This window comes from Streptomyces sp. NBC_00012 (assembly GCF_045040875.1).
Classification (GTDB): domain Bacteria; phylum Actinomycetota; class Actinomycetes; order Streptomycetales; family Streptomycetaceae; genus Streptomyces.
This window is the reverse complement of record NZ_CP108309.1, coordinates 1,603,013-1,658,861: the sequence shown is the minus strand read 5'-3', so window position 1 is coordinate 1,658,861 and position 55,849 is coordinate 1,603,013. Positions and strand designations below refer to the sequence as shown.

Annotated in this window: 52 protein-coding genes and 2 pseudogenes (1 of these 54 only partly in view); 19 read left to right on the top strand and 35 right to left on the bottom strand. The window is 71.0% G+C overall.

All coding sequences use genetic code 11. The features are described from left to right. The first annotated feature begins 103 nt into the window (after positions 1-103). The gene (locus OHA19_RS07710) at positions 104-2,629 is read left to right on the top strand and encodes a SpoIIE family protein phosphatase (RefSeq protein ID WP_405718312.1); all 2,526 of its coding nucleotides are present in this window, start codon (positions 104-106) and stop codon (positions 2,627-2,629) included. Between the two features lie 14 nt (positions 2,630-2,643). Here the strand turns inward: OHA19_RS07710 and OHA19_RS07705 are convergent, their stop codons facing one another. The 3 genes and pseudogenes from OHA19_RS07705 to OHA19_RS07695 all read right to left on the bottom strand — a co-directional run bounded on the left by OHA19_RS07705 (position 2,644) and on the right by OHA19_RS07695 (position 5,749). Next, entirely contained in the window at positions 2,644-3,699 is a 1,056-nt protein-coding gene (locus OHA19_RS07705) for a biotin/lipoate A/B protein ligase family protein (RefSeq protein WP_405718314.1), read from the bottom strand. Between the two features lie 192 nt (positions 3,700-3,891). Further along, positions 3,892-5,022 carry a sensor histidine kinase gene (locus OHA19_RS07700; RefSeq protein ID WP_405749745.1) on the bottom strand — a complete coding sequence of 377 codons (1,131 nt, stop codon included), beginning with the start codon at positions 5,020-5,022 and terminating at the stop codon, positions 3,892-3,894. Positions 5,023-5,066: 44 nt separating this feature from the next. Then, positions 5,067-5,749 (bottom strand): annotated as a pseudogene (locus tag OHA19_RS07695) (response regulator transcription factor). 214 nt (positions 5,750-5,963) lie between these two features. On the opposite strand from OHA19_RS07695, the gene OHA19_RS07690 reads away from it, so the two are divergent. The 3 genes from OHA19_RS07690 to OHA19_RS07680 all read left to right on the top strand — a co-directional run bounded on the left by OHA19_RS07690 (position 5,964) and on the right by OHA19_RS07680 (position 8,124). Then, a complete protein-coding gene (locus OHA19_RS07690; protein WP_405718320.1) occupies positions 5,964-6,602 on the top strand; it encodes a M15 family metallopeptidase in 639 nt (212 codons plus the stop codon). Positions 6,603-6,655: 53 nt separating this feature from the next. Further along, positions 6,656-7,717: an endonuclease/exonuclease/phosphatase family protein gene (locus tag OHA19_RS07685; protein WP_405749743.1), complete on the top strand. Its 1,062-nt coding sequence runs from the start codon at positions 6,656-6,658 to the stop codon at positions 7,715-7,717. A 251-nt stretch (positions 7,718-7,968) separates the two neighbouring features. Continuing rightward, complete coding sequence (locus OHA19_RS07680; RefSeq protein ID WP_405718326.1) at positions 7,969-8,124, top strand: hypothetical protein; 156 nt, start codon at positions 7,969-7,971, stop codon at positions 8,122-8,124. Positions 8,125-8,233: 109 nt separating this feature from the next. On the opposite strand, the gene OHA19_RS07675 is transcribed toward OHA19_RS07680, so the two are convergent. The 4 genes from OHA19_RS07675 to OHA19_RS07660 form a co-directional block, all read right to left on the bottom strand. Next, on the bottom strand, positions 8,234-8,491 hold the full coding sequence (locus OHA19_RS07675) for a twin-arginine translocase TatA/TatE family subunit (RefSeq protein WP_405718328.1): 258 nt from the start codon (positions 8,489-8,491) through the stop codon (positions 8,234-8,236). Then, positions 8,491-9,528, bottom strand: a complete 1,038-nt coding sequence (locus OHA19_RS07670) for a sporulation protein (protein ID WP_405718331.1) — start codon at positions 9,526-9,528, stop codon at positions 8,491-8,493. Before OHA19_RS07670 ends, OHA19_RS07675 begins: the two co-directional genes overlap by 1 nt. A gap of 320 nt (positions 9,529-9,848) precedes the next feature. Further along, positions 9,849-10,811, bottom strand: a complete 963-nt coding sequence (locus OHA19_RS07665; protein WP_405709350.1) for an electron transfer flavoprotein subunit alpha/FixB family protein — start codon at positions 10,809-10,811, stop codon at positions 9,849-9,851. A 105-nt stretch (positions 10,812-10,916) separates the two neighbouring features. Beyond that, complete coding sequence (locus tag OHA19_RS07660) at positions 10,917-11,702, bottom strand: electron transfer flavoprotein subunit beta/FixA family protein (protein ID WP_405709352.1); 786 nt, start codon at positions 11,700-11,702, stop codon at positions 10,917-10,919. Positions 11,703-11,811: 109 nt separating this feature from the next. On the opposite strand from OHA19_RS07660, the gene OHA19_RS07655 reads away from it, so the two are divergent. Further along, a complete protein-coding gene (locus tag OHA19_RS07655) occupies positions 11,812-12,519 on the top strand; it encodes a TetR family transcriptional regulator (protein WP_405718334.1) in 708 nt (235 codons plus the stop codon). A 148-nt stretch (positions 12,520-12,667) separates the two neighbouring features. Then, positions 12,668-13,027, top strand: coding sequence for a Zn-ribbon domain-containing OB-fold protein (locus OHA19_RS07650; protein WP_405718337.1), 360 nt, complete (start codon positions 12,668-12,670; stop codon positions 13,025-13,027). 685 nt (positions 13,028-13,712) lie between these two features. Here the strand turns inward: OHA19_RS07650 and OHA19_RS07645 are convergent. Then, a pseudogene (locus OHA19_RS07645) lies at positions 13,713-13,856 on the bottom strand (N-acetyltransferase); the annotation flags it as partial. A gap of 69 nt (positions 13,857-13,925) precedes the next feature. Continuing rightward, a complete protein-coding gene (locus OHA19_RS07640) occupies positions 13,926-15,632 on the bottom strand; it encodes a hypothetical protein (RefSeq protein WP_405749741.1) in 1,707 nt (568 codons plus the stop codon). A gap of 297 nt (positions 15,633-15,929) precedes the next feature. On the opposite strand from OHA19_RS07640, the gene OHA19_RS07635 reads away from it, so the two are divergent. Together OHA19_RS07635 and OHA19_RS07630 are read left to right on the top strand one after the other, a co-directional pair. Continuing rightward, complete coding sequence (locus tag OHA19_RS07635; RefSeq protein WP_405749739.1) at positions 15,930-17,735, top strand: gamma-glutamyltransferase family protein; 1,806 nt, start codon at positions 15,930-15,932, stop codon at positions 17,733-17,735. A 63-nt stretch (positions 17,736-17,798) separates the two neighbouring features. Then, on the top strand, positions 17,799-18,626 hold the full coding sequence (locus tag OHA19_RS07630) for an inositol monophosphatase family protein (RefSeq protein ID WP_405718343.1): 828 nt from the start codon (positions 17,799-17,801) through the stop codon (positions 18,624-18,626). A gap of 238 nt (positions 18,627-18,864) precedes the next feature. On the opposite strand, the gene OHA19_RS07625 is transcribed toward OHA19_RS07630, so the two are convergent. Beyond that, entirely contained in the window at positions 18,865-19,656 is a 792-nt protein-coding gene (locus tag OHA19_RS07625; protein ID WP_405721986.1) for a nucleotidyltransferase domain-containing protein, read from the bottom strand. A gap of 177 nt (positions 19,657-19,833) precedes the next feature. Here OHA19_RS07625 and OHA19_RS07620 point away from each other — a divergent pair, with 177 nt between their 5' ends. Further along, positions 19,834-21,249: a phytoene desaturase family protein gene (locus OHA19_RS07620; protein ID WP_405718345.1), complete on the top strand. Its 1,416-nt coding sequence runs from the start codon at positions 19,834-19,836 to the stop codon at positions 21,247-21,249. A 129-nt stretch (positions 21,250-21,378) separates the two neighbouring features. Here OHA19_RS07620 and OHA19_RS07615 read toward each other — a convergent pair whose 3' ends face one another. Then, positions 21,379-22,686: an IPT/TIG domain-containing protein gene (locus OHA19_RS07615; RefSeq protein ID WP_405749737.1), complete on the bottom strand. Its 1,308-nt coding sequence runs from the start codon at positions 22,684-22,686 to the stop codon at positions 21,379-21,381. 256 nt (positions 22,687-22,942) lie between these two features. Continuing rightward, positions 22,943-23,689 carry an IPT/TIG domain-containing protein gene (locus OHA19_RS07610; protein ID WP_405718349.1) on the bottom strand — a complete coding sequence of 249 codons (747 nt, stop codon included), beginning with the start codon at positions 23,687-23,689 and terminating at the stop codon, positions 22,943-22,945. 927 nt (positions 23,690-24,616) lie between these two features. Between OHA19_RS07610 and OHA19_RS07605 the strand changes: the two genes are divergently transcribed. After that, a complete protein-coding gene (locus OHA19_RS07605) occupies positions 24,617-25,153 on the top strand; it encodes an O-acetyl-ADP-ribose deacetylase (RefSeq protein ID WP_405718352.1) in 537 nt (178 codons plus the stop codon). A gap of 65 nt (positions 25,154-25,218) precedes the next feature. On the opposite strand, the gene OHA19_RS07600 is transcribed toward OHA19_RS07605, so the two are convergent. Continuing rightward, the gene (locus tag OHA19_RS07600; RefSeq protein ID WP_405749736.1) at positions 25,219-26,397 is read right to left on the bottom strand and encodes a CobW family GTP-binding protein; all 1,179 of its coding nucleotides are present in this window, start codon (positions 26,395-26,397) and stop codon (positions 25,219-25,221) included. A gap of 67 nt (positions 26,398-26,464) precedes the next feature. Here OHA19_RS07600 and rpmB point away from each other — a divergent pair, with 67 nt between their 5' ends. From rpmB to OHA19_RS07580, 4 genes are all read left to right on the top strand, one after another. Beyond that, entirely contained in the window at positions 26,465-26,701 is a 237-nt protein-coding gene (gene rpmB, locus OHA19_RS07595) for a 50S ribosomal protein L28 (RefSeq protein ID WP_405718357.1), read from the top strand. Further along, positions 26,701-27,006, top strand: coding sequence for a 30S ribosomal protein S14 (gene rpsN / locus OHA19_RS07590; RefSeq protein ID WP_405718360.1), 306 nt, complete (start codon positions 26,701-26,703; stop codon positions 27,004-27,006). The genes rpmB and rpsN overlap by 1 nt, the downstream gene beginning before the upstream one ends. 159 nt (positions 27,007-27,165) lie before the next feature. Next, positions 27,166-28,638 (top strand): AlkA N-terminal domain-containing protein, encoded by a 1,473-nt coding sequence (locus tag OHA19_RS07585; RefSeq protein ID WP_405749734.1) that lies wholly within the window; start codon positions 27,166-27,168, stop codon positions 28,636-28,638. An 18-nt stretch (positions 28,639-28,656) separates the two neighbouring features. After that, positions 28,657-29,181 (top strand): methylated-DNA--[protein]-cysteine S-methyltransferase, encoded by a 525-nt coding sequence (locus OHA19_RS07580; RefSeq protein ID WP_405718366.1) that lies wholly within the window; start codon positions 28,657-28,659, stop codon positions 29,179-29,181. Positions 29,182-29,259: 78 nt separating this feature from the next. Here the strand turns inward: OHA19_RS07580 and OHA19_RS07575 are convergent, their stop codons facing one another. Further along, complete coding sequence (locus OHA19_RS07575; RefSeq protein ID WP_405718368.1) at positions 29,260-29,844, bottom strand: TMEM165/GDT1 family protein; 585 nt, start codon at positions 29,842-29,844, stop codon at positions 29,260-29,262. A gap of 337 nt (positions 29,845-30,181) precedes the next feature. Here OHA19_RS07575 and OHA19_RS07570 point away from each other — a divergent pair, with 337 nt between their 5' ends. Continuing rightward, entirely contained in the window at positions 30,182-30,586 is a 405-nt protein-coding gene (locus OHA19_RS07570) for a (2Fe-2S) ferredoxin domain-containing protein (protein WP_266728469.1), read from the top strand. A 28-nt stretch (positions 30,587-30,614) separates the two neighbouring features. Here OHA19_RS07570 and OHA19_RS07565 read toward each other — a convergent pair whose 3' ends face one another. The 4 genes from OHA19_RS07565 to OHA19_RS07550 all read right to left on the bottom strand — a co-directional run bounded on the left by OHA19_RS07565 (position 30,615) and on the right by OHA19_RS07550 (position 34,120). After that, complete coding sequence (locus tag OHA19_RS07565; RefSeq protein WP_405749732.1) at positions 30,615-31,268, bottom strand: class I SAM-dependent methyltransferase; 654 nt, start codon at positions 31,266-31,268, stop codon at positions 30,615-30,617. Between the two features lie 112 nt (positions 31,269-31,380). Beyond that, on the bottom strand, positions 31,381-32,166 hold the full coding sequence (locus OHA19_RS07560) for an SIR2 family NAD-dependent protein deacylase (RefSeq protein ID WP_405718372.1): 786 nt from the start codon (positions 32,164-32,166) through the stop codon (positions 31,381-31,383). A gap of 85 nt (positions 32,167-32,251) precedes the next feature. Beyond that, positions 32,252-33,460: a hypothetical protein gene (locus tag OHA19_RS07555; protein ID WP_405749730.1), complete on the bottom strand. Its 1,209-nt coding sequence runs from the start codon at positions 33,458-33,460 to the stop codon at positions 32,252-32,254. A gap of 165 nt (positions 33,461-33,625) precedes the next feature. After that, positions 33,626-34,120 (bottom strand): NUDIX domain-containing protein, encoded by a 495-nt coding sequence (locus OHA19_RS07550; protein WP_405718378.1) that lies wholly within the window; start codon positions 34,118-34,120, stop codon positions 33,626-33,628. Positions 34,121-34,254: 134 nt separating this feature from the next. Between OHA19_RS07550 and OHA19_RS07545 the strand changes: the two genes are divergently transcribed. Continuing rightward, positions 34,255-35,370 (top strand): glycerate kinase, encoded by a 1,116-nt coding sequence (locus OHA19_RS07545; protein WP_405749728.1) that lies wholly within the window; start codon positions 34,255-34,257, stop codon positions 35,368-35,370. Between the two features lie 64 nt (positions 35,371-35,434). On the opposite strand, the gene OHA19_RS07540 is transcribed toward OHA19_RS07545, so the two are convergent. The 14 genes from OHA19_RS07540 to OHA19_RS07475 form a co-directional block, all read right to left on the bottom strand. Next, positions 35,435-35,971: an SRPBCC family protein gene (locus OHA19_RS07540; protein ID WP_405718383.1), complete on the bottom strand. Its 537-nt coding sequence runs from the start codon at positions 35,969-35,971 to the stop codon at positions 35,435-35,437. Between the two features lie 128 nt (positions 35,972-36,099). Next, positions 36,100-37,035: an MASE1 domain-containing protein gene (locus tag OHA19_RS07535; RefSeq protein WP_405718386.1), complete on the bottom strand. Its 936-nt coding sequence runs from the start codon at positions 37,033-37,035 to the stop codon at positions 36,100-36,102. Between the two features lie 147 nt (positions 37,036-37,182). Then, the gene (locus OHA19_RS07530; protein WP_405718389.1) at positions 37,183-38,025 is read right to left on the bottom strand and encodes a PP2C family protein-serine/threonine phosphatase; all 843 of its coding nucleotides are present in this window, start codon (positions 38,023-38,025) and stop codon (positions 37,183-37,185) included. Between the two features lie 81 nt (positions 38,026-38,106). After that, positions 38,107-38,505: a DUF6221 family protein gene (locus OHA19_RS07525; protein ID WP_405718391.1), complete on the bottom strand. Its 399-nt coding sequence runs from the start codon at positions 38,503-38,505 to the stop codon at positions 38,107-38,109. A gap of 176 nt (positions 38,506-38,681) precedes the next feature. Beyond that, positions 38,682-39,503, bottom strand: a complete 822-nt coding sequence (pssA, locus tag OHA19_RS07520; RefSeq protein WP_405718393.1) for a CDP-diacylglycerol--serine O-phosphatidyltransferase — start codon at positions 39,501-39,503, stop codon at positions 38,682-38,684. A 22-nt stretch (positions 39,504-39,525) separates the two neighbouring features. Then, positions 39,526-40,173 carry a phosphatidylserine decarboxylase gene (locus tag OHA19_RS07515; protein WP_405718395.1) on the bottom strand — a complete coding sequence of 216 codons (648 nt, stop codon included), beginning with the start codon at positions 40,171-40,173 and terminating at the stop codon, positions 39,526-39,528. A 181-nt stretch (positions 40,174-40,354) separates the two neighbouring features. Continuing rightward, entirely contained in the window at positions 40,355-41,560 is a 1,206-nt protein-coding gene (locus OHA19_RS07510; protein ID WP_405718397.1) for an acyl-CoA dehydrogenase family protein, read from the bottom strand. Between the two features lie 2 nt (positions 41,561-41,562). Then, positions 41,563-42,090, bottom strand: a complete 528-nt coding sequence (locus tag OHA19_RS07505) for a MaoC family dehydratase (protein ID WP_405718399.1) — start codon at positions 42,088-42,090, stop codon at positions 41,563-41,565. Positions 42,091-42,092: 2 nt separating this feature from the next. Next, positions 42,093-43,055 carry an HpcH/HpaI aldolase/citrate lyase family protein gene (locus tag OHA19_RS07500; RefSeq protein ID WP_405718402.1) on the bottom strand — a complete coding sequence of 321 codons (963 nt, stop codon included), beginning with the start codon at positions 43,053-43,055 and terminating at the stop codon, positions 42,093-42,095. Continuing rightward, positions 43,052-45,064, bottom strand: a complete 2,013-nt coding sequence (locus OHA19_RS07495; protein WP_405718405.1) for a protein meaA — start codon at positions 45,062-45,064, stop codon at positions 43,052-43,054. Before OHA19_RS07495 ends, OHA19_RS07500 begins: the two co-directional genes overlap by 4 nt. 1 nt (position 45,065) lies before the next feature. Next, positions 45,066-46,439 carry a crotonyl-CoA carboxylase/reductase gene (ccrA, locus tag OHA19_RS07490; protein ID WP_405718407.1) on the bottom strand — a complete coding sequence of 458 codons (1,374 nt, stop codon included), beginning with the start codon at positions 46,437-46,439 and terminating at the stop codon, positions 45,066-45,068. Between the two features lie 365 nt (positions 46,440-46,804). Then, on the bottom strand, positions 46,805-47,599 hold the full coding sequence (locus OHA19_RS07485; protein ID WP_405718410.1) for a GNAT family N-acetyltransferase: 795 nt from the start codon (positions 47,597-47,599) through the stop codon (positions 46,805-46,807). Between the two features lie 89 nt (positions 47,600-47,688). Next, complete coding sequence (locus OHA19_RS07480) at positions 47,689-48,504, bottom strand: TetR family transcriptional regulator (protein WP_405749726.1); 816 nt, start codon at positions 48,502-48,504, stop codon at positions 47,689-47,691. 91 nt (positions 48,505-48,595) lie between these two features. Next, positions 48,596-50,377 (bottom strand): 3-hydroxyacyl-CoA dehydrogenase family protein, encoded by a 1,782-nt coding sequence (locus OHA19_RS07475; RefSeq protein ID WP_405718415.1) that lies wholly within the window; start codon positions 50,375-50,377, stop codon positions 48,596-48,598. Between the two features lie 364 nt (positions 50,378-50,741). On the opposite strand from OHA19_RS07475, the gene OHA19_RS07470 reads away from it, so the two are divergent. Beyond that, positions 50,742-51,323, top strand: coding sequence for an adenylosuccinate lyase (locus OHA19_RS07470; RefSeq protein ID WP_405718417.1), 582 nt, complete (start codon positions 50,742-50,744; stop codon positions 51,321-51,323). 13 nt (positions 51,324-51,336) lie between these two features. On the opposite strand, the gene OHA19_RS07465 is transcribed toward OHA19_RS07470, so the two are convergent. The 3 genes from OHA19_RS07465 to OHA19_RS07455 all read right to left on the bottom strand — a co-directional run bounded on the left by OHA19_RS07465 (position 51,337) and on the right by OHA19_RS07455 (position 54,779). Further along, a complete protein-coding gene (locus OHA19_RS07465) occupies positions 51,337-51,906 on the bottom strand; it encodes a GNAT family N-acetyltransferase (RefSeq protein ID WP_405718420.1) in 570 nt (189 codons plus the stop codon). Positions 51,907-51,954: 48 nt separating this feature from the next. After that, positions 51,955-53,559 carry an alpha/beta hydrolase gene (locus OHA19_RS07460; protein WP_405718422.1) on the bottom strand — a complete coding sequence of 535 codons (1,605 nt, stop codon included), beginning with the start codon at positions 53,557-53,559 and terminating at the stop codon, positions 51,955-51,957. Between the two features lie 167 nt (positions 53,560-53,726). Next, the gene (locus OHA19_RS07455; protein WP_405749724.1) at positions 53,727-54,779 is read right to left on the bottom strand and encodes an Rv2578c family radical SAM protein; all 1,053 of its coding nucleotides are present in this window, start codon (positions 54,777-54,779) and stop codon (positions 53,727-53,729) included. A gap of 149 nt (positions 54,780-54,928) precedes the next feature. Here OHA19_RS07455 and OHA19_RS07450 point away from each other — a divergent pair, with 149 nt between their 5' ends. Continuing rightward, the gene (locus tag OHA19_RS07450; protein ID WP_405718426.1) at positions 54,929-55,372 is read left to right on the top strand and encodes an SRPBCC family protein; all 444 of its coding nucleotides are present in this window, start codon (positions 54,929-54,931) and stop codon (positions 55,370-55,372) included. Positions 55,373-55,559: 187 nt separating this feature from the next. After that, positions 55,560-55,849, top strand: the 5' portion of a protein-coding gene (locus tag OHA19_RS07445) for an MFS transporter (protein ID WP_405718428.1). Its footprint extends 2,188 nt past the window's final position; only the first 290 of its 2,478 coding nucleotides appear in the window; its start codon is at positions 55,560-55,562; its stop codon lies beyond the right edge, outside the window.

Here is a 55,849-nt window from a genome sequence, read left to right as displayed (position 1 = left end):
CCGTGGCCGCCCCCGGGCCCGGGGGGTGTCCCTCCCCGTTGTCGCTCGCACCTGAGCGCGGGAGGCGGGATCATGGGCAGGGAGCGGATGGGTGGTGTCAGGTATGGCGTGTGCAGGCCCGCAGCAGGAGCCCGGCGAACCCTCGCCGCCCAGCACATCCCGGCACTCCCACGACACGGCGAACGACGCGACCGTGGTGGTCGCCGGCACCGGAACGGTCGTCGGCTGGACGCACAGCGCTCAGGAGCTGCTGGGTTACCCGGCCGGGGAGGTGGTCGGGCGGTCCGCCGGCTTCCTGCTCGCCATGCCCGAGGATCCGGTACGGGTGGCGGGGATCGCCGAGCGCTGCCGGGCGGGCGTGGGATGGCGGGGCGTCGCGGACGTGCGGCGGCGCGACGGCAGCCGGATCGAGGTGGACCTCCGGGTCTCGGCCTCGTTCCACCTGGACGGCCGGGAGTGCTTCCTGGTCTCCGGAAGCGAACGGCGGCCGGAGTGGACGGTCGGGCAGTCCGTGCTGGACGCCTTCCTGTACGGTTCGCCGATCGGCATGGCGGTGATGGACCCGGATCTGCGCTACGTCTGGGTGAACGACACCCTGGAACGCTTCGGCGGTGTCCCGCGCGAGCACCGGGTGGGCCACCGGCTCAGCGATGCGCTCCCGGGACTGGAGACCGAGGCCATCGAGACGCTGATGCGCGGTGTGCTGGACACCGGGATTCCCGTCATCGACTACGAGTACCTGGGCTGGACCTGGGCCGATCCGCGCCGCAAACGCGCATACTCCACCTCGTACCTCCCGCTCACCGACAGCGAGGGCACGGTCACCGGCCTCTGCTACATGGTCCTTGACGTCACCGACCGGTGGAACGCCCAGCAGCGCCTGGCCCTGGTCAACGACGCCGGAGCCAGCATCGGCTCCACCCTGGACGTGAGGCGCACGGCCCAGGAACTGGCCGACTTCGCGGTGCCGCGGTTCGCCGACTTCGTCATCGTCGACCTGCTGGAGCCGGTCGCCGCCCCCGGTGCGGCCGGCCCATGGCCACTGGGCACGGGGCTGTCCGGTGCGGAGCTGGTCCGGTCGGGAGCCTTCACCGCCTCGTCCCAGCCGAGGATGCGCCGCGCCGGGATGAGCTCGGTGCGCGAGGGCTGTCCGGAGGCGATCCGCCGGGTCGGGGACCCGGTGGACTTCGTCCCCCCGCCCCACGACATGCGGTACCTCATCGACGGCGAACCCCTCCTCATCCCGGTCCTCGACCCCGACAACAACCTGTGGGCGGCCGAACAGCCCGCCAGGTCGGCGAGCATCCGCGAGTACGGACTCCATTCCGTCATCTGCGTACCCATGCGGGCCCGCGACACCGTGCTCGGCCTGACCACCTTCGTACGGTCGGTGAACCCTGCCCCTTTCGAACCGGAGGATGTGCTTCCGGCGCGCGAGATGGTGGCGAGGGCCGCCCTGTGCGTGGACAACGCCCGCCGCTACACCCATGAGCACGCTGCTGCGCTGACCCTCCAGCGCAGCCTGCTCCCGCACACACTGCCGGGCGGAATGACCCTGGACGTGGCCTCCTCCTACCTCCCGGCGGACGCCAAGGACGGTGTCGGCGGCGACTGGTTCGACGTGATCCCGCTGTCCGGCGCCCGGGTCGCCCTCGTCGTCGGCGATGTCGTCGGCCACGGCATCGCCGCCGCGGCCACCATGGGGCGGCTCCGCACCGCGGTGCACACCCTCGCCGACATGGACCTGCCGCCCGACGAACTCCTCGCCCACCTCGACGACCTCGTGCTCCGGCTGAGCGACGAGGAATCCGAGAGCGGGGAGCAGGACACACCCGTACTCGGCGCCACCTGCCTCTACGCCGTCTACGACCCGGTCACCCAGCGCTGCACCATGGCACGCGCCGGCCACCCGCCGCCCGTCGTCGTAGCCCCGGACGGCCGCATCACCTTCCTCGAACTGCCCGCAGGACCGCCCCTGGGCCTGGGCGGGCTGCCCTTCGAGACGGCGGAGACCGAACTGCCCGAGGGGAGCCTGATCGGCCTCTACACCAACGGCCTGATCGAGGGCAGGGACCAGGACCCCGAACTCGGCATGTCCCGCCTCGGCGGCGCCCTGGCACAGCGCGGACTTCCGCTCGACGCCCTGTGCACGATGGTCGTGGAACAGCTGGTCCCGGTGCCCCAGCCCGACGACGTGGCCCTGCTGCTCGCCCGTACCCACGAGCTGAGCGCCGACCACATCGCCTCGTGGGAAGTGCCCGCCGACCCGGCCGTCGTCGCCGGTGTCCGGGCCCGGACCGCCCGCCAGCTGAGCGACTGGGGCCTGGAGGGGCTGGAGATGACGACCGAGCTGATCGTCAGCGAACTGGTCACCAACGCGGTGCGCTACGCCAGCGGGCCGATCCGGATCCGGCTGCTGCGCCAGTCCGTCCTGATCTGCGAGGTCGCCGACACCAGCAGCACCTCGCCCAGGCTCAGGCACGCCCGCACCACGGACGAGGGCGGCCGCGGGCTCTTCCTCGTCGCCCAGCTCACCCGGCGCTGGGGCACCCGCTACACAGCCGACGGCAAGATCATCTGGACCGAGCAGGAACTGCCCCGGCCGGTACCGCCGACGACGGGAGACTGAGACCGCGACCGGCCTCACGGCACCCGAGCGGTCCATTCCCCGGTGCCGAACTTCGTCCGCACCAGCTCCTGCGCCCGCACCATCTCCTCGTCCGTCACCTTGCCCCGGGTGAGGCCGTGCCGGCCACGGAAGGAGTCGATCATCCGCTCGATGACGGCCTCGCGCGCCAGCCCCGTCTGACGGCGCAGCGGGTCGACGCGCTTCTTGGCGCTCTTGGTGCCCTTGTCGGAGAGCTTCTCCTTGCCGATCCGCAGCACCTCCAGCATCTTGTCCGCGTCGATGTCGTACGACATGGTCACGTGGTGCAGCACGGCACCTTCCCCGCCGACCACACGCTTCTGGGCCGCGCCGGCGATCTTCCCGGCCTCCGTGGCGATGTCGTTGAGCGGCTGGTACCAGGCCTTGATGCCCATCTCGCCGAGCGCACCGAGCACCCAGTCGTCGAGGTAGGCGTAGCTGTCGGCGAACGAGAGCCCGGAGACCAGGGCGTCCGGGACCGACAGCGAGTACGTGATGGTGTTGCCGGGCTCCACGAACATGGCCCCGCCGCCGGACACCCGGCGCACCACCGTGACGCCGTGGCGTGCGGCGCCCTGCGCGTCGACCTCGTTGCGCAGGGACTGGAAGCTGCCGATGATCACGGCGGGGGAGTCCCACTCCCAGACCCGCAGCGTCGGCGGGCGGCGCCCGGCGGCGACTTCCGCGGTGATGACCTCGTCGAGGGCCATGTGGAGCGCGGGGGACTGCGGCGCCTCGTGGATGAGCTGCCAGTCGTAGTCGCTCCATTCGGTGGCGTGCGCGAGCGCCCGGCGTACGGCGACGGCGACGCCCTCGGAGGTGAGGCCGAGCATCACGGTCGAGGCGGGGAGTGCCGCGTCGATCCGGGCGGCGAGACCGGCGGTGTCGGTGTTGGCAGGTGCGCCCTCCAGCGCCGCGTCGATCGCGAGGATCGCCTCGTCGGGTTCGAGGAAGAAGTCCCCGGCGACCCGTACGCCGCGCAGTGCGCCGCCCTCGACCTCGAGATCCACCACGACGAGCTTGCCGCCGGGGACCTTGTACTCACCGTGCACGGCCCTGCCTCCACATTTGTCCGACTGCTCTGCCATTCGGTACCGAACACCCATAACGCCTGCACTGTGCGGTTTAGTTCCCGTGCTTGCCGTGCTTGCCGTGCTTGCCGTGCTTGCCGTGCCCGCCGTGCTTGCCGTGCCCGCCGTGCTCGCCGTGCCCGCCGTGCTCGCGGTGCCGGACGCGCCCGGACTCTACGGGGTGCCGGGCAGCGATGCCCGGACGGTGAGCCCGCCACCGGGGTTGGGGGTCAGGGCCAGCTCGGCGTGGTGGGCGCGGACGATGCTGGCGACGATCGCCAGGCCGAGGCCGTGGCCGCGGCGTGTGGAGTCCTGTTCGGCCAGGCGCCCGCTGCCGCGCAGGAACGGCTCGGTGAGGCGGTCGACCGAGTCGGCCGGCGGCGGACCGGTGTTGGTGACGGTCAGGAGGGCACGGCCGGGGCGTGCCGGGTCGGGACCGGTGGTCAGGGAGAGAGATCCGCCGGTGGGCAGGTTGTGCCGTACGGCGTTGTGGAGCAGGTTCAGGGTCAGCTGGCGCAGCAGTACGCCGTTGCCGGTGGCCGGGGCCGGGCGGATGTCGACGGAGAGCGTGATGTTCCGTGCCCCGGCCTCCTCGCGGACGGCGTCGACGGCTCCCCGGGCGGTGTCGGCGAGGTCCAGGTACTCCATGGTGGGCGGGGTGTGGTCGAGGGCGGAGAGCTGCAGCAGGGCGTCGGTGATGTCGATGCCGCGCTGATTGGTCTCGCGGAGCCGGGAGACGAGTTGGCGGTAGTTCTGGCCGTCGGGGTCGGCGACGGCGACGTCGAGCATGGTGCGGCTCACGGCGAGCGGTATGCGCAGTTCGTGCGAGGCGTTGGCGGCGAAGCGCTGCTGGGCGTCGAAGGACCGCTGGAGGCGGGCGAGCATGTCGTCGAAGGTGTCGGAGAGTTCGGTGAACTCGTCGCGCGGGCCCGTGAGTCCGATGCGGTGGTCCAGGGAGCCGTCGGCCGCCCGGCGGGCTGCCCGGGTGATGTCCTGGAGGGGGCGCAGGACACGGCCCGCGATGAGCCAGCCGGCGCCGAGCCCGACCAGTGCCAGGAGCAGCAGGGCGACCGCCGAGGCCTTGGCCAGCGCCCGGAGGATGTCCGGACGGGTGGCGATGGCCGCGGCCTGCGGGTTCACGTCGGCCAGCGGGTAGTACGGCACGAAGCGCATCGCCAGATAGACCACGATCAGGCTGAGCGCCCCGGCGACGACGACGAAGAGGGCGTAGGTGAGGGTGAGCTTCATCCGGGCGGTCAGCCGCCGCGGCCGCCCGGACGGCGCCGTGCCTTCGGACGGGCGCACGGACGGGCGCGTGCCGGCGTCCTGGTGGGATGTCGGCCGGCGGGTCACCGGTCGTGCCCGGCCGAGTCGTCGAGACGGTAGCCGAAGCCGGGCACGGTGTGGATGGCCGACGGTTCAGTTCACCGAGCCGTTTGCGGAGCGTGGACATGGTGATGCGGACCGCGTTGGTGAACGGGTCGGCGTTCTCGTCCCAGGCCCGCTCCAGCAGCGTCTCCGCGCTGACGACGCCGCCGCGCGCGGTCATCAGCACTTCCAGGACGGCGAACTGTTTCCTGGTGAGCGCCACGTATCTCCCGTCCCGGAAGACCTCCCGCCGGAACGGGTCCAGCCGGATTCCGGCGCACTCGATGACCGGAGGCGTACTGTCCTTGGGCCGGCGGGCCAGTGAGCGGAGCCGTACGACCAGTTCTTTCAGGTCGAAGGGCTTGGTCAGGTAGTCGTCGGCGCCGAGCTCGAACCCGGTGACCTTCTCGTTCAGGAGGCCCGCCGCGGTCAGCATCAGCACCCGGCAGCCGAGGCGCCGCGCCACGATCGCCCGGCACACGTCGTCGCCGCGTGTGCCGGGGATGTCGCGGTCGAGCACGACGACGTCGTACTCGTTCACATCGAGGCGTTCCAGTGCGGTGTCGCCGTCCCCGGCGATGTCGGAGGCGATGGCTTCGAGCCTCAGACCCGCCTGCACCGCCTCGGCGAGATACAGCTCGTCCTCGACAATCAGCACCCGCATAGGGCCTCTCCTGCTCTGTGGCTCACCCGGCCGGTCGCCGGCCCGTCCGGCCGTTCCTGTTCCAGCGGTCCGGGATGACCGTCCCTATTGGAGCGGTCCGGACATATCGAAAACGTATCGGGAAATCGAAACGGTCCGACAACACGGTCCACCGTTGACTCCTGGCCATCGGTCCGCTGCACCCGCCGCCCGTACGAGATGCCCGGAGGCCACCATGCACGACAGCCGCACCGACAGCCGCTCCGCCACGGCAGCGCGCCGCTTTCCCGGCCGGACGACGGCGGGAGTGGGCGCGGTCCTGGTGGTGGCACTGTCGGTGGCGTGGGGAGTGACGACGACCCGGAGCGAACCGGCCGCGCACGCCGACAGCGCGACGGCGGACCAGGAGCCGGGCGGCGGCGGAGCGACTGCGGAGGGCGCCAGGGAGGGTGACACTCCGGACGGCCGTGAGCTCACCCCTTTCGACACCCGCTACCCAGCCGTCGGACGGCTGGACGAACGGCTGCTGAAGGCCGTGCAGGAAGCGGCCCGGGACGCCCGCGACGACGGCATCGAATTCAAGGTCACCTCGGGGTGGCGCAGCAGGGAACACCAGCAACGCCTGCTGGACGAGGGCATCGAGAAGTACGGAAGCGCCGAGAAGGCGAGGCAGTTCGTGAACACCCCGCAGAAGTCGGCACATGTGTCCGGCAAGGCGGTCGACATCGGCCCGACCGATGCCGACGACTGGCTCATCCGCAACGGCTCCGACTACGGCCTGTGCCAGGTCTACAACAACGAGATGTGGCACTTCGAGCTCCTGACCGGCCCCGGCGGCACCTGCCTGGCTCCCCTGAGCAACGCGGCCGGCTGACCGGCGCCGTGCTCGGCCCCCGTGAGTCAGTGCCCGCTTCCGAAGGACATGTCATGACCGATCTGCGCGAGGACCCCTACCCGGATGTGTACGTCGGAGGCGGATTCTCCGATCCCGCCGGGACACCGTTGCCCGAGCCCGAGCCCGAGCCCGAGCCCGAGCCCGAGCCCGAGCCCGGAGCTGGCCGGCACGGACCGGGACGGGCCGGGGACCGGATCCTGAGTTCCGCCGCCGTGGTGACGGGGTTGGTGATGGTCTGCCACCCGCTCGTGCCCGACTGGCCGGGCAACGCGGGCAGCCTGCTCGAAACCGTGCTGCCCTGGACCGGACTGGCCGTACCGGTGCTGCTCCTGGCCGCCCTGATCCGCAGGTCGGTGCCGGCAGTCGTCGCGACCCTGCTTCTCGGCGCCGCGTGGTCGGCCATGTTCGCGTCCCCGTACTTCGGTGGGCGGGGCGATGCCGAGCCGAACCTCACCGTGGTCACCCACAACGTCGACGCCGCCAACCCCGACCCCGCCGGGACCGCCCGTACGCTGCTGGCCGCCAGCCCCGACCTGGTGGCCCTGGAAGAAGTCACCGACGAAGCCCTGCCCGCCTACCGCAAGGTGCTGGACCGGCGGCTCACCCACCGCGTGCGCATCGGGACCGTCGCCCTGTGGAGCCGCTATCCCATCACCGAGTCCCGGCGCGTCACCATCGACCCCGGCTGGAGTCGCTCCCTGCGTGCCCTGGTCCGGGGGCCGAACGGCCCGCTCGCCGTGTACGTGGTCCATCTGCCCTCGGACCGGGTCGGCGCGTCCGGTTTCGCCGTCGCGCGGCGCAACGAGACCATCACCGCTCTCGACCGGGCCGTCGACCAGGAGCGGGAGAAGAAGGTCCTCCTGCTGGGCGACCTCAACGGCGCCACCGCCGATCGTGGCCTCGCGCCGCTGACGTCCCGGCTGACGTCGGTCAAGGACAGGGTCGGTACCGGCTTCGGCTTCAGCTGGCCCGCGGCCTTCCCGGTCGCCCGGATCGACCACATCCTCACCCGGGGCGTCACCCCCACCGACGCCTGGACCCTCCCCGCCACTGCCAGCGACCACCGGCCGATCGCCGCCGCCTTCAAGGCGTAGAAGGCGCAGGCGCGGAGCCCACCGGGCCCCTTGCGAAATCCGCTTCGGGCACACTGGGCCGCGACCGTTCGGCCGGACGTTACGGGGTGGGGATCGTGGACGAACAGCAGCCGGGCCGCGTGAGCGGAGCAACGGCGGCCGGGCAGCGTACGCACGGCCGGACGGACCTTGCGAAGCGACTGCGGCAGCTCCGCCTGCCGCTGCCTCCGAAGAAATCGACGCTCCGTCAGCGTCCGGGCAGGTCGGGTCGCATGAAGCCGACCGACACCGCGGACGCCACCCGCGCCACCGTCCGGAAGGTCCTCGGACTCCGCCTCGCAGGGGACACCGAAGCGCTCACCGCGCTCTTCGCCGACGAGGTCGACCGGCTGCTCGCAGAAAGCCCTTCGAGGGTCCCTTCGCGCTGAGCCCCACCGCGGAGGGCGGCCGGATCACCCGGCTTCATCTGTACGAGAACAGCCTGTCGATCTCGCAGGCACGCCCTGACGGCGTGGGCGCCGCCCCGGTCCGGCAGCCTCAGGCGCGGCCCCGAGGCTGTTGCCCCGTGTCCGGCGCCGGCTCCCCGGCATCCTGACGGCCCACGGTCTCGCCGCGGATGACACGGGGCGCCCCCGCTTCACCTCCGGCGCCCCCGGTCTCCTTCATGGCCTTCGCCTCGGCCTTGAGGATGCGGGCCGACTTGCCCGCGGAGCGCGCCAGATCGGGGAGGCGCTTGGCGCCCAGAAGGACTATCACCACGATCAGAATGATCGCGATCTCGCTGATTCCGAACATCAGTCGTCACCACCCTCGTCATCGCCGTCGTCATCGTTGTCGCCCTCGAAGAAGTCCCCCACCTCGTCCACGACTTCGGCGGCGACCATGCCTCCGACGACGCCGACGGCGAGCCCGGCCGCCCCCACCGCGACGGCCGTTCCCAGGCCCGGACCGGAGCGGTGACCGCCGCCGTGGTCCTCGTGGTGGCCGTGGCCGGGCTCGTGGCCGTGGTGCCCGGCATACGGGTCGCCGTGCCCGTACGCCGAGCCGGCCGCGTACGCCGACCGGTGCTCGATCAGCTGCTGGAGCCAGCCTTCGACGAGCGCCCGCCAGTCCTGATGGTGGATTCCGGCGTGCGCGACCGTGAACCGGGTGAGAGCGTCGTGCCCGTCGGAGAACGGTCCGCCACGCCTGTCGGCCTCCAGGACCACCTCCATGCCGCCGGCGGTGGCGAGGAAGGTCACCTCGATCTCGTCGACCGCGTGCGCGTACTGCGGCGGCGGGGTCAGCTCGATCTCCTGGTAGAAGGGGAGTTGCTGGCCGGTGCCGCCGATGCGGCCGTACTCCAGATCCGCGGACCGGAAACCGAAGCCGAGCTGTCCGAACGCTTCGAGGATCACCTCCTGCACCGGCAGCGGGCTCACCATGAGCCGGTCGAGATCGCCCTTGTCCTTGGCCCCGGCGACCGCCAGCTCCGTGTGCACGCCGAGCACGATGCCCAGGCTCTGCCCGTACAGCTCGGTGATCGGCGTCTCCCACGGCAGCGTGACCGTGAACGGCACGGTGAGCAGTTCGCCTTCGGCCAGTCGGAAGCCGCCGCCGACGGTGAAGCGCTCGAAGGCCACGACGCGCTCCTCCTCGCCCTCCTCGTGCTCGGCCTCCACCTGCGCGACGAGCTCCAGCGCGATGTGGTCGATGTCGAAGTCGGCACTGCCACCCTTGAGATGGACCTGGCCGGACAGGGGGCCGCCGGGAGCGGCCGCCCCGGTGGTGAGGACGGTGTCGACGGTTGGACCGCCCACACCGAGCGAGCCGAGCAGTCGTTTGAACACCATGGCGGCGTCCACTCCCTTACGTGCGTACGAGGGGTACGGGGGAGCACGGGTACGCCGAGAGAGGGTCCCGTGCTCTACAGACGTGTAGAGCATAGGGCTGGTCACGGGGCTTCCGGAGCCGCGAGGGCCCGGCGGGCGGGAAAGTCCGAAAAGGATCGCTCAGGCAGACCGGGCAGCCGCTTGACGAGCGCGTTTTGCCATGCTTTTACTCGGCGCGCTGTCGCTCGCGACGGCAAACGTAAACGGTCCGGGGCCGTGTGGTGCGTGTGCACCGCACGGCCCCGGACCGTCGGACGGGGGTGTCCCGGCTCGGCCGGGGGTCAGCCCTTGCGGGCCTTGACCTCGTCGGTGAGCTGGGGAACGACCTGGAAGAGGTCACCGACGACGCCGTAGTCCACGAGGTCGAAGATCGGCGCCTCGGCGTCCTTGTTGATCGCGACGATCGTCTTCGAGGTCTGCATCCCGGCCCGGTGCTGGATCGCACCCGAGATCCCCGACGCGATGTACAGCTGCGGAGAGACGGACTTACCGGTCTGGCCGACCTGGTTGGAGTGCGGGTACCACCCGGCATCCACCGCCGCACGCGACGCACCCACGGCCGCACCGAGCGAGTCCGCGAGCGCCTCGATCAGCGCGAAGTTCTCCGCACCGTTGACACCACGGCCACCCGAGACCACGATCGCGGCCTCGGTCAGCTCCGGGCGGCCCGACGCCTCACGCGGCGTCCGCGCGGTCACCCTCGTCCCCGTCGCCAGCGCCGAGAACGCCACGGGCAGCACCTCGACCGCACCCGCGGCCGCGAACGCCTCGACCGGGGCCGAGTTCGGCTTCACCGTGATCACCGGCGTACCCCGCGACACCCGCGACCGCGTCGTGAACGACGCCGCGAACGCCGACTGCGTGGCCACCGGACCCTGCTCACCGGCCTCCAGATCCACCGCATCGGTGATCAGACCCGAACCGATCCGCACCGCGAGCCGCGCCGCGATCTCCTTGCCCTCCGCCGACGACGGCACCAGCACCGCCACCGGCGACACCGCCTCGTACGCCGCCTGCAACGCATCCACCTTCGGCACCACGAGATACCCGGCGAACTCCGCATCCTCCGCCGTCAGCACCCGCACCGCACCGTGCTCACCCAGCACCGCCGCCGTACCGGAAGCACCCGCACCCACCGCGAGCGCCACCGGCTCACCCAGCCGACGCGCCAGCGTCAGCAACTCCAGCGTGGGCTTGCGAACCGCACCGTCCACGTGATCGACAAAAACCAGAACTTCAGCCATGGGACTTCAATCTCCTGCGAGTAACGAAGAAACAGGGGGAACACAACCCGAACCCGAACCGACAACACGGCCACGGAACCAGGACCGCGGAGTGCGGGAAACAGGTCAGATGAACTTCTGGCCCGCCAGGAACCCGGCCAGCTGCCGGCCGCCCTCACCCTCGTCCTTCACGATCGTGCCCGCCGTACGCGCCGGACGCTCCGCCGCCGAATCCACCACACTCCAGGAACCCTCCAGACCGACCTCGTCCGCCCCGATCCCCAGATCCTCCAGATCCCACGACTGAACCGGCTTCTTCTTCGCCGCCATGATCCCCTTGAACGACGGGTAACGCGCCTCACCCGACTGGTCCGTCACCGACACCACCGCCGGCAACGACGCCTCCACCTGCTCCGAGGCACTGTCACCATCACGACGGCCCCGCACCACCCCGCCCCCGACCGACACCTCGGACAGCAACGTCACCTGCGGCACACCCAGACGCTCCGCCAGCAACGCCGGAACCACACCCATCGTCCCGTCCGTCGACGCCATCCCCGAGACCACCAGGTCATACCCGGCCTTCTCCACAGCCTTCGCCAGCACCAACGACGTACCCATCACATCACTGCCGTGCAGACCCTCGTCCTCGACGTGAACCGCCTTGTCCGCACCCATCGACAACGCCTTGCGCAACGCGTCCTTGGCATCCTCCGGACCCACCGTCAACACGGTGACCTCCGCATCGTCCGCCCCGTCCGCGATCTGCAACGCCTGCTCCACCGCATACTCATCGAGCTCCGACAGCAGACCGTCCACATCCTCACGGTCCACCGTCAGGTCATCGGCGAAATGCCGGTCACCGGTGGCGTCGGGCACGTACTTCACACAGACAACGATCCTCAAGCTCACGCCGGCTCTCCTACCTGGGTGCGGTTCGTAGGAACGACATTATGGCACTCAGTACCCTCTGTAAAGGTACCCGGTGTCGGAATCGGCCTTCCGGTGCTACGTTCCCGGCATGACTGACGCGCGCAGACCAGCGAAGAAGGCACCTATGCGGGAGGTGCTCGCCGAGGCGGCCTTCCAGCTCTTCCTGGAGCGGGGCTTCGAGCAGACCACGGTGGACGACATCGTGGCGCGGGCCGGGGTCGGGCGCCGGTCGTTCTTCCGGTACTTCCCGTCCAAGGAGGACGCGGTCTTCCCGGATCATGAGCGGTGCCTCGCCGACATGACCGCGTTCCTCGCCGAGGCCCGCGACGCCGACCCGGTGGACGCGGTGAGCGACGCGGCCAGGCTGGTGCTGCGCATGTACTCCGCCAACCCGGAGTTCTCCGTCCAGCGGTACCGGCTCACCCGGGAGGTCCCCGGACTGCGTACGTACGAACTGTCCGTGGTGCGGCGGTACGAGCAGACGATGGCCGGATATCTGCGCGGCAGGTACGGGGAGTCGGGCGACGGGGCGCTGCGCGCCGAGGTGATCGCCGCGTCCGTGGTCGCCGCGCACAACAACGGGCTGCGGACATGGCTGCGTTCGGGCGGCGAGGGGGACGCGGAGGCCGCCGTCGACCACGCCCTCGGGATGGTGCACCGGGTGTGGGGAAGCGAGGCGGAGGAGGGTGCGGCCATGCCTTCGGCCGACGGTGATGTGGTGGTGATGGTCGCCTCGAAGGGTGCTCCGATGTGGCGCGTGGTGCAGCAGATCGAGTCCGCCATCGGGCAGGTCTGATCCTTCAGGGGGCCGGATCAGTCTGGCACTGAGTGTCTTTACTGTCCGGCACTCAGTGCCCTATGGTGCGGACGCGTCGACGCGCAGGTACGGCGCACCCGAGCCGAGCACAGGGGGTCGAACTGTGTCCCAGTCATCAAGTGGCGCCGTGGAGACGGTGCATGAGGAAGCCGGCCTGGAGTACCACCGGTGCCGCTGGTGCGGCACGGCCTCCTTCCGCAAGCTGCTGTGCCCGGTATGCGCGTCGGGCGACCTGAAGCCCGAACGCAGCGCCGGCCTGGGTGTCGTGGTGCGGTCCGGCGTCGTCCACCGCTACACGGATGCCGCACGCAACGAGTCCCTCGTCCGGCTTCCCGAGGGCTTCGTGTTCCGCTGCCGCGTCGTCGGTGCCGCGCCACACCTGGTGGTGGCCGGCGCCCGGGTCCGCCCGGTCGCCGAGGGCGACGCGGACACGGGTGAGGTGGTCTTCGAGCTCTGCGAACCACCGGCGCGTGACGAGTGGTTCTGATCCGTCCCGCGCGCGACGAGTGGTTCTGATCAACGGCGTACAAGGGCATACGCCGTGGGGGCCGAGAGCGTTCTGACGTCGGGTCGGCGACGTCACGGGCGATTGCCCGGCGTACGCGGAGGAAGCGCCCCGAGCCGGTCGAGATGCCGCTGCCGTCAGTGCGCTGATCGCCGAGGGCGGGGCCGTGCGGATGTCGGGGGCGAAATGAGGGGAGTGGTTGGGCGGTAGGTGCCCGGGGGAGACGGCCCACTGCTTGGGGCCCGCGGTTCCGAACATCCAGTAAGCCAGGGGGATTTCGGCCTCAACGTGCAAGGTGAGGCCCGCGTCGCCGTGCAGGGGGAGGTCCTCGGCCGCCATCGACGGCGGCCAGGTGCCGACCCGTTGCGGGCCGTACGGAACGGTGTGTACCTCGCGGATCGCCCGGGTCGCGGCGGGATCGCCCCACAGTGCGGATGAGCGGGACACCGTTGTGAGGTCCGGTTCGCGCGGGCAGGCCGAGGCGCCGCACTCGGCCCGTACGATGCGCTCCACCGCCGTCAGCGCGCGGCGGCGTGTGAGGAAGGCGCGGTGGGCCTCGACGGTCTCGCTCGGGTAGATCGCTAATGGTGGAGTCGGGTATTGGAACTGTCCGAATGCCTCTGCTTTCGACGCGCTTCACATGGGTCCCCGGTGTGCCGGACCTTTCTCAGGTCATGTCAGTGCGAGGGTCGAGGGCCCAGTGGTTGGTTCGTAGGACTCGACCGGCGAAGGGCACGTCCTGCTCGCCCAAGAACCTGAAACCGAGGGAGCGGCAGATACCGTTTGACGGAGCGTTCCTTGTGGCCGGAAATCGTCAGCCGAGAACCGTAGTGATCCCTGACCATGCCGACCAACTCGGGTGCGGTGATGCTCCGGCTGCTCACGCCCGCTCCTCCTGCGCTGCGGCCGGGCTCGCCTCGATGGCCTCCTCGTCCGACATCCCGCTCCGCGTCAGGTCGCGCGAGCGCCACGGATCGTCGCTGCTCGTCCAGTTGCGGTTGATTGTCTCCTGCAATCGGGACAAATAGGCCTCACCGTCACGTTCGTACTGCCGCACCTCGGCGGCCTCCAGGCGGATCAGCCTCGACCCCTCCACGGCGCTGTACCAGCAGCGCGCGTTCATGAAGAGATGCTTGCCCTTGGAAAACAGGACCCAGGTGCTGCCGTCGGTCGCGATCTGTTCCGCGCGCTGCGCTTCCCGCGCGATCCGGGCGGCATCACCCCACCGCTCCACCGGCGGGACCTGCTCCGGGGTCCGACGACAGGTGTCGTTGAGCGAGACGTACTCGAAGGTCGGGTCCGCGTCGCGGTGCAGCGCGAAGAAGATGTGCCGGTGGCAGATCGTGCATCCCAGCTGTGCCTCGACGTGTTCCATCAGTCCGGAGTCGTGCAGGCGGAGCATGTCGTCCAGCGCCACCCAGTTGTGCGCCTGGCGGAGACGGCCGGCGGCGACCCCGTCATGCAACGCTGTGATCGTTGCGTCCACGTCGACGCCATCGGACGCCGATGTCGTCCTGATCAACATGCCCGCGCAGCCAGGGCAACGATCGTCAGCAGGATCGGTCTTGGCGTACGTGTCCTCCGCTGTCACCTGGATGAGCTTCAGATGATCCGGCGCATCCTTCTTGGCCCACGCGTCGTAGAAGACCTTCACGAACCCGCCCCCGACGCGGTAGGTCGCGTTCGGGCCCGTGCGTCCGACGATCGGCTCACCGAGTGCCTCCTCGACCTGGCTTCTCGAGGCGTCCCGGCTCAGCCCGGGGATCAGGGTACTGAGCCCCGTGAAGCCGCGCGGCGCGGCCTCGGTGGGCTGGACATGGAAGAGGATCGCCGTCACCGCCCCGTCCCGGAGCATGATCTCGCCGCCGGAGCCGAACGTCAGATACCGGTCGTGGTGTGCGGGCGCACCGACCTCGAACTCGCTGATCACCGGGTTCGAGCCGAGCAGATCGATGGCACGCCGCACGGCGTCGTCGCGCTCGGCCATCAGGAGAGCGTCGTTGTACGGCTCGAAGGCTTGCCGCACCGCGGTTGCCCGGGCTGCTGCCCTGCGTTCCGCCTCCTGCGCACGCCGGGCGCGCTCTGCATCGCTGATGATCAACGACTCGACGCCGAACCACAGCCGCTTCTCGAACGCCTCACGATCCCGAGAACGCGTCAGATCGGCCTCGCACAACAACGCCAGTGAATCCCGAAGACCGCCCAGAAAACGCTTGTTCGTCGTGGTCAAGTGCTGCTCGACCTCGGAATCCGTGCCACCGAGGATCGTGTCGATCACCCGCTGGCATTCTCCCGGCGGACGCGCCGGGGCGGCATCGGGGTGAAAAACAGCGAGTTCACCGAAGAGCAGGGCGAAGACGGCCCAACGCCGAAGTGCGCTGCGCTCTGCAGCGGCGATGTGCTGTGCGGTCACCGCGAAACAGAAATGATCACGCCGTCCGTCCCGGGCGACCTGCACATTCAGCGTCCCGTGACCGTCCTTACGGACGTCGATGAACGGCTCGTCCTCACCCGGGTCGGGCAGCAGCCACAGCCGCCGTACGCCCCTGCCGGGCGCCTGGGCCTGTGGGCCTCGCCTCCTGCTCATGGCTCCTCCTCGTGCATTTCACGCTCGTGCTGCTCCCTCTTCCTCGCGAGGTCCCGCTGCCTTCTTCGCGAGGTCCCGCTGCATCTCTGGCGTCCCGACCATCCGTGCCGTCGCCCAGAAAGGTCGCCGCTACGTTCGACATCGTGCCAGCGCGGCCCTGTACGGTTCGACGGGATCCTCGATTGTTCTCGTCGATGACCACCGGAACGCGGCTCTGCCTTCAGACGGGAGGGGGCCGCTCTACTGCGGCCCGGAGATCGAGGGGGCCGATGTACGTAAAACAGCGAGGTGAGAGCTGTGTTCACGACCCGGCCCACCCTCCAGGGCACCTTCGGAATGGTGTCCTCCACCCACTGGCTCGCCTCGCAGTCCGCGATGGCTGTTCTGGAGGACGGCGGCAACGCCTACGACGCGGCCGTCGCTGCCGGATTCGTCCTGCACGTCGTCGAACCGCACCTCAACGGACCGGCCGGCGAGGTGCCGATGATCCTGGCACCGAAGGACGGCGAGGTGCGGGTGCTGTGCGGCCAGGGCCCGGCCCCGGCGGGCGCGAGCGTCGCTCACTACCGCTCCCTCGGTCTCGACCTCGTCCCCGGCACCGGACCGCTCGCCGCGGCCGTGCCGGGCGCCTTCGATGCCTGGATGCTGCTGCTGCGCGACCACGGCACGAAGACCGTCGCCCAGGTGCTGCGGTACGCGATCGGCTACGCCGAGGACGGCCACGCCCCGGTCGAGCGGGTCGGCCAGACCGTGGAGACCGTCCGTGGGCTCTTCGAGACCGAGTGGCGGTCCTCCGCCGACGTGTACCTGCCCGGCGGCAAGGCGCCCGGGCCGGGCGAGCTGTTCCGCAACCCCGCACTGGCCGCCACCTGGCGCCGGCTGATCGGCGAGGCGGAGGAGACCGGCGGCGAGGACCGGATCGCCCAGATCGACGCCGCCCGCAGCATCTGGAGCGCGGGCTTCGTCGCCGAGGCCCTGGTCCGCCAGTCCGCCCGCCCCACCATGGACACCAGCGGCACCCGCCACACCGGCACCCTCACCGCCGCGGACCTGGCCGGCTGGTCCGCGTCCTACGAGGCGCCCGCCACGTACGACTGGAACGGCTGGACGCTCGCCAAGGCGGCGGGCTGGAGCCAGGGCCCCGCCTTCCTCCAGCAGCTCGCCCTGCTCCCCGCCGAACTGCCCCGGTACGGCAGCGCCGACTACGTCCACCTGCTCATCGAGGGCTGCAAGCTCGCCATGGCCGACCGCGAGGCCTGGTACGGCGACGCCACCGACGTACCCCTGGACACACTGCTCTCGGAGCCGTACAACGCCGAGCGCCGCGCCCTCATCACCGGCGAGGCCTCGCACGAGCTGCGCCCCGGCAGCCCGGACGGCCGCAGCCCCGTGCTCAGCGTCCACGCCCACGCGGTCGCCTCCGGCGAGACCGGCTTCTTCGCCATGGGCATCCCCACGGCGGGCGTCGGCGAGCCGACCGTCGCCAAGGACGGCACGACCCGTGGCGACACCTGCCATGTGGATGTGGTCGACCGCTGGGGCAACATGATCTCCGCCACACCCAGCGGCGGCTGGCTCCAGTCCAACCCGGTCGTGCCGGAGCTCGGCTTCCCGCTCGGCACCCGGCTCCAGATGGCCTGGCTGGACGAGGGCCTGCCCAACTCCCTGACCCCGGGCCGGCGCCCCCGCACCACCCTCACCCCGTCCCTGGCCCTGCGCGACGGCGTCCCGGTGATGGCGTTCGGCACGCCCGGCGGCGACCAGCAGGACCAGTGGCAGGTGCACTTCTTCCTGGCGGTGGCGCTGCGCGCCGAGGTCCGCGGCGGACTCGATCTCCAGGGCGCCATCGACGCCCCGAACTGGCACAACGACAGCTTCCCGGGCTCCTTCTTCCCGCGCGGGATGCGCCCCGGCAGCGTCACCGTCGAGGAGGGCATGGACCCGGAGGTCGTCGAGGAGCTGCGCCGCCGCGGCCATGACGTCACGGTCGGCGCCCCCTGGTCGGAGGGCCGGTTGTGCGCCGTGGCCCGCGACCCGGAGACCGGGGTGCTGTCCGCGGCCGCCAACCCGCGGGGCATGCAGGGGTACGCCGTAGGACGCTGAGCGGCCACTTCCCCGACATGACCAGGGCGCCGGCCTCCCGGCTCGGCATGATTGGCTGGGGGCATGATCGATGAATTCCTGGCCGGAGACCTGACCGAGGTCGAGGCGGCGGTACGCGCAGCGGCCGCCGCCGAGATCATGCCCCGCTTCCGGCAGCTCGCCGCGCACGAGATCGTCGAGAAGAGCGGCCCGCACGACCTCGTCACCACCGCCGACCGCCTCGCCGAGGAACACCTCACCGCAGCGCTGACCGGGCTGCTGCCCGGCTCGGTGGTCGTCGGCGAGGAGGCGGTCCACGCCGACCCGAAGGTGTACGAGGCGCTGGGCGGCGACGCACCCGTGTGGATCGTCGACCCGGTCGACGGCACCCGCCAGTTCGTCCGCGGCGAACCGGGCTTCTGCACCCTGGTCGCCCTCGCCCACCGCGGCGAGCTCCTGGCCTCATGGACGTACGCCGCTGCCCTGGACCAGATGGCGGTCGCGGTCCGCGGCCGCGGCGCCACCCTCGACGGCGAGCGGATACGCTCCGGCTCACCCGCCCCCGGGGCCGTGCTGCGCGTGGCGATGTCGCACCCCGACTACACCAGCGACGCCCAGAAGCGCGCCCTGCTCGGCCTGCGCACCGAGGGGATCGAGGCCCGCCCCTGCGGCTCGGCGGGGCTCGAATACCTCTACGTCGCCCGTGGTGAACAGGACGCGGTCGCCTTCAACTGGGAGTACGCCTGGGACCACGCGGCGGGCCTGCTGCTGGTCGCCGAGGCGGGCGGCTCCCAGGCCACCCTCTCCGGCGCACCGTTCCGCATCACCGGCGGCAACGCGCTGCCGTTCACTGCGGCCCGCGACGCGGAGACCGCCGAACGCATCCTCCGGGCGCTCCGCGACGGAGCCTGACAGGGCCCCGACCGGACGAGGAGTCCGCAGGCCGGCGCCGCGGGCCGGGCGCGGGCCCGCGGATCGTGCGCCCGCTCGGGGGCGGGCGTACCCGCAGGACCGAACGGCCGGGGCACCCGGCGATCAGGACCGGCCTCCGCCCCGTCTCAGCCTTGCGTGCCGCCCGCCGCGAGGACCGGCCTCCGCCCCGTCTCAGCCTTGCGTGCCGCCCGCCGCGAGGACCGGCCTCCGCCCCGTCTCAGCTTTCCGTGCCGCCCGCCGCGAGGACCGACCGGACCTCCCGCACCAGCTCCGCCGCCCGCTCCACCGCCGCCGGGTCCAGCCCCCGCAGCGCCTCGCCGATCCGCTCGGTGTACCGCGCGGGGGTGTCCGGCAGGGCGGCCGCGGCGGCCGTCGCGCCCTTCTCGTTCAGACACCAGGTGCGGTGGTGGGCGTGGAGGGACTGGGCGAGGACGCCGAACGCCCGCGACAGGCACAGGGACACATGGAGCGGGTCACCGCCGGGAGCCGACTTGCGGGCGGCCGCCACCGAGAAGTCCGCCTCCCAGGCGGCTTCGACGAGCGCGGTGCGCAGCGCCTCCGGATAGTTCCGGACCTTCTCCTGAAGTGCCGTCAATTCCCCTCGCGGGTCCGCGATCACGCGCCCCAGCGCGACCTCGCCGGGATATGCGGGGGACCAGAAACCGAGCGGGTGCCCGGCCTGCACACCCACTTCGAAGCGCCCCTCCCGGCATTCCGCCCAGACCGCCTCCACCCGGTCCAGATCGCGCAGGATCCAGTCCACCTGGACGCCGTCCACCCGCAGCCACGCCCCGCCGTCGACCCACGGCCCCCACCCGCCGGGGCCGGCGACCTCAATGGGGGAACCCTGTACCTCGGAGGCCAGCGCGGCCAGTGCGGCCACGTCGGGGGCGCCGCGGTAGTACAGGCCCAGGTCCCAGTCGGAGTCCGGACGGTGGGTGCCTCGGGCCCGGCTGCCGCCCAGCGCGACGGCCCGGATGCCGGGCAGTGCGGTGAGCCGGGCGGCCATGCCGGCGATACGGGCGGGCACGTCGGTGATATGGGCGGCGGGCGCGGTCGCTTCGTCGGCCGTCGTGGCCTGGGAGTTCGGTGTATTCATCGCGTGGCGACCCTACCCGCGACCGCGCTGTCGGTGCCTCGGAATATCCTGGGTGCCCTGGCCGTCGGCTGACGAAGGAGTCCGAAGGTGCCGTCGATGCTCGATGCAGTCGTCGTGGGGGCCGGCCCCAACGGACTGACCGCCGCGGCCGAACTGGCCCGCCGCGGCTTCGCCGTGGAAGTCTTCGAAGCGGAGGAGACCGTCGGAGGCGGCGCCCGCACCGAGGAGCTCACCCTCCCCGGATTCCGCCACGACCCCTGTTCCGCCGTCCACCCGCTGGGCATCGGCTCACCCGCGTTCGACGCGATGCCGCTCGCCCGGCACGGCCTGGAATGGCTCCAGCCCGAGCTGGCGCTCGCCCACCCGTTCCCGGACGGCACGGCCGCCGTGCTCACCGGTTCGGTGGGGGAGAGCGCCATGTCGCTCGGGCCCCGGGACGCGGGGGCGTACCGCAGGCTCGTCGCCCCCTACCTCGGCCACTGGGACACCCTCGCCCAGGACTTCCTGCGCACCCCGTGGGACGGGCTGCCCCGTGACCCCTACCGCTGGGTGCGCTTCGGTCTCGACGCGCTCCAGCCCGCGTCGCTGCTCTCCCGCCGCTTCGATGGTGCGAAGGCGCGCGGCCTGTTCGCCGGGCTCGCCGCTCATGCCATAGCCCCCACCAGCGGAATCGCCACCGGTGGCATCGCCCTGCTCTTCGCGCTCGCGGCCCACGAGAAGGGCTGGCCCGTGCCGCGCGGCGGATCGCAGTCCATCTCCGACGCCCTCGCCTCGTACATACGCGAACAGGGCGGCACGATCCGTACCGGCACGGAGGTCAAGCGCCTCGACGAGCTGCCACCGGCCCGCGCCTACATCTTCGACACCTCGCCGACCGCCCTCGCCCGCATCGCCGGACTGGGTCACGCCTACCGCGGCTACCGGTACGGCGCGTCCTGCTTCAAGATCGATTACGCCTTGTCGGGCCCCGTCCCCTGGACCGCCCAGGAGGCCCGGCGGGCCGGCACCGTCCACATCGGCCCCACGGCCGGTGAGATCGACGCCGCGCTGACGGCCGCCGTGACCGGCCGCGACCCCAGTGTGCCGTTCCTGATCACCGCGCAGCCCAGCCTGGTCGACCCGTCCCGCGCGCCCGAGGGCCGGCACGTCTTCTGGGCGTACGGACACGTCCCGTCGGGCTGGGAGGGCGACGCCACCGACGTCATCGAACGGCAGCTGGAGCGCTTCGCCCCCGGCTTCCGCGACCTGGTGCTGGCCCGTGCGGTGGCGGGACCGCCCGAGCTCGCGACGCGCAACGCCAACTACGTCGGCGGCGACATCGCGTGCGGCGCCTTCGCAGGCCTGCAGACGGTGCTGCGCCCCAAGCTCGCCCGCGTCCCCTACGCGACGGCACACCCCGCGGTGTTCCTCTGCTCCTCGGCCACTCCGCCCGGCCCCGGAGTGCACGGCATGTCGGGCCACCACGCGGCGAAGGCGGTGTGGCGGCGCCTGCGGGCGGCCTGAACAGCAGGTCCCGCCCGGAACGTGTGAGGTCTGTCCGGAACGCACGGGTCCCGCCCGGAACGCGTGGGTCCTCTGGACAGAACCCTTCGCGCAACGACGTGCACCTGCGGGTCCCGCGTGCCCGGCTGTTCAGATGCCGGGCGGGTCGGCCCGGGTGTAGGGAACGCCGATACTGGTCCAGCCGGGAATGACGACCCTGACGGTCACCCCGCCCGCCGCGCCCGGCGGGGCCGTGACCGTCAGCTGGGTGTCCGAGACCACGGTGAAGGCGGCGGGCACGGCCCCGAACAGCACCGCGGTGGTATATGTCAGCCCCGTGCCCGTGACAGTTACCGTGGTTCCGCCCGCCGAAGGCCCCCGGTCGGGCGTCAGACCGGTGACGACCGGGGCACCCAGGTATGCATACGTCACACCGCTGCTCGTGCCCCCGGGCGTGGTGACGGTGACCGGGACGGTGCCGACGGCACCCGGCGGTACCACCGCCCGGATCTCCGTGGCCGAGGGAATGGTGAAGCTGGTCGCCGCGGTCGGGCCGAAGCGAACCGCGGTGGCCTGGAGAAGATTCGCACCGGTCAGCGTCACGCTGTTGCCACCGCCCACCTGCCCCGCCCCGGGTGTGAGACCGCTGAGAACCGGTGCGCCGAGGTAGTAGTAGAAGACGGCTTGGGCACTGGTCCCACCTGGCGTGGTGACCGTGACCGGAACCGGCCCGGGTACGCCGGTGGGGGTAACCGCGGTCACCTGGGTCGCCGAGACGACGGTGAACGAAATCGCCGCCCCGGTCCCGAAGCGAACGGAGGTCGTTCCGGTGAGGCCGGTCCCGGACAAGCTGATGCTGTTGCCGCCCGCGAGCGGCCCCTGGGCCGGATTCACACTGCCCAGAACCGGAACGGCGAGATACGCGTAGGGGATCCCGGTGCTGGTGCCGCCCGGAGTGGTGATCGTGACATTGACAGTGCCTGCGGAACCGGCGGGAGCGACCGCGGTGGCCTGCGTCGCGGAGACGGTGGTGAACGCGGCGGCCACGGCACCGAAGTGGACCGAGGTGGCTCCGGTGAAGCCGGTGCCGGTCAACGTGACCAGGGTTCCGCCATCGGCCGAACCCTGGTTGGGGGCGAGGGAACTGATCGTGGGCGTCGGGATCGTGTAGGTGAAGCCGACGCCGTTGCTGGTTCCGTCGGGCGTGGTCACCGTGACCTGCAGGGTGCCCGCACCGGCCGGGGCGTTCGCGGTGATCTGGGTCGCGGACACCACGGTGAAGGAGGCGGACGGAGTGCCGCCGAAGGTGACCGCGGTCGCACCGGTGAATCCGGTGCCGGTCAGCGCGACGACCGTTCCGGCGGCCCCCGAGGAAGGGCTGCTCGTTGTGATGACGGGGGCCGCCGCGGCCGTCGACGGCAGCATGGCATGAGGCATCGAGCTGTCGGAGTGGTCCACAGCCGTTCTCCTGTCTGGTGATGTGATGCGAGAGGCTGTCAGCGGGGCGCTGTGGACAGGACGCAGAGGCGGGAATGTGGTGAGGGGAGTGCCGCCCGAACCTCCTGGCCCGGCGACGATGAGCGGGTGGTGCCGAGCGGGATGGCCGCCCGGCCGGGAAACCGTCGTCCCGGACCGGGCGGACATCAGGAATCGGATGCGGTACCGGCGCCGGGCGTTGACCCGCGTCGGCAGCCGGTGCCGCAGCCGTGGCGGATCAGATGCCGGGGCCCGCCGCATACGTGAAGGCGCCCGCATCCGTGGCTGTACCCGCGGGGTTGGAGAGAGTGACGTCGACCGCACCGACGGTGCCGGGCGGCGTGACGGCGGACACCGTCGTCGCGTTGATGACCGAGAACGGTGCCGCCACTCCGTCGAACGTGACCTGGCTCGTCGAGGTCAGGTTGGTGCCCGTGATGGTCACCGCGGTTCCGCCGGAGGTCGGTCCGGATGCCGGCGTGAGCCCGGTGATGGTCGGGACGTCGATGTACGTGTACGACAGGCCGTTGTTGGCACCTCCGGCGGTTGTCACACTGACGCTCACCGGCCCGGCTGCCGCACCCGCGGGCACGACGACGCTGAGCTGGCTGTCCGAAAGCACCGTCGGCGTCACGGTGTTGGCGCCGAAGGACACCCCCGTAGCGGTGGACAGGCCGGTACCGCTGATGACGATGGTGTTGCCGCCCGCGGTCGGGCCCGAGCTCACGCTCAGACCGGACTTGAACGGGGCGCCGACGTAGAAGAACGAAATCGGGTTGCTGGTGCCGCCCGGCGTGGTCACCGTCACGCCGACCGCGCCGGAGCCGGCCGGCGAGACAGCGGTGACCTGGGTGGGCGAGACATTGGTGACGTTGGTGGCCGGCTTGGTGCCGAAGAGCACAGCGGTGGTACCCGAGAGGTTGGTGCCCGTGATGGTGACGGTGGTACCGCCACCGTTGGAGCCTTGGTTCGGACTGATTGGCATGGTCGTCCTTCCTGCGTGAACCGCGGTGTGAGATCGGGGAGTGGGCTTCGAGTCAGGTCACGGTCGGGGCCCCTGGCCACGACGTGGACCGCCGGGTCGCCGAACCGGCCTTTCTCGCTCGCCTCCTCCTCGGCCGCTCCCACGGGTATGTCGTTGGACGCACCCGAGGGGAAGCGTCCGAAAGTTGTCTGCTGGGAGAAGGCGCCGACAGCGGTCTTCGCCGCGGAGGAACCGTGATGGGCTGTGCAGCGGGCCTCGGCCCCGGACGCCGTGGCCGGGCCCACCACGGGTGCAGTGCCGTACGAGCCGGCGCTGCCCCGCGGTGATGAACCGACAGCTGTCGAACTTCTCCCCTCGGCACGAGGCCGAGGTGTTCACGTGCCTGATGTCGACTCGCTCACGGCCGCCATGACCGCACGCGGGCCGCAGAGTTCGCGGCCACGCCCGTGACCTTGACGACGAGGTACCCGGTGTGCGCGGATTGCTCGCGCACCGCTCCCTTGCAGAGGCCGGGGGCTGCCGCATCAGCCTCTGCAGTGATCAGGCAGAGGCGACTGGTCGGATCCAAGTCCTCTTCGGGGGCGCCCATCGCGGCCATCCCGAGCAACCGATGCCGAGGTCAGTCATACACGCACGGCCGGCGATCAGAACGGTTCCGCGCTCCCCCGGAGAAGGATGGGCGGCCCACCGGTTGAGATACTCAAGTGACCCATACGGACGGAATATGACACAAGCGCCTTGACAGAGACTCAGTCAGATGGGCGAGCGCACGGGGGGCGGTCGAATCAGTACTCCGGTGGTAGTGGAATCCGCCGCCGGTCCCACAGTGCGCCGCCGGGGTGCGAGGCGTGGTGGGCACCACGCGGTGAGGACGGTCCGGCGACGCCTGCGGACGGCCTGCGCACCTCGCAGGGCATGATGGTCCGCATGCGTACACCCGAGGGCGTGACCGTCACCCTGGTCCGCGGCGACATCACCCGGCAGTCCGCCGACGTCATCGTCAACGCGGCGAATTCCTCCCTGCTCGGCGGGGGCGGGGTCGACGGCGCGATCCACCGACGGGGCGGTCCGGAGATCCTCGCCGCGTGCCGGGAGCTGCGCGCGTCGAGGTACGGAAAGGGCCTGCGCACCGGCCAGGCCGTCGCCACGACGGCCGGGCAGCTGGACGCGCGCTGGGTCGTCCACACCGTGGGCCCGGTCTGGAGCAGCTCCGAGGACCGCTCGGCGCTCCTCGCCTCCTGCTACCGCGAATCACTGCGGGTGGCCGGGGAGCTGGGGGCGCGTACCGTCGCCTTCCCGGCCATCTCGACCGGGATCTACGGCTGGCCGATGGACGACGGGGCCCGCATCGCCGTCCGCACGGTCCTGGCGGAGGCCGTGCCGCCCGTGGAGGATGTGCGGTTCGTGCTGTTCGACGCGCATGCGTACGTGGAGTTCGAAGAAGTACTGGCGGCGCAGAGCTGATCCGGGCGCGGCCGGACGGTGCGTCGGCCGACCGTGCCGGCACGGGACTTCCGCCGCCGCCGGAGTCAGCGGACCGGGTCGAGGAACGAGTCGAAGGGGGCCGGGAGCCGTCTCCACGCCTCGGGGCCCGCGGCGTATTCGGCGTCGGTGAGCAGGCAGGCGTCGAGGAGCCGGGCCAGCCCGTCCCGGTCGAGGCCGGGGGAGGTGAAGACGAGGTGCTGGCAGCGGTCGCCGTGCTCGGGGTGCCAGTCCAGGGCGGCCGCCGCCCGGCGGACCGGAGGCACCATGTCCCAGGCCGCGTCCGGCAGGGAGGCCAGCCACGGGCCCGCGCTCTCCACGCAGAGGGCACCACCGGCGGCGTACCAGGCCAGCAGGGTGTCGGGGCGGTCGGCGAGCCAGAAGCGGCCCCGGCTGCGCGCCGCCGCACAGCACAGCTCCTCCAGTGCCTGGAAGAGCCGCTCGGGGTGGAAGGGGCGGTGGTGGTGCCAGACGAGCGTGGCGACCCCGGCCCCGTCCGCCTCCTGCGGCAGCAGTGCGCAGGCCGGGTGCTGGGCCGCCGCCGCCGATTCCACGTCGAAGCCCGCGAACGCGAGGGGTTCCAACTCCCCTGAATCGACCGATACGTGACGCGCCGTGGGATGGAGCTGCGTCAGCAGTGCGCGGTTCTCGTCGTCGGCGTCGTCGCCGTCCACGAGGACGAGCACCGGCGCGTACTCCAGCTGTCGTGCCCAGGTGTCGCCGACGGTCCGCCGGTCCGAGGCGGCCGCCGCCAGGCCGGCGTCGGCCAGGTCGTCGCCGTTCCCGAGGCAGGGCATGACGAGAGCGGGGTCGACGGCCGTCATCACATTGGTGAGTTCGAGGGCGTCGCCGCCGTGCGTGACGACGGTCTCGGCCATCGCCCTCGGCTCGACGGAGTCCCACAGCTCGACCACCGCGAGCCGGGTCGCCCCGTCGGCGGCCAGCCGCTCCAGCTCCGGCACCAGGTCCTCGCGCAACGCGCAGCAGGCGCAGTCGTCGACGAGCGGGGCCTGTCCGCGCGACAGTTCGCCCGACGCGTCGCGGACGAGGCGCCGCACGGTTGCCTCGGCGGCCGTGGCCAGATCGTGGTGGAGCGCGACGCTGCCGGGGACGGTGCGCAGCAGTCGTTCCACCACCTCTCTGCGCGCGTCGGAGTGGAGCCCGCCGACGATGAGGACGGGCAGCCGGCGGGGCCTGACGACCGGGCGTAGTTCGTTGGGAGCCATGACCGCTACTATATGGCAATGATTTCCATTTCCAACAAATGTTTCTCCGTGGAAAGCAGGTAGCACTGTGTCCGCCCACTGCCAACTGACCGGCGCCCGGCCGGGCTTCGGCAACAACATCTCCCACTCACACCGGCGCACTCCACGCCGCTTCGACCCCAACATCCAGCGCAAGAGGTACTGGCTGCCGAGCGAGGGCCGGTACGTCCGGCTCACGCTCGCCGCCAGGGCGATCAGGACCGTCGACAGCATCGGGATCGAGGCGGCCGTCGCCCGTGTCCGGGCCAGGGGAGGGAAGGTCTGATGGCCAAGAAGGGCAAGACCGCGCAGAACGAGAAGCGCAGGGCGGCCGTCGAGCGGTACGCCGCCCGCCGCGCCGAGCTGAAGGAACTCATCCGCCGTCCGTCCACCACGGACACCGAACGCCGGGCCGCCGCGGACGAGCTCCGGCGCCAGCCGCGCGACGCCAGTGCGACCCGGGTGCGCAACCGCGACAGCGTGGACGGGCGGCCCCGCGGATACCTGCGGAAGTTCGGCCTGTCCCGGGTCCGCGCACGCGAGCAGGCGCATGCCGGATTCCTGCCGGGAGTCACCAAGTCCTCCTGGTGACAGCCGCCCCGGGCGGGGCGACCGCGTCAGGGGGTGTCCACCCTGAGCGGACTCCTCGCCCGGGGCGGCTGTCGCCGGACGCCGAAGAGTTCCTGGCAGCGTGAGGTCCATGTCGGATTCTCGCCAGCCTCGGGACGCCGGGTGGCGGATGCTTGAGCCATGTACACCGACACCGAGCGCTGCGTACGGGCCGTCCACTCCAAGGAAGCCCGCTTCGACGGCTGGTTCTTCACGGCGGTCCTGACCACCCGGATCTACTGCCGCCCCAGCTGCCCGGCCGTGCCGCCCAAGGTCGAGAACATGACCTTCTACCCCAGTGCCGCGGCCTGTCAGCAGGCCGGATTCCGTGCCTGCAAACGGTGCCGGCCCGACACCAGCCCCGGCTCCCCGGAGTGGAACGCCCGAGCCGACTCCGTGGCCCGCGCGATGCGGCTCATCCGGGACGGTGTCGTCGACCGCGAGGGCGTCCCCGGACTCGCCGCCCGACTCGGCTACTCCGCCCGGCAGATCGAACGCCAGCTGCTCGCCGAGCTCGGAGCCGGGCCGCTCGCCCTGGCCCGCGCACAGCGCGCCCAGACCGCGAGACTGCTCATCGAGACCACCGGACTCCCCATGGCGGAAGTCGCGTTCGCCGCCGGGTTCTCCTCGATCCGTACCTTCAACGGCACCGTCCGCGAGGTCTTCGCGCTCGCCCCGGGCGAACTGCGCAGCCGTGCCGCGCGGTCCGGGAGACCCCCGGCCACCCCGGGCGTGATCGCGCTGCGGCTGCCGTACCGGGCCCCGCTCAACCCCAGCAACCTCTTCGGTCACCTCGTCGCGACCGCCGTCCCCGGCGTCGAGGAGTGGCGCGACGGCGCCTACCGCCGCACCCTCGTCCTGCGGTACGGCCACGGCATCGTCGCCCTCACCCCGCACCCCGACCACATCGCCTGCCGGCTCTCCCTCACCGACCCGCGCGACCTCACCCTCGCGATCAGCCGCTGCCGCTGGCTGCTCGACCTGGACGCCGACCCGGAGGCCGTCGACGAACAGCTGCGCGCCGATCCGCTGCTTGCCCCGCTGGTCGACAAGGCGCCGGGCCGACGGGTGCCGCGTACCGTCGACGGCGCGGAGTTCGCCGTACGGGCGGTGCTCGGCCAGCAGGTCTCGACCGCCGCCGCCCGCACCCACGCGGCCCGCCTGGTCGGCGCGCACGGTCTGCCGGTCGACGACCCGGAGGGCGGTCTCACCCACCTCTTCCCGGACCCGGCGGCCCTCGCCGGGCTCGACCCGGAACAGCTCGCCCTGCCGCGCAGCCGCCGCACCACCCTCACCACGCTCGTCGCCGCACTCGCCGACGGAACACTGCGGCTGGGCACCGACACCGACTGGGAACGGGCGCGGACCGAACTGACCGCACTCCCCGGCTTCGGCCCCTGGACCGTGGAGGTGATCGCGATGCGGGCGCTCGGCGACCCGGACGCCTTCCTCCCCACCGACCTCGGCATCCGGCGGGCCGCCGAGGAGCTCGGCCTCCCCTCGACACCCGCGGCGCTCACCGCCCGCGCGGCCGCCTGGCGCCCCTGGCGGGCGTACGCGGTCCAGTACCTGTGGACCGTGGACGACCACCCCATCAACCACCTGCCCACCTGAGAACCGGGAAGTCCAGCCATGACCGATCCGCATCCGCCCGGTGCGACCCGGCGTCACGCCGTCGTCGACAGCCCGTACGGTCCGCTCACCCTCGTCGCCACCGACGGGGTCCTGGCGGGCCTCTACATGACCGGTCAGCGGCACCGCCCGCCCGAGGAGACCTTCGGCGAACGTGACCCGCGGCCCTTCACGGAGGCCGTCCGCCAGCTCGACGCCTACTTCGCCGGGGAGTTGCGCACCTTCGACCTGCCGCTGCGCCTGGACGGCACCCCGTTCCAGCGCAGCGTCTGGGAGCAGTTGCGGCTGATCCCGTACGGCGAGACCCGATCGTACGGCGAACTGGCCGAGAACCTCGGCAAACCGGGCGCCTCACGGGCGGTGGGGCTGGCCAACGGGAAGAACCCGGTGGGCATCATCGTCCCCTGCCACCGTGTCATCGGCGCCTCGGGCAGTCTCACCGGCTACGGCGGCGGACTCGACCGCAAACAGCGGCTGTTGGCCTTCGAGAACGGCACGCGGGACGACACCCCGGCGCTCTTCTGACCCCGCCCGCGGACACGGGACGGGCCCGGACACCGAGGTCCGGGCCCGTCCCCGAGCCGCCTGCGTACGCGCCGGCCGTCAGCCGGTGAAGATCTCCACCAGGGTCCAGATCGCCAGCCCCAGCATGCAGAGCCCGCCGATCCGCTGCACGGTCTTCAGCGGTACGCGCTTGGCGATGAAGCGCCCGGCGAGCAGCGCCAGCGCCGAGACGGACATCAGGGCGGCCGCTGACCCGATCGCCGTGGACCAGGTGCCGTTGCTCGCGGCCAGGTTGGCCGTGGTGATCTGGGTGAGGTCGCCCCACTCGCTGATGAAGACGGCCATGAACGCGGTCGAGTAGACCGGCCAGAAACCGGTCACCGTCTTCGTGGAGCCGTCCTCGTCGTCATCGCCGCCGCCCGAGCGCAGCAGCATGAAGGCCCCGAACGCGAAGAGGGAGGCGGAGACGAGCTTGACGATCCAGCCGGGCAGCAGCCCGATCAGGCTGCCCGCCCCCACCGCGATGGCGACGTGCACGATGAACGCGGAAGACGTGCCGAACCAGACGTACAGCGGTCGCATGCGGGTGCCCATGGCGAGCGACGCGAACATCGTCTTGTCGGGGAGCTCCGCGAGGAAGATCAGACCGAAGGCGGTGAGGATCGCCCAGGGGTCGAGGTGCATTCCGGGTGGCTTTCTGTGAGAGCCGGGCCCCGGGCCTTCGCGAAGCGCCGCTCGGGCTTCCGGAGGACCACTCGGCCCGGCATGACGGCAGCGCCCACGGGGGCGCGGGCGTGTCATACCTGACCGAAGGTCTCGCCCGCCCGTGGCAATCCACGGGCCCGGCCACCGGGAACCCGGGGGCTCCAGTGTGTCGACGACCGGTTTGCGGGGCTACTCCCCTTCGCAGCCATCAACTGTACCCCACCCCCGAACGGGGGAGAGTAGGTGTTCGATCCGGTGGCGGGGATCGGTACAGTCCCCTGGTGATCATTCCCGCCCGCACCGGAGGCGTCCCCGCATGAGCCGCCGCACCCGAAGGGCGGCCCCCGCCGAGGGGACGCCCCGGCCCACCGTCAGCGTCTGCCGCGGCTGCTGCTGCGGGACGCCCAAGATCCCGGACGTGGACCACGCCGGCCAGCTCGCCGAGCTGCGGCGCTCGCTCGGCGCGGTCGCCACCGTACGTGCCGTGGAGTGCCTGGACTCCTGCGAACGGGCCAATGTCGTCGTCGTGCAGCCGTCGGCCGAGGGCCGCCGCGCGGGCGGCCGGCCGGTCTGGCTCGGGCTGGTCAACGACCCGGACGCCGTGACGGACATCGTCACGTGGGTCGAGGCGGGCGGTCCCGGGCTGGTGGACCCGCCGGAGATCCTCGACCTGTACACGTTCCGCCCCTCGCGGCGCGTACAGCAGGAACTCGACCACTGAGCCTGCCCGGCCGGCCACGGCCGGGCCGCTACGGTGCCACGGGCTTCACCATCACGAAGAAGGCCTGCGGGGTCTTCTCCCACTCGTCCGCCTCGCGGACCAGCCGGGACTGGACGCGGAACCCGGCCTTCTCCAGCATCTCGGCCACGGCGTCGGGCACGAAGCGGTAGACGTCGAGTGTCACCGCATGGCCGTACGCCCGCTCCAGCCGCACACACTCGTCGCCGGCCTTGAAGGCCATGAGCAGATGTCCGCCCGGCGCCAGGACCCGATGGAACTCGGCGAAGATGCCGGGAAGCTGCTCCGGCGGGGTGTGGACCAGGGAGTACCAGGCGAGCGCACCGGCCAGGCTGCCGTCCGCCAGGTCCAGAGCGGTCATCGAACCCTCGTCGAAGTCGAGGTCCGGATAGGTCTCGCGGGCCACCGCGATCATGCCGGGGGAGAGGTCGATGCCGAACGCGGTCAGCCCGAGATCGCGCAGCTGGGCCGTCACACGACCGCGACCGCAGCCCAGATCGCCCACCCGGCCGCCGCCGCCCGCGGTCACGATCTCCGCGAAGGCGGTCAGCACGGCATTGTCGTACGGCTTCTTCGGCATCATGTCGGCCAGCAGCACTGCGTAGTCGGCGGCGACGGTGTCGTACGAGGCACGGGTGTTGTCGAGGCGGGAGGGTTCTGTCATGCGGGGGACCGTACAGGCCCCCTGCGACAACTCCCGGCCGGGCCGGGTCCGCGAGCGCTTTCCGGCCCCACCGGCCCCACCAGCCCCACCGGCCCCACCTGCCCCCGGTACCTCAGCCCCCGGAAGTCCCGCCGGGAGCCCCGCCGGGAGCCCCGTCGGAACCCACGACCGGCCCCCTGCCGACGGCCAGTCGCCGCAGCAGCGCGGGCAGCGCCGTGCCGATGGGCTCGCGGACGACCGCCTCGGCCAGTTCGTCGTACGGGGTCGGCTCCGCGTTCACCACGATGAGCCGTGCCCCGTTGTCCACCGCGATCCCGGCCAGCGACGCGGCGGGCTGCACCTGGAGCGTCGTACCGACCGCGATGAACAGCTCGCAGGCCTTCGCGATCGACATCGCCTGGCCCAGCACCATCGGGTCGAGCCGCTCACCGAACATGACCGTGGCCGATTTGAGGATGCCGCCGCAGACCGCGCACGACGGGTCGGCCTCTCCCGCCTCCACCCGGGCCAGCGCCTCGCTCATCGCGGAGCGGGCGTGACAGCGGGTGCAGACCACCTCGCGTGCGGTCCCGTGCAGTTCCAGGACCTTGCGGGCGGAGAGCCCGGCGAGCTGATGCAGCCCGTCGACGTTCTGCGTGATCACTCGTACCGGGGTGCCGGACCGCTCCAGCTCCGCCACCGCGCGGTGCGCCGCGTTCGGCTCGGCGGCCCAGGTCGCGCTGGTGCGGCGCATCTGCCAGGAGCGGCGGCGGATCTCCGGATCGGCCATGTAGTAGTCGTACGTGACGAGCTTCTCGGCCTCCGGGTCCTTGCGCCAGAGCCCGTTGGGCCCGCGGTAGTCGGGGATGCCGGAGTCCGTGGAGATACCGGCGCCGCTGAGGATCGCGACGAGAGTCATGCCGCGAGCGTAGGCAGCGCCGGTCACCCGGCGCGAGGCGTTTTCGCCCCGGCGGCGAGCCCCGGGACGTCTCCCCGGCGGGGTGTCAGGCAGCGGGAGCGGCGGGGCTGAACGGAGACGGGGTCAGGCCCGTCCAGGTGTTCAGCTCGGCCCGCGCCGTCTGCTTGGTGACGCCGCCGTCCTGGAGCGTGCCGCTGCGCGCCACGTAGAACCGCCCGTCGTCGAGCGAGACCAGCCCGTACTGCCCGTACTGGCCCGGTGCCGGCCACCCGTACGTCCCCGTCGTGGCATCGTGCGCGCCCTCGCGCAGCAGCGGGAGCAGCAGACCGCGCTCGGGCCGCTGCTGCCCGCGGACCGGGCCGCGCACCGGCTTGCGAGCACCGTCCAGGGCGAAGACCGAGTAGTTGGGGAAGCCCGGCTTGGTCCCCTTGTAGACGGCCATCAGCCAGTTGCCGCTGTGGCCGTCGTACTCCAGGTTCTGCACGCCGTACGTGGTGTTCCCGGTATACGCGAAGAACTTGCCGCCTACGTGGGCGGGTCCACTGGTGTGCGGGGCCGACTCGGTCAGCGGGCGTTCGTACTTCTTCCACCGGGTGACGTCGTACTGGAGCAGTACCTGGTGGTCGTTGTCCGCGCGGCCCGCGTTGGCGTACACGCCGTACGCGACGGTCAGCTTCTTCGTGGCGCGGTCGCCGCGCCGGTCACCGAACGCCGGACCGAAGGCGACGCCGTCGATGCCGCTGCAGCCGTAGCGGTGGTCGGGCGTGTTGCCCGTGTCGCCGTCGAAGACCCCGTCGCCGTTCATGTCGGCGGTGAAGTCCTTCACGACCTCCTTGAGGTAGACGGTCGAGACGACCCCGGTGGACTGGGCGTCCATGTCCATCCGGTCGATGCGGTCGACGTCGAGGATCGCGATGTAGAAGGACTTCGCCTCCTTGTACTCCAGCGAGCCGTAGACCCGGCCGTCCTTCTCGTTGAAGTCCAGATCGCCGAGGTGGCCGGTGAATCCGGTGACCGAGCCGACCGGATTGCCCTTGAGGTCGGTCTTGACCAGCAGATTGGTCATCGAGAAGTACATGAAGCCCTTGCGGCGGTCGATGGCCATGCCCTGGACGTGGCCGGACTGCCAGGCGCCCCCGTCGACCGACTGCGGCAGGCCGCCGGGTGCGGCCGGCACCGCGGCCGATGCCGGTTCCGCGAGCGCCGCCGACGCCGTGGCGACGACGGCCGTACAGGCGAACGCTGCGACGACCGTGGCCAGTCGCCCGCCGAGGTGTCCCGTGTGCTTACGCATGATCCCTCCGCTGTCGTGGAGTCCGGATGATGCCGGTCGAGCGTGCACTGCGGACCAATGGCACATGAACTCAACGGTCCGGCAGCCGTCGACCGGACTATCAGCCGACGGCTGGTCAGCACAACGGGACAGAAGGGTGATTCGGGCTGTATCCGGCCTCGGGCGTCAGCTGTCCACCGGGTGTCCGTCCTCCAGCTCCGCCGCGCCGCCACCGGATTCGAGCACAGCCAGTGCGGCCTTCACCCGCAGTGCGAGCGCGCCGAGCAGATAGCGGTCGATCTCCTCGGGCTCGACCAGCTTCCAGGACAGGAGTTCCTCCTCCTGGAGCCGGATGGCCTTCAACCGCGCCTCGTCCAGCACCCCGCCGTCGTACAGGTACGCGGCGATCGGCGGACGTCGCGGGCCGCGCGCCCAGTCGACGGCCAGCAGCCGCCCCGGTGCGAGATCGAGACCGATCTCCTCGGCCGTCTCGCGTCGCGCGGCCTGCCGCGGGCTCTCGCCGTCGTCGGACTCGACCGTTCCGCCGGGCAGCGCCCAGCCGTCCCGGTAGTTCGGCTCGACGAGCAGCACCCGCCCCCGGTCGTCCCGGAACACGGTGGCCGCGGCGGCCAGCACCCGGGGGAGCCCCGCGATGTAGGTGGCGTAGTCAGTGGTGGTCACGCAGGCAGCGTAGTAGCAGGGCGGAGCCCGCAGGACGACGGCTCTGGGCAGCGGGTATCCGCTGCGGATAGGGTCGGGGGCGGCGCGACTGCCTGTTCGAAAGCAAGGGATGCAAGGTGGCGGACGGAGCAGTGATGGAGACCGCACGCGTGCTCGTCGCGGCGGACAAGTTCAAGGGCTCGCTCACGGCCGTACAGGTCGCGGAGCGGGTGACGGCCGGGCTGCGGCGGGTCGTCCCCGACGTGCGGGTCGAGACCCTGCCCGTGGCGGACGGCGGCGACGGCACGGTGGCGGCGGCGGTGGCCGCCGGATTCGAGCCCTGCGAGGCGCGGGTGACCGGGCCGCTCGGTGATCCGGTGACCGCGGCGTACGCCCTGCGCGGCACCACGGCGGTGGTGGAGATGGCCGAGGCGTCGGGCCTCCAGCACCTGCCCGCGGGGGTGTTCGCCCCGCTCACGGCCACGACGTACGGCTCCGGCGAGCTGCTCGCCGCCGCGCTCGACGCGGGTGCCCGGACGATCGTGTTCGGCGTCGGCGGCAGCGCGACGACGGACGGCGGCGCGGGCATGCTGGCCGCGCTCGGCGCCCGCTTCCTGGACGCGGACGGCAAGCCCGTGGCCCCCGGCGGCGGCGGCCTCGCCGACCTGGCGGAGGCGGACCTGTCCGGCCTCGATCCGCGACTGGCCGATGTGGACCTGATCCTCGCCAGCGACGTGGACAACCCGCTGACGGGCCCGAAGGGTGCCCCCGAGGTCTACGGCAGGCAGAAGGGCGCCACCGAGCAGGACATCGCGACGCTCGACGCGGCGCTCGCCCACTACGCGTCCGTCCTCGGCCCGGATCACGCGGCGCTGCCGGGAGCAGGCGCGGCGGGCGGCATCGGCTACGGGGCGCTGGTCGCGCTCGGAGCCCGGTTCCGCCCCGGCATCGAGGTCATGCTCGACGTTCTCGGCTTCGCCCCGGCGCTGGCGCGCGCCACGCTGGTGATCACCGGTGAGGGCTCGCTCGACGAGCAGACCCTGCACGGCAAGGCCCCGGCAGGAGTGGCCGCGGCGGCCCGCGCCGCGGGGATCGAGGTCGTGGCGGTCTGCGGCCGCCTGGCCCTGCCGCCGGAGGCCCTGACCGCGGCAGGCATCCGCCGTGCGTACGCCCTCGCAGACCTGGAGCCGGACCCCGCGGTCTCCATGGCCCAGGCGGGACCCCTGCTGGAACGGGCATCCGAGTCGATCGCACGCGACTTCCTGCTGTAGCTCCGTGGCTTTCTCCGGTGGCCGGGCGGGGCGTCGATCCGACGCCCCGCCCGGCCACCGGAGATCAGCTCAGCCATCCCACGGAAGGCACCGCGCCCCCGCCGTCCCCCGCGTCCCCGCCTTTCCCCGCGCCCCGGCCGTCCTCGGCGTGCCCCGCCCCGTCCCCGCCGCTCAGCAGCTCGGCCAGACTCTGGAGCTCCGCAGGCAGGTCCCGGCGCCAGGCCATCGTCACGAACGGCGCGAGAATGATCATGCCGCCGTCCAGATGGGGCTTGACCGAGACGGTGACCGTCGTGCCCAGCCGGCCCGGACTCAGCCGGAACTCCAGCTCCGGGGAGTGGCGGCCCAGTGGCGTCCACATGCCCGCACAGCGGAAGACCAGGTACTCGACGGGTGAGCTCGCGGTGCACCGGAGCCGGTGCGCCCGCCGCCTGCCAGGAAACTTGCAGGTGTACTCGTCACCCAGCTCGGCGGAGACCGGGCCCTCGATGACCCGGTCTATGCTCGATGACCACTCGGCCAGGTTCCGCGGATCCCGGAGGAACGAGAAGATCTCGTCGGCGGGGCGGGACACATGGACATTCGCAGACACATGGGGCATGGCTCCACCTCTTACGGCGCCCGATCGCCCGAATATCGGCGTCCGGTTGCCCTCGTCGCGGTGCCGTCGCCCCTCAGCCTGCTGCCGATCGTGGGCCCGCGCACCCGTCGCAGGACCGATGGAGTGACTCAGAGGTCCTGACGGGTGACCTTCTCGGAGAGCTGCGCGCAGAGCCGCTTGATCTCGCGGTAGGTGCGGTTCCGTTCGGTGACGACCGCCGCCAGCAGCAAGGAGACGAGCGCGGTGGTGCCGATGAACGCCTGGAGGGTGATCATGTTGGTCAGCAGGCCGTGGTGGGCGAAGGGGCCGGTCATCCGTCCGGCGGCGAGGCTCGCCAGCGTGGACACACCCAGCGCGCAGCAGGCGGCGCCGGCCCGTTCGAAGCGGAAGGCGGCCCAGATCAGGAACGGGGAGACGAGGAAGAGCAGCGAAGTACTGGTGTCGGTCGCCACCACGGTGACGGCCGCGGTGCACACCCCCAGTGCGACAGCCTCCGCCCACCTCGCCGGGCCGATGCCGTACGGCAGGCGGGCGTTTCGGACGACGAGCAGGAACGGTGTCACGACCATGACGCCCATGGCATCGCCCGTCCACCAGACCGACCACGTCGGCCAGAACCCCTCGGCCGGGAGCGAGCCCGAGAGGACCAGGGTGCCGGTGCCCACCGTCGCGCTGATCAGCATGCCCGCCAGCGCGCCCAGGAAGACCAGTGCCAGTGCGTCCCGCAGCCGGTCGAGCTCGCTGCGGAATCCCGCACGCCGCAGCAGCAGGTAGGAGCAGATCGGGGCGACCGTGTTCCCGGCGGCGATGACCAGTACGGGCAGCACGGAGGGCCCGATGACGATGTTGACGGCGAGGGCGCCGAGGGCGATACCGGGCCAGATCCGTAGCCCGAACACCAGCAGTGCCGCGACCGCGATCCCGGTCGGCGGCCACAGCGGGGTGACCTGGCCGCGCACCAGCTGCTGGAGCAGACCCAGACGGGCCGTCGCGTAGTAGCAGGCTGCCACCGCGAGGACCGTCAGGACCTCGACCGTCAGTTGTCGGAGCCGTGCTCTGTCCACGACTCCAGCATCGGACACCAGGCCCCCGCGTGCCGCCGGGGCGCGCGGGGGCATCGCGCCGGTGCGGTCGGCGAACGGAGTACGTCCCGCCCCCGCCCCGATTCGCGAGCGGAGTACGTCCCGCCCCCGCCCCGGCCCGCGAGCGGGTCACGCCCCCTCCCGGCCGGCCGCTCCCGGCGGGCCGTCGTAGCGCACGACGAGTACGGCGGCGTCATCCTCGTGACCGGTCAGGTCCGCCACCTGGATCACCCGCTCGGCCAGCTCGCCGGGGTCGGCTCCGCCGGCCGCGCCGACCACCTCCGCCACCGCGGCGAGCCCCTCGTCGATCGGGTACGACGGCCCTTCCACGACCCCGTCGGTCAGCAGGACCAGATACCCGGGCCGCGCCAGCCGCCGACGGGTCACGGGGTACCACTGGTCGTGCAGGATGCCCAGGGGCACCCCGCCGTCGTCCTGGGAGATGCCCGAGTCACCGTCGTCGGTGCCCCATACGATCGGCACGTGTCCGGCCCGCGCCACGGACAGCTCGCTGCTCTGCGGGGCGATGCTCAGCAGGCAGCAGGTCGTGAACAGGTCGCCGCCCAGCGAGATGAGCAGATCGTTGGCGCAGGCCAGCACCGTGCCGGGGTCGGTCGTGACGCTGGCGAGCGCCCTGAGGCTGGCGCGGGCCTCACCCATGAAGGCGGCGGCCTCCACCCCGTGCCCCTGCACGTCGCCGATGGTGATCCCCGCGACCCCGTCCCGCATCGGGAACGCGTCGTAGAAGTCGCCGCCGACAGCCATGCCGTCCTGCGAGGGCGAGTACCGGGCCCCGATCCGGATGCCCGGGAAGTCGGGCAGCTCGGTGGGGAGCATGTGCCGCTGCAGGGCCAGGCCCATCTCCGCCCGGGCGCGCTGGAGCCTGATGTTCTCCAGGGCCTGATCGACAAGACGCCCAAGGGTGAGAAGGAGCTCCTGGGTGTTGTCCGATGTGTTGCGGTGTCGGTGCATGGCCTCCCCGCGCGATGCGATGCGACGGGCTCCTTCTGAAACCTTAGCCCCCTGTTGCCATCCGCAGGATGACCGCCGCCGCTACTGGATGAACCGGGGGAGCCATCTGGCCCGGTACCCGGGATGGCCGGCATGTTCCGCGGCCAGTTGCCGGACGGCGAATCCCAGGCCGACGGCCCGGCCGGACCGGAAGTCGTGATCGGGGCGGTCGGTGTCCAGGACGGAGACCTCCGCGTACTCGTCGAGGAGCACCCTGCTCGTCTCGATGCGGCGCAGCGTACGCGCCGGGTCCTGGAAGGCGATGTGCTGGTCGAAACCGAGATTCCGCACGCTGAACGCGATGCCCCCGGACCGGTCGTGGACTTCGCCGGGCACATCGGCGGGACACCGCCAGCTGTCGCCGCCCGCCGCCTGCGCGATGAGCTCTTCCTCGGCGAGGCGCGCTCGTACGAAGTCGATCATGTCGGAGTTGTCTGTCATCGGGTTCCGAGTCCTTCATCATCAAGGCATGGTTCGGAGGACGGCGCCCGTCGGCCGGTCCGGCCCAAACATACTGGGCGCGGCCGGCCGGCCGCGCGGACATCGGCGGTGCGTCCCCACGCAGAAGGACCCGGGTGCTGGGGAGCACCCGGGTCCTTCTCATGTACTGCGTGCCGCTACGGCAGCTGCGCGGTCCGTGCCTCACGCCGGTTGTCACGGATGGTGTTCACCCGCCGGGCCGTCGCGAAGAGCGGGATGACCGCTCCCAGGACCACCTGCAGCGCACAGCCGGTCTGGAGGAGCAGCTGACCGCCGGGGGCGTCGAACGCCCACGCGGCGAGGAGCCCCATCGCGGCCACGATCCAGCTGAGCATCGCCACCGCGAGGACACCCCGCGGCTTCGGGTACTCGACTCGGCTGACCATCAGCCACGCCACTCCGACGATCGCGAGCAGCGTCGGCACGAAGGGCAGCTCCAGGAGCACGATCGAGACGACCGTGAGCGCTCCGAAGGGGCTCGGCATGCCCTGGAACATGCCGTCCTTCATGGTCACGCAGGAGAATCTCGCAAGCCTGAGCACCACCGCCAGCAGGACCACGATCGCCGCCAGCGCCGAGACCCGCTGGTGCGCGTCGTCCGCGACCATGCCGTACACGAGGACGAAGTACGCCGGGGCGAGCCCGAAGCTGATCAGGTCCGAGAGGTTGTCCAGCTCGGCACCCATCGGCGAGGAGCGCAGCTTGCGTGCCACGAGCCCGTCGAAGAGGTCGAAGACCGCCGCCAGGAGCATCAGGATCACGGCGGTGGCCGCGGAGTGCCGGGCCATGCCGCTCTCGTCGCTGCCCGTGAGGTGCGGGATCAGGATTCCGGTGGTGGTGAAGTACACCGCCATGAATCCGCACGTGGCGTTACCGAGAGTCAGGGTGTCCGCTATCGACAGCCGCAGAGAGAGCGGCATGTCCTCGCCGGCGTCCTCCTCGGACTCCGACTCGGGCACCCAGCCTGCCTGTGTATCAGGATCAATCACGGTCAATTCGAGTCACCCCCGCGGTGGTGGCCTGGCCGACCTCGACCGCGACCTCGACACCTTCCGGAAGGTAGATGTCGACCCGCGACCCGAAGCGGATCAGGCCGATGCGCTCGCCCTGCTCCACCTTCGTGCCCTGCGGGATGTACGGGACGATGCGCCGGGCGACCGCACCCGCGATCTGCACCATCTCGATGTCGCCGAGCTCGGTGTCGAAGTGCCAGACAACGCGCTCGTTGTTCTCGCTCTCCTTGTTGAATGCCGGAACGAACCCGCCGGGGACGTGCTCGACCGACGTCACCGTGCCGGCCAGAGGCGCACGGTTGACGTGAACATTCAGCGGGCTCATGAAGATCGCGACGCGGGTGCGCCCGTCCTTCCACGGCATGATGCTCTGCACCACACCGTCGGCCGGCGAGATGACGCGGCCCTGGGCGATCTCGCGCTCGGGGTCGCGGAAGAACCACAGCATGCCCGCCGCGAGCGCGGTGGTGGGCACGGCCACCGCGGCCCAGCGTCCGGACCTGCGGGCCCGGGCGAGGCTGAGTGCGGCGGTGGCGACGGTCGGGAGGAGCCACGGCGAAGCTCCGCGCGCAAGGCGGACCCCGCCGCGTGATGCAGAGGTTTGGCTGTCGGGCATGGATGACCTTCGTAGCGGATGATGCCGCGCTGGCAACGGGGGACGGCGGCTTTTCCGGCGATGTTATCGGTTGCGAGCAACAACTGGGCAAGCCAGCAGCCGAGTCGGACGGTGGGAAGGCGCCGGCCGAGGGTGACAGGGTGTGATCTTCTTCGCGACTAAATCGTCTCGAAAGGGACAATCACCCCTGGATCCGGTACTCCTCGAGGAGTCGGCGCCCGATGATCATTTTCTGGATCTCGGCGGTACCTTCACCGATAAGCAGCATCGGGGCCTCCCGGTAGAGGCGCTCGATCTCGTACTCCTTGGAGAAGCCGTAACCGCCATGGATACGGAAGGCGTCCTCGACGACTTCCTTGCAGTACTCGGAGGCGAGGTACTTCGCCATCCCTGCCTCCAGGTCGTTTCGCTCCCCGGAGTCCTTTTTGCGCGCTGCGTTTACCATCATCGCATGGGCGGCTTCCACCTTGGTGGCCATTTCAGCCAGCTTGAATTGGATCGCCTGGTGCTGGGCGATCGGCTTTCCGAAGGTCTGACGCTGCTGTGCGTAGGAAACTCCCAGCTCGAATGCACGCTGCGCGACACCGCAGCCACGCGCCGCCACATTCACCCGGCCGACCTCTACTCCGTCCATCATTTGGTAAAACCCTCGGCCGGTGGTGCCACCCAGAACCCGATTGGCCGGAATTCGTAGCCCGTCCATGATGAGTTCGGTCGTGTCGACACCCTTGTAACCCATTTTGTCGATTTTGCCGGGAATCGTGAGTCCGGGCCGGACCTCGCCGAAACCGGGCTCCTTCTCGACCAGGAACGTGGTCATCGACTTGTGCGGGGCGGTCCCCTCGGGGTGGCCTTCGTCACTCCGGCACAGAACGGCGACGAGCGAGGACGTACCACCGTTCGTCAGCCACATCTTCTGGCCGTTCAGGACGTACTCCTCGCCGTCCCTGACGCCCTTGGAGCTGATCGCCGAGACGTCCGAGCCCAGCGCCGGCTCCGACATCGAGAACGCGCCCCGGACCTCACCGAGCGCCATCCGCGGCAGGAACGTGTCCTTCTGCTCCTGGGTGCCGTGCTGCTTGAGCATGTACGCCACGATGAAGTGCGTGTTGATGATTCCCGACACGCTCATCCAGCCGCGGGCGATTTCCTCCACACACAGCGCGTATGTGAGAAGCGACTCACCCAGGCCCCCGTACTCCTCGGGGATCATCAGCCCGAACAGGCCGAGCTCCTTGAGTCCCTCGACGATCTCGGTGGGGTACTCGTCACGGTGCTCCAACTGGGTCGCGACCGGAATGATCTCCTTGTCGACGAAATCCCGGACCGTGGAGAGGATTTCCTGCTGGACGTCGTTGAGCCCGGCGGTCTGGGCGAGTCGCGTCATGGCTACTTCTCCGCGTTCTTCTGGGAAGGCTGGTTCAGCTCGGGGCGGCCGGGCTGCTCGCCGCCGCGCTCCTTGATGTAGGTCTCGGTGGGGACCATCACCTTGCGACGGAACACGCAGACGAGCGTCCCGTCCTGCTTGTAGCCCTTGGTCTCCACGTAAACGATTCCGCGGTCGCTCTTGGACTTTGACGGAGTCTTGTCCAGAACCGTCGTCTCGCCGTAGATCGTGTCGCCGTGGAAGGTCGGCGCGACATGCTTCAGCGACTCGACCTCGAGATTGGCGATCGCCTTTCCGGAGACATCCGGAACGGACATGCCGAGCAGCAGCGAGTAGATGTAGTTGCCGACTACGACGTTCTTTCCGAAATCGGCCGTCCGCTCCGCGTAGTTGCTGTCCATGTGCAACGGGTGATGATTCATGGTCAGCAGGCAGAAGAGATGGTCGTCGTACTCGGTGACCGTCTTGCCCGGCCAGTGCTTGTAGACCGCACCGACCTCGAATTCCTCGTATGTGCGTCCGAACTGCATGGTCAGGCCTCCGGCGCTTCGAACTTGGAGGTGCGCTGCATGCCCGCCGCGCGGCCCTTGCCCGCGATGACCAGGGCCATCTTGCGGCTCGCCTCGTCGATCATCTCGTCGCCGAGCATCGCCGAGCCCTTCTTGCCGCCCTCCTCGGAGGTGCACCAGTCGTACGCGTCGAGGATCAGCTCGGCGTGGTCGTAGTCGTCCTGCGAGGGCGAGAACACCTCGTTGGCCGCGTCGACCTGACCCGGGTGCAGCACCCACTTGCCGTCGAAGCCCAGCGCCGCCGCACGGCCCGCGACCTCGCGGTACGCGTCCACGTCACGGATCTGGAGGAAGGGGCCGTCGATCGCCTGGAGGTCGTGCGTGCGGGCCGCCATCAGAATGCGCATCAGGATGTAGTGATAGGCGTCCGCGCCGTAGCCGGGCGGCTGCTGACCGACGACCAGGGTCTTCATGTTGATCGAGGCCATGAAGTCGGCCGGGCCGAAGATCAGCGTCTCCAGACGTGGCGAGGCGGCGGCGATGTCGTCGATGTTCACCAGGCCCTTGGCGTTCTCGATCTGCGCCTCGATGCCGATCTTCCCGACCTCGAAGCCCATCGTCTTCTCGATCTGGGTCAGCAGCAGGTCCAGGGCGACGACCTGCTGGGCGTCCTGGACCTTGGGCAGCATGATGCAGTCGAGGTTCTGGCCGGCGCCCTCGACGACCGTGATGACGTCACGGTACGTCCAGTGCGTGGTCCAGTCGTTGACCCGCACGACCCGGGTCTTGCCCGTCCAGTCACCGTTGTTCAGCGCGTCGACGATGGTGTGCCGGGCGCCCTCCTTGGCCAGCGGCGCGCAGGCGTCCTCCAGGTCGAGGAAGACCTGGTCGGCCGGGAGGCCCTGGGCCTTCTCCAGGAACCGCGGGTTCGAGCCGGGCACTGCCAGACACGAACGGCGCGGGCGCAGGCGGTTGACGGCAGTCATGCGGGGACCTCCAGAGGGTCGAGCTTGTTCGCTTTCCGGATCTCGTCGACGATACGGCCGATGATCTCCGTGATACCGAAATCCTTCGGGGTGAATACGGCGGCGACACCGGCCCCGATCAGGGCCGACGCGTCCGCGGGCGGAATGATCCCGCCCGCGATGACCGGGATGTCGGCGGCGCCCGCCTCGCGCAGCCGGGTGAGCACGTCCGGTACGAGCTCGGCGTGCGAGCCGGACAGGATCGACAGACCGACGCAGTGCACGTCCTCGGCGAGGGCGGCCGAGACGATCTGTTCGGGGGTCAGCCTGATCCCCTGGTAGACGACCTCGAAACCGGCGTCACGGGCCCGTACGGCGATCTGCTCGGCGCCGTTGGAGTGGCCGTCCAGGCCCGGCTTGCCGACCAGCAGCCGCAGCCGTCCGGCGCCCAGGTCGGCCGCGGTGCGGGCGACCTTCTCGCGGACCAGGGCGAGCGGGGTGCCCGCCTCGGCGGTCACCGCGACCGGCGCGGACGAGACGCCCGTCGGGGCCCGGAACTCGCCGAAGACGTCGCGCAGCGCCCAGGACCACTCACCGGTGGTGACACCCGCGCGGGCGCACTCCACGGTCGCTTCCATCATGTTCTCGGTGCCCGCGGCGGCCTTCTTCAGCGCCGCCAGCGCCTCGGTGGCGCGGGCCTCGTCGCGGTTGTCGCGCCAGTCGTGCAGGGCGGCGACGACCCGGGCCTCGTTGGCGGGGTCGACCGTCATGATCGCCCCGTCGAGGTCCGCGGTGAGCGGGTTCGGCTCCGTCGTCTCGTAGATGTTGACGCCGACGATCTTCTCCTCGCCGCCCTCGATCCGGGCCCGGCGGGCGGCGTGCGAGGAGACCAGCTCGGACTTCAGATAGCCGGACTCGACGGCCGCCATGGCGCCGCCCATCCGCTCGATCCGGTCGATCTCGGCGAGCGACTCCTCGACCAGCTCGTCGACCTTGGCCTCGATGACGTGCGACCCGGCGAAGATGTCCTCGTACTCCAGCAGATCGCTCTCGTGGGCGAGCACCTGCTGGATGCGGAGCGACCACTGCTGGTCCCAGGGCCGGGGGAGCCCCAGCGCCTCGTTCCAGGCCGGCAGCTGGACGGCGCGGGCGCGGGCGTCCTTGGAGAGCGTGACGGCCAGCATCTCCAGGACGATGCGCTGGACGTTGTTCTCCGGCTGCGCCTCGGTCAGGCCGAGGGAGTTGACCTGGACGCCGTAGCGGAACCGGCGCTGCTTTGCATCGGTGATGCCGTACCGCTCGCGGGTGACCTGGTCCCAGATGCGGCCGAAGGCGCGCATCTTGCACATCTCCTCGATGAAGCGGACGCCCGCGTTCACGAAGAAGGAGATACGGGCCACGACATCGCCGAACTTCTCCTCGGGAACCTGCCCCGAGTCACGGACCGCGTCGAGCACGGCGATCGCCGTCGACATGGCGTACGCGATCTCCTGGACCGGAGTGGCCCCCGCCTCCTGCAGGTGGTAGCTGCAGATGTTGATCGGGTTCCACTTCGGGATGCGGTCGACCGTGTACGTGATCATGTCGGTGGTCAGCCGCAGCGAGGGACCGGGCGGGAAGACGTGCGTCCCGCGCGAGAGGTACTCCTTGACGATGTCGTTCTGCGTGGTGCCCTGGAGCTTGGTGGGATCGGCGCCCTGTTCCTCCGCGACCACCTGGTAGAGCGCCAGCAGCCACATCGCGGTGGCGTTGATCGTCATCGAGGTGTTCATCTGCTCCAGGGGGATGTCCTGGAAGAGCCGGCGCATGTCACCGAGGTGCGACACCGGTACGCCGACCCGGCCGACCTCGCCGCGGGCGAGGATGTGGTCGGGGTCGTACCCGGTCTGCGTCGGCAGGTCGAAGGCGACCGACAGGCCGGTCTGGCCCTTGGCGAGGTTGCGCCGGTAGAGCTCGTTGGACGCCTCGGCGGTCGAGTGACCGGCGTAGGTCCGCATGAGCCACGGGCGGTCCTTCTGGCGGCCCGTCATGTCAGACGTCCCGGCTGTGCTTGTCGGTCCGCTCCGCTGACGCGTCACGGAACAGGTTGATGGCGTCGATGTGCTGCTCGCGCAGCTCCTCGTTCCGTACGCCCAGCCCCTCGCGCGGGGCGAGTGCCAGCACGCCGACCTTGCCCTGGTGGAGGTTGCGGTGGACGTCGTACGCGGCCTGGCCGGTCTCCTCCAGCGAGTAGACCTTCGACAGCGTGGGGTGGATCTTGCCCTTGGCGACCAGCCGGTTGGCCTCCCACGCCTCGCGGTAGTTGGCGAAGTGCGAGCCCACGATCCTCTTCAGCGACATCCACAGGTAGCGGTTGTCGTACTCGTGGTTGTAGCCGGAGGTGGAGGCGCAGGTGACGATCGTGCCGCCCTTGCGGGTCACGTAGACCGAGGCGCCGAAGGTCTCGCGGCCCGGGTGCTCGAAGACGATGTCCACGTCCTCGCCGCCGGTGAGTTCACGGATGCGCTTGCCGAACCGCTTCCACTCGCGCGGGTCCTGGTTGTGCTCGTCCTTCCAGAACCTGTAGCCCTCGGCGTTGCGGTCGATGATCGCCTCGGCGCCCATCCTCCGGCAGATGTCCGCCTTCTGCTCGCTGGAGACGACGCAGATCGGGTTGGCGCCGCCGGCCAGCGCGAACTGCGTGGCGTACGAGCCGAGTCCGCCGCTGGCGCCCCAGATCAGCACGTTGTCGCCCTGCTTCATCCCCGCGCCGTTGCGTGAGACGAGCTGGCGGTACGCGGTGGAGTTGACCAGGCCCGGAGCCGCGGCCTCCTCCCAGCTCAGGTGCTGCGGCTTCGGCATCAGCTGGTTGGACTTGACGAGCGCGATCTCCGCCAGGCCGCCGAAGTTGGTCTCGAAGCCCCAGATCCGCTGCTCGGGGTCGAGCATCGTGTCGTTGTGGCCGTCCGAGGACTCCAGCTCGACCGAGAGGCAGTGGGCGACGACCTCGTCGCCGGGATGCCAGGCGTTGACGCCGGGGCCGGTGCGCAGGACGACGCCCGCCAGGTCGGAACCGATGACGTGGTACGGCAGGTCGTGGCGCTTGGTGAGCTCGCTGAGCTTTCCGTAGCGCTCCAGGAAGCCGAAGGTGGCCATCGGCTCGAAGATCGAGGTCCAGACGGAGTTGTAGTTCACCGAGCTCGCCATGACGGCCACCAGGGCCTCGCCGGGCCCGAGTTCGGGCACCGGGACCTCGTCGAGGTGCAGCGACTTGCGGGGGTCCTTGTCGCGAGTGGCGAGGCCGTCGAACATCGCGGTCTCGTCCTTGTGCACGGTCACCGCGCGGTACGACTCGGGGATGGACAGGGCCGCGAAGTCCGCGGCTGTGCTGTCCGGCGATTGGATCGCGTCCAGGATTTCCTTCATGGGGTGCCTCCGGCGGATGGGGGCGCTGAGGGAACGCTTGCGATCCCTGCGAGCAGGAGAGGGAACGGTGCGGGGGTGCTGCCGTCGGTTCGGCTGTCAAAGCTTCGGCTTGCTCTGTGGAGCAGAAGGGTTTGCCTGTGACGCAGGCGTCCGGGCGCGCAGGCGAATCGCTTGCGGGGACAGCCGGCGTACGTGAGTTCGCAGCACGCCGGCCGCCCGGACAACTTCAACGTATGGCACTCCGTGACACCTGGCAAGGCACTCGGTGCCAACAATTTCTCTCAGTTGTCACTCGCCGGGCACGTATGAGCAGCGTGCGGGGGGATTCGTAGGGAAATGACCTGTGAACGACCGCGAATGATCGATCAGTGCGACCGGTACACATAGGGCGTCGTGGTGCTCAGGGCCAGGAATCCGAGTCGGCGCAGGATCGGGGCGCTCATGTCGGAGGCATCGACCTGAAGGCAGCCGTAGCCGCGCTCCGCCGCGATCCGGGCGCGGAAGGCCACCAGGGCCCGGTAGAGGCCCTTTCCGCGCCACGCCTCGACCGTGCCGCCACCCCAGAGCCCCGCGAAGCCCGTGCCCCGGTACAGCTCCATCCGGGCCGAGCTCACCGGCTCGTCACCCACCATGGCGAGCACGCCGACGAATCCGTCCGGGTCCTCGGCGAGCCGGGCCAGCACCTGATGCCGCAGGCGCGACCAGTCGGAGCCGAACGCCCGCTCATGGGCGCGGGCCATCAGCTCGACGTCGTCCGCGTCACGCACGGTGCGCAGCCGGACGCCGTCGGGGAGCTCCACCTGCGTCGAGAGCTCGGCGACCGGGGCGACCAGCAGGGTCTCCGGCTCCTCGGCCTCGAAACCGGCCGCCGGCAGCCGCCGGGCCAGATCGGCCGGCCGGTCGTGCGCGTACAGCTTCCACTCGAATTCGCCGTGCCCGAGCGCCGTGTAGTGCGCCACCTGTGCCGCGATCACCGCGTCCACCCGCGCGGGATCCAGGTCCGGGTCCGACCACACGACGCCGTTCCAGTCGTCGGCCGCGCCGACCTGCCGTACGACGTCGCCGGTGCGCTCCACCCGGACCCCGGGGCCGTCGGGGCGGGCGTGCTCGCGCATCTCACGGTCGAAAAGGGTCAGCAGCGCTTCGCGATCACCATTCATCCGCCCACCACAACACCGGTGCGCGGGCAGGGCAACCGGGTTTCGGTGCGGGCCGGGGCGGGGGCGTGCCCGTCCCCGCCCGCACCCTTTCAGCGGTCCTGGAGGGCCTGCTGGATCGTGCGCATCACTTCGTCGAGCGGAGCGTCGGTCCGCGCCACGGCGACCAGCACCTCGCCCTGGGAGGTCACCGAGGCGGCCGGCTGCTTCGCGGGCTCGGTGCCGACGGTGCGGCCGGCCCCGATGCCGCTCCCGAAGGTGTCGCGGACGATCGCGAAGGCGTGGTCGAGCTGCGCCTCCACGTCGCCCTCGCCGCCCGCCCGCAGCCAGCGGCGCAGCACATGGTTGTGCGCGGTGACCACGGCGGAGGCCGCGACCTCCGCCAGCAGCGGGTCGTCGTTGCCGACATGGTGGTCGCGCTCGTCGAAATGGCCCAGCAGATAGCGGGTGAACAGCCGCTCGTAGCGGGCCACCGAGGCGATCTCCGCCTCGCGCAGGGTGGGGACCTCACGGGTCAGCTTGTAGCGGGCCACGGAGACCGCGGGCTTCGCCGCGTACATCTTCATGACTTCCTTGATGCCGCGGCAGACGGTGTCGAGGGGGTGCTCGTGCGCCGGTGCGGCGTTGAGGACGGCCTCGGCCCTGACGAGGGTGTCGTCGTGGTCCGGGAAGATCGCCTCTTCCTTGGAGCGGAAGTGCCGGAAGAAGGTCCGCCGGGCGACCCCGGCGGCACCCGCGATCTCGTCGACCGTCGTCGCCTCGTACCCCTTGGTGGCGAAGAGTTCCATCGCCGCTGCGGCCAGTTCGCGGCGCATTTTGAGCCGTTGGGCGGCGGCGCGCGTGCCTGCGGCACTTTCCTGGGTGTCGGGCGCGGCGGAGACACGGGGAGACCTGGCGGGCTGGGACATGGTGTGAACGTACTGCATCAGGTCGGGGGAGTGCGCCCGTGGGGGCGGGCCGCCCGAAGGATCGAGCAGCCCGCCCCAACCGGCACCTGGCTCAGCGCCGGGCATGTTCGCGGAAGCCGCGCCCCGTCTTGCGGCCGAGGCAGCCGGCGGCCACCAGGTGTTCGAGCAGCGGTGCCGGGGCCAGGCCCGGGTCGCGGAACTCGCTGTGCAGCACCTTCTCGATGGCCAGCGAGACATCGAGACCGACGACGTCGAGCAGCTCGAACGGGCCCATCGGGTAGCCGCCGCCCAGCTTCATCGCGGCGTCGATGTCGTCGAGCGTCGCGTAGTGCTCCTCGACCATCTTGATCGCGTTGTTGAGGTACGGGAACAGCAGCGCGTTCACGATGAATCCGGCCCGGTCCCCGCAGTCCACCGGGTGCTTGCGGACCTTGCCGCACACCTCGCGGACGGTGGCGTGGACATCGTCGGCGGTGAGCACCGTACGGACCACCTCGACCAGCTTCATCGCGGGCGCCGGGTTGAAGAAGTGCATCCCGATCACGTCCTCGGGACGCGAGGTGGCCCGCGCGATCGCGACGACCGGCAGCGAGGAGGTGGTGGTGGCGAGCACGGCGCCCGGCTTGCAGACCTTGTCCAGGGTCCCGAACAGCTGCTGCTTGACCGCCAGGTCCTCGGCGACGGCCTCCACCGCGAGGTCGACATCGGAGAAGGCGTCCAGCGAACCGGCCGCGGTGATCCGGGCCAGCGCCCCGTCCCTGGCCTCGGCCGTCAGCCGCCCCTTGGCGACGGAGCGCTCCAGCGACTTGGCGATCCGGCCCTTCGCGGTGTCCGCCTTCTCCTGGCCGCGGGCGGCGAGCACCACGTCGTACCCGGCCTTCGCGAAGACCTCGGCGATGCCCGAGGCCATCGTCCCGGAACCCGCGACACCCACCGAACGCACCGTGCGCCCGGCCGTGGCCGACCCGTCGTCCCCCGGGGTCAGCGCGTCCGGCACCACGGTCTGGCTGCCGGGCCCCTCGTACGTGTAGAAGCCGCGGCCCGCCTTGCGGCCGGTCAGCCCGGCCTCGCTCAGCTGCCTGAGCACGGGCGCCGGGGCGTGCAGCCGGTCGTGAGACTCGGCGTACATCGCCTCCAGCACGGTGCGGGCGGTGTCGATCCCGATCAGGTCGAGCAGCGCGAGCGGACCCATCGGCAGGCCGCAGCCGAGCCTCATCGCCGCGTCGATGTCCTCCCGGGAGGCGTAGTTGGCCTCGTACATCGCGGCGGCCTGGTTGAGGTAGCCGAACAGCAGGCCGTCGGCGACGAAGCCCGGCCGGTCGCCGACCGCGACCGGCTCCTTGCCCAGGCTGCGGGCGAGCTCCGTGACCGCCTCGACGGCCGGCGGCGCGGTCAGCACCGAGGAGACCACCTCGACCAGCTTCATCGCGGGCGCCGGGTTGAAGAAGTGCAGGCCGAGCACGCGCTCCGGGCGCAGCGACTCGGCGGCCAGCCGGGTCACCGACAGAGCGTTGGTGCCGGTCGCCAGGATCGCGGTGGGCGAGACGATCGCGTCGAGATCCCGGAAGACCTGCTGCTTAATCTCGTACGACTCGGGCACGACCTCGATGACCAGCTCCGCCTCCGCGGCGGCCCGGAGGTCGGCGGAGGTGCGGAACCGGGCGAGGACGCGGCCCCGCTCCTCCTCCGTGATCCGCTCGCGCCGCACGGCGCGGGCGGTCGTGGATTCCAGGGCGGCGACGGCCCGGCGGGCGGCCGCGTCGCTGATGTCGATGCCGATGACCTCGTGGCCGGCGCGGGCCAGGACCTCGGCGATGCCGGTGCCCATGGTGCCGAGACCGACGACGGCAATGGTGCTGAGCGGGGTGTCCATCACGGGACTCCAGAGAATGAGTGACGACTGTGAGGAGGCGCGGCGCGCGCACTGGAGGAGAGAGAACCGGCGCGACACGTGCGGGAGTTGCGTGTCGTGGTACTCGGGGCCGACGTGCCATGAGCACGCCCGGACCCGGAAGGGGCGACGGACTCTGTCCCGGAGTCACGTCTGGCAGAACTGCCGAACCGACAAGCACTCCGGGTGGCTGCGTCACCAGGCCACCGGAGCAAGCGGGGATGGTGTCCCGCTCACCTGAGGTTAACCGCCGGGTAACGAGCGCGCCAGCCCCAGGTCGCTGTGCCCCATGCCACATTTCTCCCACCCCTCGATACGCAGAGTCCCCGCCGATACGCTGACGGTCATGGACGAGGAGTTCCGGTCGCTGGCGGACCGGCTTGCTGACGAGGCGGAAGCGGCGGGGGAGTCGGCGGCGTACCGCGGACTGCTCGCCACCGAGGACGAGGAGGAACTGGCCCGCGTCCTGGTGGAGCGCGAACGCCCGCTCTGGGCCCGCGAGATCGCCGCCTTCCGGCTCGGCTGCGGCGGAGACCGGCGGGCCTTCGAGGCGCTGGTCCTGCTGCTCAACCATCGCGACCCGGAGCGCTGCGTCTCGGCCGCCCACGCCCTGGTGCGCCTCGGCGACCCCCGCACACCCCGGGCCGCCGCGGCACTGGCGACCAACACCCTGCGCACCGCGTACGCCCTGCACCCGGTGCGGCTGCTCACCGCGCTGCGGGCTCCGGAGTCCGTACCGGCGCTGATGAGCACCCTGGAACGGCTGCTCGTCCCCGGCGATCCGCACTGGCGGGTGGCGCTCGCCTGCGTCGAGGGGCTCGGACAGCTGGAGGACGAGCGGGCCCGCCCGCTGCTGGAGGCGGCACTGCCGCACCCGAGGCTGGGCGGCGCGGCGCGTGACGCGCTCGGCCGGCTGAGCGCGTCCTGAGGGAGCGCCGGGATCAGGTGGCGTCGGGGCCGCCGAGGGCACGTACGTACCGCACCTCGGGCACGAGGGCGCCGTCCGCCTCGAAGGACTCCTCGGCGCCGTCGGGACGGAAGCCCGCGCGCTCGTAGAAGCGGCGGGCCGGGGCGTTCTCCTTCAGCACCCACAGCACCAGGTCCGGGAAGCCGTCGGCCGTGGCGCGGGTGAGCATCTCCGCCATCAGGGCGCGGCCCGCCCCGGTCCCGATCTGCTCGGGCGCCACGTAGAGCGCGTACAACTCGCCCCGCGCGAGCGGCCTGCCGTTCTCCCGGCACGGGCCGTAACAGCCCCAGCCGATCACTCCGAGGCCCGGCCGCTCGGCCACCACGTTCACGAGCGTGGTGCCCCCGGTGAAGGACGCGCGGCGCCGCTCCGCGTCCTCGGCGACGGCGAGGTCCATGTCGTCCAGACAGGACTGCGGCACCAGCCCCGCGTACGCGGCCTGCCAGCCGCGCACCCGGACCCGCGTGACGGCCTCGCAGTCGTCGACGGTCATGTCCCGGACGTGTGTCCCGGTGGGTGTGGTCCGTGTCGTCATACGGGCCATCCTGGCGCATCCGTCAGGACGGCCCGTACGCGAGCCGGAGCCGGGCCGTCAGCCGCGGAAGCCGAGCAGCCCGTGCAAAGTTGCGCCCTTGCTGTCGGCGCCCGTTTGCCGCACCGACCTCGAAGCCGCCTCGCCGGTCAGCGGCTGCGGGTCGGGGGACTTGGCGCACACCGCGTCCGCCGTGGCCCAGCTGCCCGCGCCGCGCGGGACGGTGCCCTTGGCGAGATAGTCCACGAGGTAGGTGTCCAGGCAGTCGTTGCCGCTCAGTGTGATGCCGTGATTGCCGCCGCCCTGCTCGACGACCAGGCTGGAGCCGCGCAGCCTGCGGTGCAGGGTGACGCCGCCCTCGTACGGGGTGGCAGCGTCATCGGTGGCCTGGAAGAGCAGCACCGGCGGAAGGGCGCTGTTGGAGACGCGTACCGGATTCAGCGGCTCCACCGGCCAGTCCGCACACGGGGCGTTGTACCAGTTGTTGTTCCACGTGTAGAAGGGCGCCTTGGCGTGCACCCGACGGGTGTCGCCGCGCCAGGTGTTCCACTGCCGGGGCCACTGGGCGTCGCGGCACTGCACGGCCGCGTAGACCGAGTACCCGTTGTCGCCGTCGGCGTCGACCGCGCCGAACCTCTTGTACGCCTTCACGAGCGCGTCCTGGTCGCCGTCGTGCGTGTACGCGGCGAACGTCTCGGCCAGATACGGCCAGTACCCGTTGTAATACCCGCCCGGCAGGAAGGTGTCCTCCAGCTCGCTCGGGCCGACCTTCCCGCCCGCCGGCCGTGCCCCGACGGCCTCGCGCATCGCGTACCAGGCGGCCTCGACCTCCGCCGGGTCGCTGCCGAGCCGGTACGTGGATTCGTGCTTCGCCACCCAGGCGGCGAACGCCTTGTGGCGGGCGTCGAAGGCGTAGTCCTGGCTGATGTTGTCGTCGTACCAGACGCCGTCGGGGTCCACGTTGGAGTCGAGGACGAAGCGCCGCACCCGCTCCGGGAACAGCTTGCCGTACACCGCGCCGAGGTAGGTGCCGTAGGAGTACCCGAAGTAGTTGAGCTGCCGGGAGCCGGTGGCCTGCCGGATCACGTCGAGGTCCTTCGCGGCGCTGACGGTGTCCATGTACGGCAGCAGATCCGGGTACTCGCGCCCGCACGCCTCGGCGAACGAACGGGCCCGGTTGCGGTTGGCCTCCTCGACGCCGGGCGAGCCGGGCACCGAGTCGGGGCGCACCGGGTCGAAGTAGTCCGGTACGCAGTCCAGCGCCGGCCTGCTCTTTCCGACGCCGCGCGGGTCGAAGCCGATCACGTCGTACTGCGAGGCGACCGCCTTCGGCAGTGCGGACGCCACGAATCCGGCCATCGACAGGCCGCTGCCCCCGGGGCCGCCCGGGTTGACGAGCAGGGGGCCCTGGAAGGTCTTCGCGGTGTGCGGGACGCGGGACAGGGCGAGGGTGATCCGCCGGCCCGACGGATCGTCATGGTCGAGCGGTGCAGTGACCGATGAGCACTGCAGCCGCGGATACGACTTGGTGGCGCAGTCGGTCCACCTGAGCTTCGCGGTGGCGGGCCGCGCGCCGTTGTCGGCGGTTGCCGGGGCCGGTGCGGCGGTCACCAGACCGGCGACCGTCGCACCGACGGCGAACAGAATTCCTGGACGTTTCGTCATATGGCCTCCCGTGGTGGGGGAAACACGGCTGCGCGTGGCGCAGCCCCCGCCGCATGCTCCCCGCATTCGCGCCGGGAAGGACCTGTTGTGTCAAGAGTTGACCCGTTTGCCCGTGCCGGTTGCGCCGGGTCGGCCGTAAAGGTCCGGCCGCACCGGGCCGGAGCGGATCAGAGGAGGGTCAGCTGGGTGGGCCCGGGGCCGCCGAGGGGTGCCTGCCGCTCCGGTCGCTGTTCCTTCCGGGTGGGGAGGCGCCGGGCCGTGCCGCGGTGCGAGGGGCCGATGCCGGACTCGGTCGCCAGCTCGTGGACGTACCCGGTGATGCGGCGCTGGTACCACTTGGGCGCGTAGGCGCCCTCGGCGTACAGCCGCTCGTACCGCAGCACCAGGTGCGGGTGGTGGTTCCCCAGCCACTGCATGTACCACTCCCGGGCGCCGGGCCGCAGATGGAGGACGAGCGGTGTCACCGAGGTCGCCCCGGCGGCGGCGATCGCGCGGACGGTGGCGCGCAGCTGGTCCGGATGGTCGCCGAGGAACGGGACGACGGGGGCCATCAGCACGCCGCAGTCGATGCCGTTCTCGCTCAGGGTGCGGACCGCGTCGAGGCGGCGAGCGGGGGAGGGGGTGCCGGGCTCCACGGTGCGCCACAGCGCCTCGTCGACGAAGCCGACCGATACGGAGATGCCCACGTCGGTGACCTCGGCGGCCTGTCGCAGCAGTTCCAGATCGCGAAGGATCAGCGTCCCCTTGGTCAGGATCGAGAACGGGTTCGCGTGATCGCGCAGGGCCGAGATGATGCCGGGCATCAGGCGGTAGCGGCCCTCGGCCCGCTGGTAGCAGTCGACATTGGTGCCCATCGCGATGTGCGCGCCGTGCCAGCTGCCGGCCGCGAGCCGACCGCGGAGCAGCTCGGGGGCGTTGATCTTGACGACGATCTGGGAGTCGAAGCCGAGGCCGGTGTCGAGGTCCAGATAGCTGTGGGTCTTGCGGGCGAAGCAGTAGACGCACGCGTGCGAGCAGCCGCGGTACGGATTGACGGTCCACTCGAACGGCATCCGCGATGCGCCCGGCACCCGGTTCACGATCGAGCGGGCCCGGATCTCGTGGAAGGTGATTCCCCGGAATTCAGGGGTGTCGAAGGTGCGCGTGGTCACCGCGTCGGCGGTGAAGAGCGCGCTGTTCCCGGTCGTGGCGGGGTTCTCGACCAGATTTTCCCAGCGCATGGACGCCTCCTCGGTAGCACTGGACAGAGAATAGAACACTTGTTCCCTTGATCGTTTTCTCCCCTTCGTCCCGGACCGGATTTTGAGCGGAGTGCCCGAGGTGGTTGGCTCGGGACACCCCCGAACAACCGAGTGCTGGAGGAACAGCCATGGCGCAGGTCGAGGCCACGACAGAGCGAGTCATCGCCGCGGACGCGGAGACGGTGTTCGACGCGCTGGCCGACTACAAGGAGGTCCGGGGCAACGTGCTGCCCGGACACTTCAGCGAGTACGAGGTGCGCGAGGGCGGCGACGGCGAGGGCACCCTCGTCCACTGGAAGCTCCAGGCCACCAGCAAGCGGGTGCGTGACTGCCTGTTGGAGGTCACCGAGCCGACCGACGGCCGGCTCGTGGAGAAGGACCGCAATTCCTCGATGGTCACCACCTGGACCGTCACCCCGGCCGGCGAGGGCAGGTCGAAGGCGGTCGTCTCGACCGTCTGGAACGGTGCCGGAGGCATCGGCGGATTCTTCGAGAGGACCTTCGCGCCCAAGGGGCTCGCGCGGATCTACGACGAGCTGCTGCAGAATCTCGCCACCGAGGTCGAGAAGTAGCCCGCCGGCTCTTGACCGGCCTCACCGGTTCGGGTGGTTTTCCCGGCCCGCCCGGTGGTGCGCCGTAGTGGCTCCCACCGGGGGCTAAGCCCCCCGAGTGCGCCGTCAGCGCCCCTCGTCGCGTTTGCCCTCCCTTCTCGCGCAATGGCAGAAATGGGCGGCGCAGACGCGACGAGGGGAGCGGCACGTGGTGGGTGGGATCACTCTGTTGGAGGAGGAGCCGGGCGGCACGGGGACCGCCGAGGCGGCCGCCGAGCCACCCCCGCCACGCCCTGCCGGGGCGGAACCGGCAGCGCACGCCGGGGCCCCCGCTCCGTACGGCGCACCGGAGACCAGTCCCCGCCGCATCCGGCTGATCTTCCTCGGGCTGATGCTCACGCTGCTGCTCGCGGCGCTCGACCAGATGATCGTCGCCACCGCGCTGCCGAAGATCGTCGGTGAGCTGCACGGCCTGGAGAAGATGTCGTGGGCCGTCAC

What these genes read in the sequence shown, in the direction of transcription:
- OHA19_RS07680 (WP_405718326.1), top strand. Translation starts at nt 7,969, where the DNA reads ATGAAGCCGACCGACACCGCGGACGCCACCCGCGCCACCGTCCGGAAG.
- OHA19_RS07630 (WP_405718343.1), top strand. Translation starts at nt 17,799, where the DNA reads ATGATCGATGAATTCCTGGCCGGAGACCTGACCGAGGTCGAGGCGGCG.
- OHA19_RS07675 (WP_405718328.1), bottom strand. Translation starts at nt 8,491, where the DNA reads ATGTTCGGAATCAGCGAGATCGCGATCATTCTGATCGTGGTGATAGTC.
- OHA19_RS07505 (WP_405718399.1), bottom strand. Translation starts at nt 42,090, where the DNA reads ATGCAGTTCGGACGCACATACGAGGAATTCGAGGTCGGTGCGGTCTAC.
- OHA19_RS07485 (WP_405718410.1), bottom strand. Translation starts at nt 47,599, where the DNA reads ATGAATGGTGATCGCGAAGCGCTGCTGACCCTTTTCGACCGTGAGATG.
- OHA19_RS07450 (WP_405718426.1), top strand. Translation starts at nt 54,929, where the DNA reads ATGGCGCAGGTCGAGGCCACGACAGAGCGAGTCATCGCCGCGGACGCG.
- OHA19_RS07540 (WP_405718383.1), bottom strand. Translation starts at nt 35,971, where the DNA reads ATGCCCCATGTGTCTGCGAATGTCCATGTGTCCCGCCCCGCCGACGAG.
- OHA19_RS07670 (WP_405718331.1), bottom strand. Translation starts at nt 9,528, where the DNA reads ATGGTGTTCAAACGACTGCTCGGCTCGCTCGGTGTGGGCGGTCCAACC.
- OHA19_RS07510 (WP_405718397.1), bottom strand. Translation starts at nt 41,560, where the DNA reads ATGACGCGACTCGCCCAGACCGCCGGGCTCAACGACGTCCAGCAGGAA.
- OHA19_RS07530 (WP_405718389.1), bottom strand. Translation starts at nt 38,025, where the DNA reads ATGCACCGACACCGCAACACATCGGACAACACCCAGGAGCTCCTTCTC.
- OHA19_RS07585 (WP_405749734.1), top strand. Translation starts at nt 27,166, where the DNA reads ATGTACACCGACACCGAGCGCTGCGTACGGGCCGTCCACTCCAAGGAA.
- OHA19_RS07580 (WP_405718366.1), top strand. Translation starts at nt 28,657, where the DNA reads ATGACCGATCCGCATCCGCCCGGTGCGACCCGGCGTCACGCCGTCGTC.
- OHA19_RS07640 (WP_405749741.1), bottom strand. Translation starts at nt 15,632, where the DNA reads ATGAGCAGGAGGCGAGGCCCACAGGCCCAGGCGCCCGGCAGGGGCGTA.
- OHA19_RS07495 (WP_405718405.1), bottom strand. Translation starts at nt 45,064, where the DNA reads ATGACGGGCCGCCAGAAGGACCGCCCGTGGCTCATGCGGACCTACGCC.
- OHA19_RS07690 (WP_405718320.1), top strand. Translation starts at nt 5,964, where the DNA reads ATGCACGACAGCCGCACCGACAGCCGCTCCGCCACGGCAGCGCGCCGC.
- OHA19_RS07685 (WP_405749743.1), top strand. Translation starts at nt 6,656, where the DNA reads ATGACCGATCTGCGCGAGGACCCCTACCCGGATGTGTACGTCGGAGGC.
- OHA19_RS07665 (WP_405709350.1), bottom strand. Translation starts at nt 10,811, where the DNA reads ATGGCTGAAGTTCTGGTTTTTGTCGATCACGTGGACGGTGCGGTTCGC.
- OHA19_RS07555 (WP_405749730.1), bottom strand. Translation starts at nt 33,460, where the DNA reads ATGCGTAAGCACACGGGACACCTCGGCGGGCGACTGGCCACGGTCGTC.
- OHA19_RS07500 (WP_405718402.1), bottom strand. Translation starts at nt 43,055, where the DNA reads ATGACTGCCGTCAACCGCCTGCGCCCGCGCCGTTCGTGTCTGGCAGTG.
- OHA19_RS07460 (WP_405718422.1), bottom strand. Translation starts at nt 53,559, where the DNA reads ATGACGAAACGTCCAGGAATTCTGTTCGCCGTCGGTGCGACGGTCGCC.
- OHA19_RS07610 (WP_405718349.1), bottom strand. Translation starts at nt 23,689, where the DNA reads ATGCCAATCAGTCCGAACCAAGGCTCCAACGGTGGCGGTACCACCGTC.
- OHA19_RS07470 (WP_405718417.1), top strand. Translation starts at nt 50,742, where the DNA reads ATGGACGAGGAGTTCCGGTCGCTGGCGGACCGGCTTGCTGACGAGGCG.
- rpsN (WP_405718360.1), top strand. Translation starts at nt 26,701, where the DNA reads ATGGCCAAGAAGGGCAAGACCGCGCAGAACGAGAAGCGCAGGGCGGCC.
- OHA19_RS07605 (WP_405718352.1), top strand. Translation starts at nt 24,617, where the DNA reads ATGCGTACACCCGAGGGCGTGACCGTCACCCTGGTCCGCGGCGACATC.
- OHA19_RS07545 (WP_405749728.1), top strand. Translation starts at nt 34,255, where the DNA reads ATGGAGACCGCACGCGTGCTCGTCGCGGCGGACAAGTTCAAGGGCTCG.
- OHA19_RS07710 (WP_405718312.1), top strand. Translation starts at nt 104, where the DNA reads ATGGCGTGTGCAGGCCCGCAGCAGGAGCCCGGCGAACCCTCGCCGCCC.
- OHA19_RS07515 (WP_405718395.1), bottom strand. Translation starts at nt 40,173, where the DNA reads ATGCCCGACAGCCAAACCTCTGCATCACGCGGCGGGGTCCGCCTTGCG.
- OHA19_RS07560 (WP_405718372.1), bottom strand. Translation starts at nt 32,166, where the DNA reads ATGACTCTCGTCGCGATCCTCAGCGGCGCCGGTATCTCCACGGACTCC.
- OHA19_RS07475 (WP_405718415.1), bottom strand. Translation starts at nt 50,377, where the DNA reads ATGGACACCCCGCTCAGCACCATTGCCGTCGTCGGTCTCGGCACCATG.
- ccrA (WP_405718407.1), bottom strand. Translation starts at nt 46,439, where the DNA reads ATGAAGGAAATCCTGGACGCGATCCAATCGCCGGACAGCACAGCCGCG.
- OHA19_RS07455 (WP_405749724.1), bottom strand. Translation starts at nt 54,779, where the DNA reads ATGCGCTGGGAAAATCTGGTCGAGAACCCCGCCACGACCGGGAACAGC.
- OHA19_RS07565 (WP_405749732.1), bottom strand. Translation starts at nt 31,268, where the DNA reads ATGACAGAACCCTCCCGCCTCGACAACACCCGTGCCTCGTACGACACC.
- OHA19_RS07525 (WP_405718391.1), bottom strand. Translation starts at nt 38,505, where the DNA reads ATGACAGACAACTCCGACATGATCGACTTCGTACGAGCGCGCCTCGCC.
- OHA19_RS07625 (WP_405721986.1), bottom strand. Translation starts at nt 19,656, where the DNA reads ATGGCCGCCCGGCTCACCGCACTGCCCGGCATCCGGGCCGTCGCGCTG.
- OHA19_RS07465 (WP_405718420.1), bottom strand. Translation starts at nt 51,906, where the DNA reads ATGGCCCGTATGACGACACGGACCACACCCACCGGGACACACGTCCGG.
- OHA19_RS07570 (WP_266728469.1), top strand. Translation starts at nt 30,182, where the DNA reads ATGAGCCGCCGCACCCGAAGGGCGGCCCCCGCCGAGGGGACGCCCCGG.
- OHA19_RS07600 (WP_405749736.1), bottom strand. Translation starts at nt 26,397, where the DNA reads ATGGCTCCCAACGAACTACGCCCGGTCGTCAGGCCCCGCCGGCTGCCC.
- OHA19_RS07655 (WP_405718334.1), top strand. Translation starts at nt 11,812, where the DNA reads ATGACTGACGCGCGCAGACCAGCGAAGAAGGCACCTATGCGGGAGGTG.
- OHA19_RS07575 (WP_405718368.1), bottom strand. Translation starts at nt 29,844, where the DNA reads ATGCACCTCGACCCCTGGGCGATCCTCACCGCCTTCGGTCTGATCTTC.
- OHA19_RS07480 (WP_405749726.1), bottom strand. Translation starts at nt 48,504, where the DNA reads ATGTCCCAGCCCGCCAGGTCTCCCCGTGTCTCCGCCGCGCCCGACACC.